Genomic DNA, 57,117 nt, shown 5'->3' with positions numbered 1-57,117 from the left:
CTTCCACCGGACGCAGGTGTGAAGGACGTGGACGACATACGGGAGAACCTGACGTACGAGCGGTTCGGCGGCGCCGTACGGGAACTCGCGCAGGCCGTCGCGGACGACGGGTACGAGCCGGACGTCGTGCTGAGCATCGCCCGCGGCGGGGTCTTCGTCGCCGGCGGGCTCGCGTACGCCCTCGACTGCAAGAACATTCATCTGGTAAATGTCGAGTTCTATACCGGAGTTGGTACGACTCTCGCGATGCCCGTCATGCTGGCGCCGGTGCCGAACGTGGTCGACTTCTCCAACAAGAAGATCCTCATCGCCGACGACGTCGCCGACACCGGGCGCACCCTCAAGCTCGTCCATGACTTCTGTCTCGATCACGTCGCCGAGGTCCGCAGCGCCGTGATCTACGAGAAGACGCAGTCGCTGGTGAAATGCGAGTACGTCTGGAAGCGCACCGACGAGTGGATCAACTTCCCCTGGAGCGTCGAGGCTCCCGTCGTCCGGCGCACCGGGCAGATACTCGATTCATGAGGCATGAGGCATGAGGCATGAGGCATGAGGGCTGAGGGCCGGCGAGACCCGCCGTTCACGGACGACGGCGGGCTCCCGGTCCTCAGATCGTGCCCAGCTTGATCAGCGACAGCAGCGCGAGCAGCTGGATCGCCGAAGCGCCCAGCGCCTTCGGCCACGGCAGGTCGTGCGACCTGCTCACCATCATCGTGAACAGAGCCCCCGCCGCGATCCAGGTGACCCAGCCGAGGATCTGCACCAGGGAGTTCTCGCCGCCCAGGAAGAGCGCGAAGACCAGGCGCGGCGCGTCCGTGATCGACATGATCAGCATGGAGAGGCCGACCGTCGGCTGCCAGGCGCCGTCGCCGCCGAGCTGGCGGGCCAGTGTGTGCGTCACCGCGCCCAGGATCGTGCCGCCGATCACGAACGCCACGGCCGTCGTCAGGACGTACGGGACGGCCGTCGAGAGGGTGGCGTTGATCGCCTCCTCGCGGGCGCCGTCGAAGCCGAAGATGGCGAGCAGGCCGTAGAGGAACGTCACGACCAGCGCCGGGCCCCAGACCGGGTAGTCGCGCATCTGCCAGAACGTCGCGTTCGGGCGCAGCACGATGCCGCTGAGCAGTTGTTTCCAGTGCAGGCGCGGACCGGACGGGGCGGGCGCCGAGCCCGCGTGGTACGTCGCGCCGTCGCCGTAGTCGCCCTCGTCCACGCTGAACTGCTGCGTGTGTCCCGGGTTGTTGGCGTACGGGTCGTGGGCGCCGCCACCGCCCTGCTGCTGGTTGTACGGGTCGCCGAAGTACTCGGGCTCGCCGTGCCCTCCCCCCTGGCCGCCCGGTCCGGGGTAGCCGTAGCCGCCCTGCTGGGGGCCGGGGTGTCCGGCGCCCGCCTGGGGCCACTGCTGCTGCGGAGGGCGCGGCTGTCTGCCGTACGGGGGTTCCGGCTGCCCGCCTCCGTACTGAGGAGGGGGCGCCGCCTGCCGTCCGTACGGCTGCTGCTGCGGTTGTTGTTGCCGATTGCGGTTGTCCCGGCCGCGTCCGATCCTGAATCCAGCCACGTCACCGAACGTACCCGCTCAGGACCGGCGCGGGGCGGGAGGAGCCGGAACCGGCCGGCCTTTGCGGCCGAGCTGTGACATCCCCTAAGGGGACCCCGGGGGGCCTGCCACCGGGCCCGTACGCCTACTTGAGGAAGATCGACGTGCTGAAGGTGAGCACCGGGCGCTCCGCCGCCTTCCCGCCCTTCCTCGGCGGGTACAGCGCGATCAGATCCTTCTCCTCGCCCCGGTGCGTGCGCGTCACGGTGAAGTCCGCCGACTCCAGGAGGTCCGTCGTGGGTGTGCCGTCCGCGTCCGGCAGCCTGGGCGCGGACGGGAGCGTGACCGCCTTGAAGGTGTATGTGCCGCCCGCCTCGCCCGGTCCTCGCGGGCCGCCGAGCAGCAGTTTGCCCTTCGCGGCCTTGCCGGGCTCGTGGGTGCGGGTGGTGTGCACGAGGTCGTCGTAGCCGTCGGCGTCCGTGTCCGCCTTGCCCGTAGGGGCGTAGAGGACCGGGCCGCCGCCGGGGACGGGGGCCGTCGCGGCCTTGGGGGCGCCCGCGCGGCTGAACGGGCCGCGCAGGTAGCTGACCTGGCCCGCGCTCGCCGAGACGGCGAGGTCCGGCTTGCCGTCGCCGTCGAAGTCGCCGCACACCGGGTGGTCGGGCCAGTCCTCGCCGTAGCGCGCCTTGTCGGGGATCTTGAGTACGACCGCCTTGCCCGTGATGCCGTCCGGGCCGCCGAAGAGGAGCTGGAGCGGGACGGGCGGGGGGCCGAGGCCGTCGTACGGCGGGTCCGTGCTCACGATCAGGTCGGCGAAGCCGTCGCCGTCCAGGTCGCAGGTGGCCGCCGCGTCGAAGGCGGCCGGGAGGACGCCGTCGGTGGCCGCGCCGTTGGCGGTGGGGCTCAGGGTCTGGCGTACGGCGGGGTCGACACCGCGCGGTGAGTCGGAGCCGTACACGACGCCGATGCCCGCGTCGTCGCCCTGGACCGCGTCGGGGGCCTTCACCAGGTCGTTCAGTACGAGGTCGCGGAGCCCGTCGCCGTTGAAGTCGGCCGCGACGTCGCTGCCGTCGCCGCGCGGAACGGGGCGCTTCGGTACGGAGGCGCGCTCGGCGAGGGGCGCGGTGTCGCCGTTCTTCGCCTCGGTGCCGCTTGCCGGCCCGCCGTCGGTGTCGGCGGAGCCGCTGCAACCGGTCAGCAGCAGGGCCAGCGCCGTACAGAGGCCGGCGCCGGTCATCACCGCTGTCGTCGCGCCGGTGCCGCCGGTACGTATGCGCACGGCCTCATCCACCTACTTCTGTCCGGTCACCTGACATTCGCTGCCACATGATGCTCCAGTGCGGGCGTCGCGGTAAGGAAACGGACCGATCGCGATCACAGGCCGATCGTCCCCAGGAGAGGTAAAGCCGGACGACGGAAACGGCCGGACCCGCCCCCGAGGCAGGTCCGGCCGCGCGTCCTCCGTAAGAAGGGTGTTGGGTGTTACGTCGCGGGCTCCGGCTCCGGTTCGGCCGCCGGCTTCGAGGAGTCCTCGGGGTCCGTCGGCGTCCGCACCGAGTCGAGCAGCAGTTGCGCCACGTCCACGACCTGGAGCGATTCCTTCGCCTTGCCATCGTTCTTCTTGCCGTTGATCGAGTCGGTCAGCATCACGAGGCAGAACGGGCACGCCGTCGACACGATGTCCGGATTCAGCGAAAGCGCCTCGTCCACCCGCTCGTTGTTGATGCGCTTGCCGATCCGCTCCTCCATCCACATCCGCGCGCCGCCCGCGCCGCAGCAGAAGCCGCGCTCCTTGTGGCGGTGCATCTCCTCATTACGGAGGCCGGGCACCTTCGCGATGATCTCGCGCGGCGGGGTGTAGACCTTGTTGTGCCGGCCCAGGTAGCAGGGGTCGTGGTAGGTGATCAGACCCTCGACGGGGGTCACCGGGATCAGCTTCTCCTCGTCGATGAGGTGCTGGAGCAGCTGGGTGTGGTGGATGACCTCGTACTCGCCGCCGAGCTGCGGGTACTCGTTCGCGATGGTGTTGAAGCAGTGCGGGCAGGTCGCGACGATCCTCTTCGAGGATTTCGGCTTCTTCGTCGCCGGATCCACCCCGCCCTCCTCGTCGAGGGACTCGCCGTATGCCATGTTCAGCATCGCCACGTTCTCCTGGCCGAGCTGCTGGAACAGCGGCTCGTTGCCCAGGCGGCGGGCCGAGTCGCCCGTGCACTTCTCGTCGCCGCCCATGATCGCGAACTTCACGCCCGCGATGTGGAGCAGTTCGGCGAACGCCTTCGTGGTCTTCTTGGCGCGGTCTTCGAGCGCGCCCGCGCAGCCGACCCAGTACAGGTAGTCGACCTCGGAGAGGTCGTCGACGTCCTTGCCGACGACCGGCACGTCGAAGTCGACCTCCTTGGTCCACTCCAGGCGCTGCTTCTTCTGGAGCCCCCAGGGGTTGCCCTTCTTCTCCAGGTTCTTGAGCATCGTCCCGGCCTCGGAGGGGAACGCGCTCTCGATCATCACCTGGTAGCGGCGCATGTCGAGGATGTGGTCGATGTGCTCGATGTCGACCGGGCACTGCTCGACGCAGGCGCCGCACGTGGTGCAGGACCACAGGACGTCCGGGTCGATGACGCCGTTCTCCTCCAGCGTCCCGATCAGCGGGCGCTCGGCCTCCGCCAGGGCGGCTTCCGGCACACCGGCAAGTTGTTCCGCCGACGCCTTCTCCTCGCCCTCCGCCGTCTTGCCGCCGCCGGCCAGCAGATACGGCGCCTTGGCGTGCGCGTGGTCGCGCAGCGACATGATCAGGAGTTTCGGCGAGAGGGGCTTGCCGGTGTTCCAGGCGGGGCACTGCGACTGGCAGCGACCGCACTCCGTGCAGGTGGAGAAGTCGAGGATGCCCTTCCAGGAGAACTGCTCGACCTGCGAGACGCCGTAGACGTCGTCGTCGCCCGGGTCCTCGAAGTCGATCTCCTTGCCGTCCGACACCATCGGCTGGAGCGCGCCCAGCGCCGTACCGCCGTCGGACTCGCGCTTGAACCAGATGTTCGGGAAGGCGAGGAAGCGGTGCCAGGCGACGCCCATGGTGGTGTTGAGGCCCAGGGTGATGGCCCAGATCATCGTCACGCCGAGCTTGATCATGGCGGTCAGGTAGACGAGGTTCTGGAGCGTGCCGAGGCTGAGCCCCTCGAAGGCCAGGACCAGCGGATACGAGACCCAGTACGCCGGGTCGTAGCTGTCGACGTGGTGCAGGGCGCCTTCGAGGCCGCGCAGGATCAGGATCGCGAGGCCGATGGTGAGGATCACGTACTCGACGAAGTACGCCTGCCAGGCCGTGGAGCCGGCGAAGCGCGACTTGCGGCCGGCCCGCGAGGGCAGGTTCAGCAGCCGGATGGCGATCAGTACGAGGATGCCGAGGGTGGTCGCCAGCGCGATGAACTCGATGTAGATCTCGTACGGCAGGAAGGTGCCGATGTACGGGATGATCCAGTCGGCCTGGAAGAGCTGGCCGTACGCGTTGACGATCGTCAGCCCGAGCGTCAGGAAGCCGATGGCGACGAACCAGTGCGCGAAGCCCACGACGCCCCAGCGGTTCATCCGCGTGTGGCCGAGGAACTCCTTGGCCAGGGTGATCGTGCGCGCTCTGGGGTCGTCGGTGCGACTGCCGGCCGGTACGGGCGCGCCGAGCTTCACGAACCGGTAGATCTCGGCGCCGGCTCGGGCGATGAGCGCGACGCCGATCACGGTCAGCACCAGCGACACGATGATCGCGGCGAGTTGCATTGGGGGCTCCTCGGGCCTGCGAGGGTGGGAAGAACAGCACCACGTACGTGGGTGCGTGAAGCGACACTACTAAGCGGTAACTTAATCGGTTTGTGCTGAGGGTACCCAGTTATCCCGCCGCACTGTAGCCGCGCGGTCGGTGATCTGTGTCGCTGAGGTGACCCTGAGCGGGGATGCGGGGCAGGGCGGTGGCGTCCGTGCCGTACGGGGCGGACGCGGCGAGCGCGGCGGCCGGCGTACGGGCGAGGATCGCCAGGTCGAGGCCGATCCAGTGGTGCTCCACGTAGTGCTGGTCGAGCAGCGCGGGCTCGTCCCACGGCATCGGCGAGCGGCGGCGCACCTGGGCGAGGCCGGTGAGGCCCGGCCGGACGAACAGCCGCCACGGCGCGGCCGCCCTGGGGTCCCCCGGCGCGAGTGGTGCGGGGCCGACGAGGGACATCTCGCCCCGTACGACATGGGGCAGGCGTGACAGCAGGTCGAGCCGGTGCCGGCGGGTGGCCAGGGAGCGGACGGTGAAGACGCGGCCGTCCAGGCCGACGCGGCGCTCGTGGGTGAAGGCGCCGCCGGGGTGCCGCGCGGACAGCGTGAGGGTGAGGGCGGCGGCGGCCAGCAGGGGCGCGGCCAGAACCAGCAGGAGCGAGCCGAGCGTCAGGTCGAGCAGGCGTTTGGGGTCCAGATCCAGGTCCGGAACCATGGGGTCTCCCTGACCGTTGTATGCGACATCGGGGCTTTTGCGAAACGCTTGCCGACCGATGGTGTCGTAGTAGGGAAGAGAAGTTCCGAAGGCGCGCGGACCTGCGGGAATCGCGCGGATCTCAAGAGGGGTCAAGAAATCGGGCCGCACGATAGTTGAGTCTGCTCGACTCAGCTCTGTTGACGCGCAAGGATCAGTCGTGCATCCTTGAGCCTGTTCCACTCAAGTCAGCTGGAGGAATCGAAATGGCACGTGCGGTCGGCATCGACCTGGGCACGACTAACTCCGTCGTCAGCGTTCTCGAAGGCGGCGAGCCCACCGTCATCACCAACGCCGAAGGCGCCAGGACCACGCCGTCCGTCGTCGCCTTCGCCAAGAACGGCGAGGTGCTCGTCGGAGAGGTCGCCAAGCGCCAGGCAGTCACGAACGTCGACAGGACCATCCGGTCGGTCAAGCGCCACATGGGCACCGACTGGAAGATCAACCTCGACGGCAAGGACTTCAACCCGCAGCAGATGTCCGCGTTCGTCCTTCAGAAGCTGAAGCGCGACGCGGAGTCCTACCTGGGTGAGAAGGTCGTGGACGCGGTCATCACCGTCCCGGCGTACTTCAACGACTCCGAGCGTCAGGCCACGAAGGAGGCCGGCGAGATCGCGGGCCTCAACGTCCTGCGTATCGTCAACGAGCCGACGGCCGCCGCGCTGGCGTACGGGCTCGACAAGGACGACCAGACGATCCTCGTCTTCGACCTCGGCGGTGGCACCTTCGACGTGTCGCTCCTGGAGATCGGTGACGGCGTCGTCGAGGTGAAGGCCACCAACGGTGACAACCACCTCGGTGGTGACGACTGGGACCAGCGTGTCGTCGACTACCTGGTGAAGCAGTTCGCCAACGGTCACGGCGTGGACCTGGCCAAGGACAAGATGGCTCTCCAGCGTCTCCGCGAGGCCGCGGAGAAGGCGAAGATCGAGCTGTCGTCGTCCACCGAGACCACGATCAACCTGCCGTACATCACGGCGTCCGCCGAGGGCCCGCTGCACCTGGACGAGAAGCTCACGCGCTCTCAGTTCCAGCAGCTGACGGCCGATCTGCTGGAGCGCTGCAAGACCCCGTTCCACAACGTCATCAAGGACGCCGGTATCGCGCTGTCCGAGATCGACCACGTGGTCCTGGTCGGCGGCTCCACCCGGATGCCCGCCGTCGCCGAGATCGTCAAGGAGCTCACCGGCGGCCGTGACGCCAACAAGGGCGTCAACCCGGACGAGGTCGTGGCCATCGGTGCCGCGCTCCAGGCCGGTGTGCTCAAGGGTGAGGTCAAGGACGTCCTGCTGCTCGACGTCACCCCGCTGTCTCTCGGTATCGAGACCAAGGGCGGCATCATGACCAAGCTCATCGAGCGCAACACCACGATCCCGACGAAGCGCTCCGAGATCTTCACGACGGCCGAGGACAACCAGCCGTCGGTGCAGATCCAGGTCTACCAGGGCGAGCGCGAGATCGCGGCGTACAACAAGAAGCTCGGAATGTTCGAGCTGACCGGTCTGCCGCCCGCCCCGCGCGGTGTGCCGCAGATCGAGGTCGCCTTCGACATCGACGCCAACGGCATCATGCACGTGGCCGCGAAGGACCTCGGCACCGGCAAGGAGCAGAAGATGACCGTCACCGGTGGCTCCTCGCTGCCGAAGGACGAGGTCAACCGGATGCGTGAAGAGGCCGAGCAGTACGCGGACGAGGACCACCGCCGCCGCGAGGCCGCCGAGACGCGCAACCAGGCCGAACAGCTCGTCTACCAGACGGAGAAGTTCCTCAAGGACAACGAGGACAAGGTCCCCGGTGACGTGAAGGAAGAGGTCGAGACCTCCATCGGCGAGCTGAAGGAGAAGCTCAAGGGTGAGGACACGGCCGAGATCCGCACGGCCACGGAGAAGGTCGCCGCCGTCTCGCAGAAGCTCGGCCAGGCCATGTACGCCAACGCGCAGGCCGACGGCGCCGGCAACGACGCCCCGGGCACGGAGCAGGCCGGTCCCGCCGGCGGTACCGACGGCGCGGACGATGTCGTGGACGCGGAGATCGTCGACGACGAGAAGCCCAAGAAGGACGGTGCCGCGTGACGGAGGAGACTCCGGGCTTCGAAGAGGAGCCCGACGTCCCTTCCGGCGCCACCCCCGAAGACGCCGCGCCGAAGAAGGCCGCCGACCCGGACTCCGCCAAGGAGCCGGGCCCGGCGGCCCCCCCGGCCGGGGACGTACAACAGGACGCGACACAGACCGCGCTGATCGCTCAGCTCGACCAGGTCCGCACGGCGCTCGGGGAGCGCACGGCAGACCTCCAGCGGCTTCAGGCCGAGTACCAGAACTACCGCCGCCGGGTCGAGCGGGACCGGGTCACGGTCAAGGAGATCGCTGTCGCGAACCTCCTGACCGAGCTCCTGCCCGTGCTCGACGACATCGGGCGCGCCCGGGAACACGCCGAGCTGGTGGGCGGGTTCAAGTCGGTGGCGGAATCGCTGGAGTCGGTGGTCGCGAAGATGGGCCTCCAGCAGTTCGGCAAGGAGGGCGAGCCCTTCGACCCGACGATCCACGAGGCCCTGATGCACAGCTACGCACCGGATGTCACCGAGGACACGTGCGTCGCGATCCTCCAGCCTGGGTACCGGTTCGGCGAGCGGACCATCAGGCCCGCACGTGTCGCCGTGGCGGAGCCCCAGCCGGGGGTCCAGCCCGGGGAGAAGACGTCGAGCGCCGACGAGCCGGACACGGACGAGGAGAGCGGTGGCCCGGACGAGGGCTGACGTGCCGATGGTGGTACGGATGGGCAGTACGCATGACGGGCAGTGAGGAGGGACGTCGGGAATGAGTACCAAGGACTTCGTGGAGAAGGACTACTACAAGGTTCTCGGCGTCCCCAAGGACGCCACCGAGGCCGAGATCAAGAAGGCGTACCGCAAGCTCGCCCGCGAGTTCCACCCGGACGCCAACAAGGGTGACGCCAAGGCCGAGGAGCGCTTCAAGGAGATCTCCGAGGCCAACGACGTGCTCGGCGACCCCAAGCGGCGCAAGGAGTACGACGAGGCGCGCTCGCTCTTCGGCAACGGCGGCGGCTTCCGGGCCGGCCCCGGTGGCGGTGGCGCCGGCGGGTCCTTCAACTTCGACCTGGGCGACCTCTTCGGAGGCGGCCCCCAGGGCGGCGGAGGACAGCAGGGCCAGGGTGGCGCCGGCGGCTTCGGAGGCGGGCTCGGGGACGTGTTCGGCGGCCTCTTCAACCGAGGCGGTCCCGGCACCGGTACGCGCACGCAGCCGCGCCGTGGCCAGGACATCGAGTCCGAGGTGACGCTCAGCTTCACCGAGGCGGTCGACGGGGCCACGGTCCCGCTGCGGATGTCCAGCCAGGCGCCCTGCAAGGCGTGTTCGGGCACCGGCGACAAGAACGGTTCGCCGCGGGTCTGCCCGACCTGCGTCGGCACCGGACAGGTGTCGCGCGGCACGGGCGGCGGCTTCTCGCTGACCGACCCGTGCGTGGACTGCAAGGGCCGTGGGCTGATCGCCCAGGACCCGTGCGACGTCTGCAAGGGCAGCGGCCGTGCCAGGTCCTCGCGGACCATGCAGGTCCGTATCCCGGCGGGTGTCAGCGACGGCCAGCGGATCCGGCTGCGCGGCAAGGGCGCTCCCGGTGAGCGCGGCGGTCCGGCGGGCGACCTGTATGTGGTCGTCCATGTCGGCGCGCACCCGGTCTTCGGCCGTAAGGACGACAACCTCACCGTCACCGTGCCGGTCACCTTCGCGGAGGCGGCGCTCGGCGGCGAGGTCAAGGTCCCGACGCTGGGCGGGCCACCGGTCACCCTGAAACTGCCCGCGGGCACGCCCAACGGCCGTACGATGCGCGCCCGGGGGAAGGGTGCCGTACGTAAGGACGGCAGCCGCGGCGACCTCCTGGTCACCGTAGAGGTGGTCGTCCCCAAGGATCTCGGCGCCGAGGCTCGTGACGCGCTGGAGTCCTACCGGAAGGCGACCGCGGGGGAGAACCCGCGGGACGAGCTGTTCCAGGCAGCGAAGGGAGCGTGACTCCAATGGACGGGGTCGGGCGGCGTCGGCCGCACTCATCGTTCAACCGGGCCTTTGAACTGACCGAAGAGTCGCCGGTGTACGTCATCTCGGTGGCGGCCCAGCTGTCCGGGCTGCACCCGCAGACGCTGCGCCAGTACGACCGTCTCGGCCTGGTCTCGCCGGACCGTACGGCGGGCCGCGGCAGGCGTTACTCGGCGCGCGACATCGAACTGCTCCGCCAGGTGCAGCAGTTGTCGCAGGACGAGGGCATCAACCTGGCCGGCATCAAACGCATCATCGAGCTGGAGAACCAGGTCGCGGCGCTCCAGGCGCGCGTGGCGGAACTCGGCGCGGCGGTGGACGGCGCGGCGTCGGCGATGCGCCAGCGCGAGGCCCAGGTACACGCCTCGTACCGGCGGGACCTGGTGCCGTATCAGGACGTACAGCAGACGAGCGCGCTGGTGGTGTGGCGGCCGAAGCCGAAGCTGTCGTCGGACTAGTGTCCTGCGCCGGAAATCCTGGCATTAAGTTGCTACGGTTTCAGGATGTCGTTTCCGGGACGTTCTTCCGTCGAGTTCGTGTTGACCGCTGACGAGCGTGGCCAGCTGGTGCGCTGGTCACAGGGGGCGTCAAGGCTGGCTGTCCGGGCACGCATTGTGTTGCGGTGTGCCGAACCGGACGTCGTGTACGCGCGGCTTGCCGAGGACTTGGGTGTGTCGGCCATGACGGTCGGCAAGTGGCGCAAGCGGTTCGCGGAGTCACGGCTTGAGGGCCTGGCGGACACCGGCCGGCCGGGGCGGCCGAAGGCCGGCCTGTCTCTGAGTGATCTTGAACGGGAACAGCTGATGCGTTGGGCCCGTCGGGCGAAGTCCTCGCAGGCTTTGGCGTTGCGGTCGAGGATCGTGCTGGCGTGCGCCGAGGACACGTCGAACAAGCGGGTCGCCGGTCGGCTGGGGACCTCGGTGTCCACGGTGGCGCGGTGGCGACGTCGGTTCGTTGAGCTGCGGCTGGAAGGTCTGGCCGACGAACTGCGCCCGGGGCGGCCGCCGTCGATCCTCCTCGACCGGGTCGAGGAGGTCGTCGTTGCCACGCTGGAGACGTCGCCGCGTGATGCCACGCACTGGTCGCGGGCGTCGATGGCCGAGCGGACGGGCCTGTCGAAGTCGACGATCGGACGGATCTGGCGGCAGTTCGACCTGAAGCCGCACGTCCAGGACACGTTCAAGCTGTCCACGGATCCGCAGTTCGTGGAGAAGGTGGTCGATGTCGTCGGCCTCTACCACCATCCGCCGGAGAAGGCGGTGGTGCTGTGTGTGGACGAGAAATCCCAGGTGCAGGCCCTGGACCGCACGCAGCCGGTCCTGCCGATGATGCCCGGCATGCCGGAGCGGCGCACCCACGACTACCAACGGCATGGCGTAACCAGCCTGTTCGCCGCGTTCGACATCGAGGACGGAAGCGTCATCAGCTCCCTTCATCGCCGCCATCGGGCCGTGGAGTTCAAGAAATTCCTGGTCAAGATAGACAAGGCGGTGCCGGCTGAACTCGACGTCCACTTGGTCTGTGACAACTACGCCACCCACAAGACGCCCGCGATCAAAGCCTGGCTCGGACGGCACCCTCGATTCCACGTCCACTTCACACCGACTGGTTCCAGCTGGATCAACCAGGTCGAGCGGTGGTTCGGGCACCTCACCGACAAGCTCATCCGCCGCGGGACCCACCGATCGGTCCAAGCCCTTGAGGCCGACATCCGCACCTGGATCCAGACCTGGAACGAGGACCCCAAACCGTTCACATGGACCAAGAGCGCCGATGAAATCCTGAACTCGTTATCGAAATATATTGCCAGGATTTCCGGCGCAGGACACTAGTTGGGGCAGTCGGACGAGTATGGCGAGTCGGACGAGTTGAACCCGTCGGACGAGGACGCGTCCGAGCGCAGGACCTGACAGAGGAGGGCTTGTCGCCTCCCGGAGAGATCCGGGAGGCGACAGGCCCTCCTCTTGTTCGTCTTCCTTGTCTGTCTGTCCTGTCGGTCTGTTTGCCCCGCTCTGAACCCACCGCTTTGTGCAGTGCAGCAAGATGACGGTGTTGCGGCGGCGGCTACTGAGCAATGGTTGGCCATGGCTGTGAGTCACGAACTGCCAATCGTGGCCATCGTCTTCGCAGAGCGAAAGGGCATCCGTGTTGAGGAAGAGACCCATCGGCCGAATCTCACTGATCCTCTCAACGGCGTGTGCCGCGCTGTTGGTTCCCATCAGCCCGGCCAACGCCTACGTCACCTATACGGATGACGAGTGCAGCTCGTCGACCAGATGTTTCGCGGTGTTCTACAACAGCATGCGGAACATCGGGATCTTCTCCAGCCCGTGCTTCATCACCAACGGGAGCGAGCACTCGCATCTGGGCTTCGACCAACTGACGTCGTCAGGTATGCAGCAGGTGCGCTACCAGTTCAACCACGGACGCGGGTTCGACACCGGGCTTCCGAACGGGAGCCGGTGCCGTGCGGCCGACCCCGGCTCGGGCGCCGGCGTGAAGAACAACGCCGCCGGAGCGGCCAACGGTGACTCGCGTGCGCACCGGATCTCCTACAACACCGGTTACGCGGGCACTTACCAGACCTTCCAGGCCGGGGCCATGGCCAATCTGATCCCCCGCTCTCAAGAACAACAACGCCAGCAGTAAGAGGTTGTGATGACGGTGCGACGACGACTTCTCGTTCCACTCGTGGCAGTCTCGCTGGCGATGGTCTCCGCGGGATGCGGTCAAGGACAGCAGGAGAACCCTCAGACGGTGGTGGACAACGGCTCGGCGGCCGAGTCCGCAGCTCAGGGACCGACGATCTTCAAGGACAACTGGCCGGAGAAGGTCCCGACCAGCGGGCTCGCCAAGGGCCTGGTGCTGCCGCTGGAGTCGTACATGATCTCGTACGCCGAGGAGATAGCCGTCCAGCAGGCCCGGGACAGCGCGGAGACCGCCTGCATGAACCGCTTCGGGTTCGAGGGCTGGCGTACGGAGGACCTGGGCACCTCGCCGCCGCCGGCCGACAACGCGTCCAACATGCCGCGCCGTTACGGGCTGACAGATCCGGCGCAGGCGCGGACGTACGGCTATCACCTGCCCTCCGCGGGGCCGGAGAGCACGCCCCCGCCGGAGCAGGACACGGCCGAGGCCGCCACCGTTCTCACCGGGCAGAACGGGAGTGAACGACTCGCCTCGTTCAAGGGCGAGGAGCTGCCGGAGGGCGGCTGCACGGGCGAGGTCGGCCGGAAGGTCGCCGTACCCGACGTGGCGCTCGTCGAACGTCTCAACACCGAGAGCTTGGAGCTCTCCCAGCGGACTCCCGCGGTCGAGGCCGCCATGGTGCGGTGGGCGTCCTGCATGAAGGACCGCGGGTACCAGGTGAACACGGTCTGGGAGACGGCCGAAGTGGCCGGTGCGGAGAGCGAGACGGCCGACCAGCAGGAGATCGAGGTGGCGACGGCCGAGGTCGACTGCAAGCAGGAGACCGGGCTCGTCAAGGTCTGGTTCGCCGAGGAGACGACCATTCAGAAGCGACTCGTCGAGGAGAACCAACAGGCCCTCAAGGGTGCCGAGTCGCAGTTGGGCAAGACCCTGGAGAAGGCCGCGGCGGTCAACAGAAGCGCTCTTCGGTGACTTCTCCAGCAACGGACCTGCCGCCGGAGGGCTGGGCCCTCCCGAGGTAGGACGCGATGTCACGGCAGCTCAAAGCGCCGTGCCGCGTGCGCAGTTGATCACAGGTGCGAGGGGTCCGCCCGCGGGCCGTCGTCGGTAGGTCGGTCACGATCACCGACGACGGCTTCTCCGGCATGCCTCCGCCTGCCCCGAAGCGCACCACCGGAGCACGCCGCGGCGGGCGAGGACGGAGAGGCGGATGAGAATGAAGCTACGTCGAAGAACCAAGAACATCCTGATCGCCACCACAGCGAGCATCATGCTCGCCGGGACGATACCGGCCATGTCCTGGGCCGCGCCCGCGTCGCAGGGCAGCACCGGCGAGAAGCCGGCCGAGCCGGCGCCCCCGGATGTCCTTCCGCTCTCCCAACGGGACTCGGTGCTCGGCAAGGGCTGGAAGGATTCCCGCGATGTGGCGTGGACGACCTCCGGCGATGCCAGTGGGTTCCATCTGCTGATGGCCCGTGAGGCCGACGGTTACGCCTGGAAGACGGCAGCGACACTGTCCGAGCCGGGGTTCGACGCCGACGCGTGGATCGGCAATGTGTGTGTCACCGCCTCCGGCCGGCGGGCGGTCGTCGTATACGCCCCTCGTACGTTCACCAACAAGGCCAGTCTGAAAGCCCGGGGCGCGTTCACCGCCGTGGTCGATCTGAACACCGGCCAGGTGCGGAAACTCAAGACCAAAGCCTCGCTCTCCTACTACAACCCTGGCTGCGGCACAGGCGAGGACGCCGTGCTGACCCAGTCCGGCGACGACGAGCTGCCCGGAACGCGCCTTATACGCCTCGACACCGTCACGGGCAAGGTTCAACCGCCTGTCGAGACCAAGGGGCAGATCACCTCCGCCGTCCCGCTCGGTGACAAGGGCATGGTGGCGGCCGCCGCCGGCGCGGTCGTCCAGGTCAGCGGTTCGGGCGCCACCACCGCTCTCGCGTTGACGGACGCGGTGCCCTACCGGCTTTCCCCGGACGAGGACGGTGGGCTTGTCTTCCTGGACAAGCGGGGCGCCGTCTCGAAGGTCAAGAGACTCACCGCCGCCGATGTGACCCGCCGGAGTCCGGACAAGACCCGACCGGATGTGCTCGCGCAGGGCCCGGCCACCGAGACCGGACTGACCCGTAATGGCAAGAACGTCTACGTCACCGGTGCCACGAAGGCCCTGACCGATCCGCTGCCCTCGGTGGTGCGGCGCCTGGCCGACACACCGAAGACGGCGACGGTGTCCACGACGGGCTCCGCCACCGTCACCGCTCCGCAGTGGGGGGACGGGAAGGGCACGATGGTATTGCCGGGAGAAGCCGGCGAGGCCCGTACGATCAAGACGACCGTGTCTGTTCTCGACACGGACCGCCGAACTGTCTTCGCGGTGAATCCTGAACGTCGGCGTTCGCAATTCGCCGAGCAGGGCTCCGTCCTCTCTCCCGGAGTAACGGGCGCTGCCTCTTCGAAACAGGGCAGGGCCACCGGTGCGAAAGCGGTGGCGGACTCGTCTCCCACCGAACCGATCGAGGACGAGCGGACCTGCTCCGTGCCGCGCAACGACCCCCGGAATCAAGCGATGCAGCCCAAACCACGGCAGGTGGAATGGGCCGTGGACCAGGCGGTCAAGGGGTATCTCAACACCTGGATCTCCCGGCCGGCGAACTGGAAGAACCTCGGGATGCCCGCCTACTCCCCGGAGACTCTGTTCCTCAATCCGCTGTCGAAGGCGGTGACCGTGTCATCGCCCAGGTCATGCTGGGGATCACCGCGCAGGAATCGAATATGTGGCAGGCCGCCCGGTCGGCCGTTCCCGGTGTCACCGCGAACCCACTGATCGGCAACTACTACGGTATTGACCTCTACGACGGCGAATCCGGCAACGACTGGGATGTCAACTTCGCCGACGCAGACTGCGGGTACGGGGTCTCCCAAGTCACCGACCACATGCGCATGGCAGGCCGTGAGGACGGCGACGGCGGTGCCGCGTGGCCCTACCAGAAACAGCGGGCTGTCGCCCTGGACTACACGGCCAACATCGCTGCCGGTCTGCAGATCCTGGTCGACAAGTGGAACGTCACCCGCAAGGCCGGAATGACCATCAATCACGGAAGCGCGCTGCGGCCGGAGAACTGGTACTACGCGCTGTGGGCCTACAACTCCGGATTCTACGAGAAGACCAGTGACGGGTCTCCCTGGGGACTCGGCTGGGTCAACAACCCCGCCAACCCCGAATGGGACGCCGGCAGGCTCCCCTTCATGGAGAACGCGTCCGGTGGAGACGACGCCAGCGCTGCGGCCCGCCCGCAGAACTGGCCCTACCAGGAGAAGGTTCTCGGTTTCGCGGCGCATCCTCCGTCCTTCCTGGAATCCCCCGGGAATATGGTCCCCGCCTTCCGTCAGTCCACCTGGAACGGAACCAACGAAGGTGTTTCCGTGAAGGGGAGTGCTCTCTACAACCGCGCCCGGGTCAAGGCGCCCGAGAGTGCGTTCTGCACCACCGCGAACCAGTGCACGCCGGGCCGGATCTCCGACGGCGCCTCCAACGACACGGCGCTCAGCGGGCCTTGTGGTCGCGATGATCTCAAGTGCTGGTGGAACAAGCCCGTCACCTGGAAGGACGACTGCTCGACCACCTGCGGATTCGAGTTCATCCGGTTCAACGAGACCTACCCGGAAGAACCGGACGGTACGGCCTATCCGCCTGTCTGCACGACAGCCGGGCTTCCCACGGGCGCGCTGATCGTCGACGACGTCCCCACGGGTACCCCCGTCATACGTCCCGGATGTACCAATTCCTGGAGCAACGACGGAAAGTTCTCCTTCGGATTCTCCAACAACGGCAGCGAATCGGTGTATCCGTCGAAGGTCGACCTGCATCAACTCGGTGCGGGCTTCGGCAGCCACTTCTACTTCACCCACACCCGTAAGAACGACAGCAAGGGTAACCGGCTGCGGATCACCGGCACCTGGTCGTTCGACAAGACCATCACCGGACCCGCGAAGATCATGGTGCATCTGCCGGATCACGGTGCGCAGACGAAAAAAGCGAAGTACGTGGTGGACACGGGGACCGGAAGCAGGACGCGAGTTGTCTCCCAACCCGGGGACGGCAACAGGTGGCGAACCATCGGCGCCTTCATGTTCAACGGAAAACCGAAGGTGACGCTCAACAACCTCACGCCCGACGGAACAGGTGCCCTGGACGTCGCCTACGACGCGATCGCCGTGGTGCCGATCAAGGGAACCTACACCGAGAAGACCGTGCAGGCCGTCGGCTTCTTCGACGAACACCAGAACCTGGACACCGATCTGGAGTCCTCGCTCCCGCTCGACACCCCGTTCAAGAATCGGCAGACAATCTACGACTGGGGTGTGTCCACTTCCGGCGCCGTCACCTCCGTCCCCACCTGCATCGACCTGCCGGCTCCGAACTGCATCATGCCCGAGACCAAGGCGGCGATGTCGCGCTGGAACCAAGCCGTCAAGGAAGCGGGAAGCGACCCCACGAACCAACCCGACGGTGCCGGCATGACGAGTTGGCTGCACTTCGCCAATCCGTACACCTATCGGCCCACCAGCGATGCGAAGCCGTACTTCTTCGACACGGATGACAGCAGCTACAAGATCCGAAACAAGGCCACGGTCTCGTTCGTGAAGGATGAGAGCGGCAAGATAATCGAGGGGAGTGAATTCGTCGAGTACGACGACCGCACCGCGGACACTCACCTGCCCCGGTTCGTCCGGGACACGTTCGCGGCTCTGAAGGACGATTACGGTATCGCCCCACCCAACCTGAACTACTCCGCCAAGGACATGAACGAGCACAATGGACTTGAGACGACCACCGACACCAACTCCACAGGAGTACTGCCGGGTCGCGCGTACGCCGCGATGGGTCTCAAGCCGACGATCGTCGAGGGTGGAACCTGTGTTCGCGCACTGAACACATCGGGCGGATCCATCGGCTACCGGCCCATGCTCGCCGACTCCGGCGCGACCTCTTCCATGGCTCGTTGGAAGGGTGAGGCGGAGGATTCTCCCGTAGTGAGCGATTCGGTCGCGGCGGTGGCGGGCGAGATATACAACGCCTTCTTCAAGCCGGGCCTCACCGGATCCCTGCACAATCAGGCACCACCGATCTGGCAGGAGCTGAGCTTCCAACTCTGCACGGACGGGAAGGTCCGTCCCTACGACGGAGATCCGATCCTCAGAGCCAGCCATATGCCGAACCAGTACCTGTATCTGGACGACCGGGCGATCGATCAGACCGGCGCCTATACGAACAGCGCGAGCCCGATCCTGAGGGGAGACTTCAAGGCGTTCAGCGCTGCGCTCGACCTGACCGGGCACGGAATGCCCTACGGCGCGTGTGGGCCGTTGACAGGACGAAGCGGCAATCCATGGGGTATTGACGTAGGTCTGGACGGCCCTGGCGCCAACCCCGGTGGCAAGTTCTGTTCATGGCCGAGCACCACTCCGTCCGACGAGCACAGCAGCTAGGCTCGACTTCGTTCCGGGGCCCGCCAGTTCGACTGGCGGGCCCTGCCTGCTCCGGCCGGGCCGTGAGACAAGGGAGAAATCCGCAATGGCCTTCGTGCCCCTCATATACCTGGCCCTGGCGATGGCGTGGATTGTTCTGCCGTTCCTCGCGATGAAGCAGACACGCTTTGCGACACCCCTGCTTGTCGGTCATGTCGCGGTCGGCGCTGTGGCCTGTCTGTACGCCGCGGTATTTACCCAGCTGGGCGCGTTGCTGCTGTTCTGTGCGGGGCCCGGCACGTTTATGTCGCTGTTCTTCGTTGTTCTCAGGATGGCTTTCCCCGACAAGAAGAACGAGTCCCGCTGAACGGATTCGGTCCGCTGTGATCCGTTTTGCACCCACCGCTTTTTGCAGTGCAGCAAGATGACGGTGTTGCGGAAGCTACTACTGGGCGATGGTTGGTCATGGCTGCGAGTCACCAGAAATCGGCAGTGATTGTTTTGGGGGTCACGCAGTCGACAAATGGGGCCGGCGTAGAGAACCAGTCACGCACGCCGGGCATGAAGCACATGAGAATCTGGAGGGGAAATGACGAGGAACAATTTCACGGCGGTGTCCCTGGTGGGCATCGTCCTGGTCGGCGGAATTTCGTTCGCAGGGCCCGCCGCCGCCTCGGAGGGCGAGTGCGTGGATGCCGTTTCCAGTACCCGCGCGATTGATTTGCCGGGTCTGAAGCCGGACACGCTGATCGCTGTCGAGCAGTGCCTCGAACTTCAGGGTGCCACCGTTCAGGCCAGCAGTGCCCTGGTGTGGCAGATACTCGACGACGTCGTGCAGGACCGCGGCAAGCGGTTCACTTCTTTCGAGGTCACCAACCGCCTGGAATCCCGCCTTGCCCCGGGGGAGGCACCTCGCACTGTCAGCACCAAGACGTGCGACTTCGCCGAGCAGTTGAACGCGGCCTGGTCGAACTCCGTCGCCATCGAGTGCGCGGCGCCGGCCGCCCCGTACAACTCGGCGCAGTCCTGGGCCTCGGGCACCACGGTGGTGTACGACCTTGAGGACGACGGGAAGGGCCCTGTCACCTGGGAGATCGCCGGTGCGCCACTGATCCGCGGTTGAGCGTCGGCGGGTCGTCGCCCGGGGGACCGGTTCGATGAGTTGGGGAGGTGCCGTCCTGATCAGGGACGGTACCTCCCCCGTACGTCTGCGACGGCGCGGTGTTCAGCGGAGTTCGTAGGGGGTGCCCGTCTCGGGTTCGACCAGGCCGGACTGGATGATGAGGGCGCCGAGGTGGGTGCGGCTGGAGGCGCCGAGGGCCTGCATCAGTTTGGCGATGTGGGAGCGGCAGGTGCGGACGCTGATGCCCATCCTGCGGGCGACCATCTCGTCGCTGGTGCCTTCGGCCAGGAGGCGGGCGATGGCGCGCTGGACGGAGGTGACGGGGGCGTCGGGGGATGTGGTGGCCGGGCGTTCCGTCATCGGGGTCGCCTGCGCCCACAGCACCTCGTAGACCTGGACGAGATAGGTGATCAGGGCCGGGTGCCGGATCTCCAGGGCCGTGTGGCGGTCGGCGCTGGCGGGGATGAAGGCCACGGCGCGGTCGACGATGATCAGGCGTTCGACGGTCTGCTCGATCGTGCGTACCTCCAGCCGGTCGGCGGGCACCTGCTCCAGGTACTCCTTGATGTGCGGGCTGTAGCGCGCCGGGTGCTGGTACAAGTGCCTTAATCGGGCGCCGCGTTCGATGGCGGCGAGCGAGCGGGACAGTCCCGCGATCATGAGCTTGCGCTCGCGGCTGAAGCCCGGCTGGACCGTCAGGATCTCCTGCGTCGCCGTGCGGGCGGCCTCGCCGACCTTCGTGTCGATCAGGGTGGGGCCGTCGAGCATGGTGATGGAGAGGCTGGGGTCTTCGGCGACGACGGCGCTCAGCGGCGCGAGTGAGTCGACCAGGGACGCGGTGAGCTGTATGCGTTCGTGGATCTCACGCGTGATGGGCTGGAGGAGGTGCGCCAGAGCCGCGGACGGCAGTACCGGGCACATCCATGTGTCGTCCAGGGGATCGGGGTACAGCAGCGCCATGTCGACGAGGCAGGGCGCCGGCGCCACCGCGGCGCGGGTGATCCGCCTTCTGCGCAGTGCCTCGGTGTAGAGCAGGATCCCCGTCTCGCACAGCTCCCGGTCACCGTGGGGATGCGTCTGTTTCTCCATGTCTCCGCCTATTTGGGTACCCCCCGTTTTGTGCAATGCAGCAAGATGACGGTGGTGGAATCCTAGCCAGAGGCGCAGGGTTGTTGACGGTGGGGACTGGCCAACTCCCTGATCACATCCCGGCCGTGGCCGCGTCGCCCCCCGACGCGGTCACGGTCTCCCTCCCCGTTCTTCCCCCTGGTCCGCCCGAGGCGTGGCGCGTTCGGACAGTTCAGTGGTCGTGGTCCAGGATGCCGGACTGGGCTATGAGATAGCCGAGTTGGGCGCGGCTGCCACTGCCGAGTGTGGTGCTCAGTTTGGCGATGTGCGCACGGCAGGTGCGGACGTTCATGCCCAGTCGGCGAGCGATCGCCTCGTCCACGTGGCCGTCGATGAGGAGTTTGGCGATGGAGCGCTGGATGCTGGTGATGCCGTCGATCTCAGGCGCGTACGAGAGTTGGTCGTCCCAGGGCGTCCCGTGGAGCCAGAACTGCTCGAAGACGCCGACGAGATACTGGACCAGGCCCTCGTGACGCAGCTCCAGGGCGATCTGGCGGTCCTTGCTGGCCGGTACGAACGCCACTTTCCGGTCGACGATGATCAGGCGTTCGATGATCTCTTCGAGCGTCCGTACCTCCACTCCGTGCGGGGCCACGCGCTCCACGTACGCCAGTGTGGAGGGGTGGTGGCGGGCGGTGTGCTGGTAGAGGGTGCGCATCTTCACCCCTTTGTTGATCAGCGGGTGCACTCTGCGCAGCGCCTCTTCCAGGGCGTCCGCCGGGCGCCCGCTGCCCGGCTGGACCGTGAGGAGTTCCTTGGTGCACTCCGCGGTGACCCGGTCCAGGGTGGAGTTGATGAGGCTGAGCCCTTCGAGCACGGTGACCGCGTGGGTGGCCGACGGGTCCAGGGTCGTGAGGGTCATGAACGGCTCGAAGGTGTCGGCGAGCGAGACGGCGAGTTGCCGGCGCTCCTGGATCTCCCGCTCGATGGGGTGGGTGAGCTGGTTGAGCGCGATCGTCGGCGGTACGGGGCGGAGCCACCGGGTGTCGTCGGGATCCGGGCGCAGCAGGGCCAGATCCAGCAGGCAGGGCGCCGCTTCCGCCTCTGAGCGGGAGAGCCGGCCGGTGCGCAGGGCTGCCGCGTAGAGGTTTTTACCCGCTTCGCACAGTTCGCCTGGCCTGTGCCTGTGCCCTGATTTGCCCTGGTCTGAAGTCATATGCCACCCCCTCAGGGTCTTGAATTACAGGAACATGATGCCCGTGCTCGCTGGTGGAAGCGTTCGGAGTGGGCCATCGTCTTAATCGCGGGGGGAGGGATGATGATCAGAATGGGGTGGAGATCTTCCATGAAGAGGATGGTTCGCGCGTTGTGCGCACTCGCGTTCGTGGCGGTTGCGGCGAGTGCCGTCGTCGTCAATGGTGAGCCTTCGTGGACCACCGCACCGGTGGGCGGCGACTCGACGCACTCGCTGGTGGCGCTTGCCACCGAGCCCTCGTGGACCATTGCGCCGGCGGACCTGGGCGCATGACTGTCCCGCCGGACGACAGGGTCTTTCGGCGCGAGATGGCCTCGGCGTACCGGTCGGGGTGGCACTTCATCGATCTCGTCACGGCGATTCCGCACCGTGGTGACTCGCTGATGGTCACTCTGTTCGGAGAGCCCGTGGTCGTCGTCCGTGAGGAGGACGAGGACGTCCGTGCCTACCGGTGTCTGAGGAAGCCTCGGGGGGCGCCGCAGCCCGTACGCTGCGCGATTCGTTACGACATGATTTTCGTCAATCTCGACCAGCGTGACCATCAGTTGGTCGAACCACAGACTATTTCCGCCACCCCCCGCAGTGCCTGAGCGATTCCCCCGTCGTAGTAGATCGCTCCGGCACTTCCCCCACACAGCGGCGCCATCGTGGACCTGAAACGCGATGGCGCCGCTGTGCTGCCCGCGTGCGGGTCCGGTGCGGCGCCGCGGTGGAGTTCGTCGCGGTGTTCGTGGTGGCGTTCGTGGTCTGCGGGTCATCCTCTGCCCAGCGCGCGGTCGACGGCGATCTCGATGACGATCCGGTCCGGGTTGGGCGCGGGTACGCGTTCGTAGCGGGCCGTGTAGCGGCTTACGGCGTCCGCCACCCGATCGGCCTCCGTGCGTACCGTCGCGAGGCCCTCAAGCGTCGCCCAGCGCCTTCTGTGGACCTGGCAGACCGCGACCCGCCCGCCGTCGGGGCCCGCCGCCAGGATGTTGGCGACCTTGGTGGAGTTCTTGCCGGTGATGACACGTGCCAGCGCGGTCTCTGGGTCGTACGTCACCCCCACCGGCACTACGTGCGGCGTACCGTCCGGCCGGAGTGTGGTCAGGGTGCACAGGTGGCGCTCCCGCCAGAAGGTCAGATAGTCGGGGTCGGGATCGCGTACGTCTTGGGCCATGCCGGAAGAATAGGCGCGAAACGGCCTCGGGGGTGCGGGGCTGCGGGAGTTGGTCGGCCGGCCGGGTGCGCCCGCTTCGGTGTTGAGTGGCTTAGACTCAACTTTGCGTACGTTGGGTGGGTCAGGTCCGTGAGGGCGGACCCCGCGCCGAGGAGGAGAGACCGCACGTGGACGCCGATTTGACGAACAAGAGCAAGGACGCGCTCAACGCCGCCACCGACCGCGCGGTGACGGCGGGCCATGCCGACCTGACCTCCGCGCACCTGCTGCTCGCGCTGCTCGCGGGCGAGGACAACGAGAACATCACCGATCTGCTCGTCGCGGTGGACGCCGACCAGGCTGAGGTACGGTCCGGGGCGGAGCGGCTGCTGGCCGCGCTGCCCAGCGTGCGAGGCTCGACCGTCGCGCCCCCGCAGCCCGACCGGGGGCTGCTCGCCGTCGTCTCCGACGCCGCCAGGCGGGCGAAGAAGCTGGGCGACGACTACGTCTCGACCGAGCACCTGCTCATCGGGATCGCGGCCGAGGGCGGCAAGGCCGGGGACGTGCTGGACCGGCAGGGGGCCGGGGCGAAGAAGCTGCTGGACGCGTTCGAGAAGGCAAGGGGAGGACGCCGGGTGACCACAGCGGACCCGGAGGGTCAGTACAAGGCCCTGGAGAAGTTCGGCACCGACTTCACGGCCGCCGCGCGCCTGGGCAAGCTCGACCCGGTCATCGGCCGGGACCAGGAGATCCGCCGCGTCGTGCAGGTGCTTTCGCGCCGTACGAAGAACAACCCCGTACTGATCGGCGAACCCGGCGTCGGCAAGACGGCCGTCGTGGAAGGGCTCGCGCAGCGCATCGTCAAGGGCGATGTGCCGGAGTCCCTGAAGAACAAGAAGCTGGTCTCCCTGGACCTGGGCGCGATGGTCGCCGGCGCCAAGTACCGCGGTGAGTTCGAGGAGCGGCTGAAGACCGTCCTGTCCGAGATCAAGGAGAGCGACGGGAAGATCATCACGTTCATCGACGAGCTGCACACCGTCGTGGGCGCGGGCGCCGGCGGCGACTCCGCCATGGACGCGGGCAACATGCTCAAGCCGATGCTGGCCCGTGGCGAGCTGCGCATGGTGGGCGCGACGACCCTGGACGAGTACCGGGAGCGCATCGAGAAGGACGCGGCGCTGGAGCGGCGCTTCCAGCAGGTGCTGGTCGCCGAGCCCAACGTCGAGGACACGATCGCGATCCTGCGCGGACTCAAGGGCCGTTACGAGGCGCACCACAAGGTGCGGATCGCCGACGCCGCGCTGGTGGCCGCCGCCGCGCTCTCCGACCGCTACATCACCTCGCGCTTCCTGCCCGACAAGGCCATCGACCTCGTGGACGAGGCCGCGTCCCGCCTCCGTATGGAGATCGACTCCTCGCCCGTCGAGATCGACGAGCTCAAGAGGCTGGTCGACCGCCTCCGTATGGAGGAGCTGGCGCTCAAGAACCAGTCGGACCCCGCCTCCAAGCAGCGTCTGGAGAAGCTGCGCCGCGACCTCGCCGACCGCGAGGAGGAGTTGCGCGGGCTTGAGGCACGCTGGCAGAAGGAGAAGCACGAACTCGACCGCGTCGGTGAGCTGAAGGAGCAGCTGAACGAGCTGCGGGGGCAGGCCGAGCGCGCGGAGCGTGACAACGACCTCGACACCGCGTCCAGGCTGCTGCACGGCGAGATCCCGGGGCTGGAGCAGGAGTTGACCGCGGCGGCCGAGGCGGAGCGGGAAGCCGCCAAGGACACCATGGTCAAGGACCAGGTCGGCCCGGACGACATCGCCGATGTCGTCGGGTCGTGGACCGGGATCCCGGCCGGGCGGCTGCTGGAGGGGGAGACACGCAAGCTCCTTCGTATGGAGGCCGAGCTGGGGCACCGGCTGATCGGTCAGTCGGAGGCGGTCGAGGCGGTGTCGGACGCGGTACGGCGCACCCGCGCGGGCATCGCGGACCCGGACCGGCCCACCGGCTCGTTCCTCTTCCTCGGACCGACCGGTGTCGGCAAGACCGAACTGGCCAAGGCGCTGGCCGACTTCCTCTTCGACGACGAGCGGGCCATGGCCCGTATCGACATGAGCGAGTACGGCGAGAAGCACTCCGTCGCCCGGCTCGTCGGGGCGCCGCCCGGCTACGTCGGCTACGAGGAGGGCGGCCAGCTCACCGAGGCCGTGCGCCGCAGGCCGTACAGCGTCGTCCTGCTGGACGAGGTCGAGAAGGCGCACCCGGAGGTCTTCGACATCCTGCTCCAGGTCCTCGACGACGGCCGGCTGACCGACGGCCAGGGCCGGACGGTGGACTTCCGCAACACCATCCTGATCCTCACGTCGAACCTCGGCAGTCAGTACCTGGTCGATCCGGTCCCCTCGGCCGAGACGAAGAAGCAGCAGGTGCTGGACGTCGTACGCAGCTCCTTCAAGCCGGAGTTCCTGAACCGGCTGGACGATCTCGTGGTCTTCTCGGCCCTGTCCACGGACGAGCTGGCCCGGATTGCCGACCTCCAGATCGCCCGCCTCGCCAAGCGCCTGGCGGAGCGCCGCCTCACCCTCGACATCACCCCGGAAGCGCTCGCCTGGCTCGCCGAAAAGGGCAACGAACCGGCGTACGGGGCGCGTCCGCTGCGCCGTCTGATCCAGACGGCGATCGGCGACCGGCTGGCGAAGGAGATCCTGGCGGGCGACGTCGTGGACGGCGACACCGTACGGGTGGAGCGGGTGGAGGACGGGCTGGTCGTGCGCCCGGTGCCGGGCGGGGCGGGGCCGGTGGTGGAGGCGGAGCCGATGGTGGAGGCGGGGCCGGACGCGGAGGCGGGGCCGGACGCGCCTTCTTTGGAGAAGACGCCGTAACGGCCGGTGGCGCCCGCCGGACACGGAAGCGGACGCTGGCGCGGACGAGGACGCACAGGCCCGTCACCCACGCGGTGGCGGGCTTTCGCCCCCCCGTGCGCGGGATTGGCCGACGGGGTGCAGGGTTTCCCCCCGGGGATCGCGGCTAGGGTCGTTGCCAGACAACGGCATGCCATCCTCAGGAGAATCCAGCGATGACTATCGACCCGTCCTCGATTCCGAACTTCGGGGCTCAGCCCCAACCGCAGGCTGCGGGAACGGCGGGCCCTGTCGTCCCCGACCAGGATCTGGTCAAGCAGCTTCTCGATCAGATGGAGCTGAAGTACGTCGTCGACGACGAGGGTGACCTCGCGGCGCCGTGGGAGGAATTCCGTACGTACTTCATGTTCCGCGGCGAGGGCGACCAGCAGGTCTTCTCCGTACGGACGTTCTACGACCGGCCGCACGCCCTTGAGGACAAGCCCAAGATCCTCGACGCGATCGACGACTGGAACCGCCGCACGCTGTGGCCCAAGGTCTACAGCCACGTGCACGAGGAGGAGGACGGCGGCCCCACCACCGTCCGGCTCATCGGCGAGGCCCAGATGCTGATCGGTACCGGGGTCAGCCTGGAGCACTTCGTGTCGTCGACCGTCAGCTGGGTGCGGGCGTCGATCGAGTTCGACAAGTGGATCGTGGAGACCTTCGGTCTGACGCCGGCCGAGGAGAAGCCCGCCGAGGAGAAGCCGGCCGACGACGCCTGACGACGCCGACGACGCCCGACGGTGCCCGTACGAGTCGCCGGCCCTCGCGCCGCTCGCCTCTACAGCGGCATCGGAGCCAGCGTCAGCAGGTACGTCCCGTAGCAGCACGACAGCCCGGCGAGAGCCGCGATCACCACGATCGCCGCTCTCGGCCGGGCTTTCGTCAGCGCGCACGCCAGCGGGAGCAGCAGCGGGAACGCGGGCAGCAGGAAGCGCGGCTTGGACTCGAAGTAGCCGCCACCGCCGAGCGCGATCAGGAGCAGCACCCCCGTGTACACGAGCAGGGGCAGCGGTGGGCGGTTCTCCCGGTCCACGACGAGCAGCGCGAAGAGCAGCACGGCCGCGCCGATGATCAGCGCGGTCGAGGTGGAGGCGAGTTCGCGGGGCCGTAGCGCGACGTCCAGCGCGTTGCCCAGGTTGTCGGCGCCGAAGTCGAAGCGGGACCGCCAGCCGGCCTGTACGGCGAAGTAGCCGCCGAGCGGATCGCCGGTGCGTACGCCCACCCAGATCACGTAACCGCCCCAGCCGAGCGGCGCGACGACGGTCGAGGCCCAGAGCCGCCAGGGGGCGTGTCCGCGGCGCTTGAACAGTTCGTACGCCGCCGCGACGCACACCGCCGCCGCGATCGCGACCCCGTTGGGCCGGGACAGGCCCGCGAGCGCGGCCAGCGAACCCGCCCACAGCCAGCGGCCGGTGAGCACCGCGTACAGGGAGAAGGCGGCGAAGGCGGTGAGGAGCGGTTCCGTGTACGCGAGGGAGAGCACGACCGAGTGGGGGAGCAGGCCCCACAGGAGTACCAGGACGGCCGCGGTGGTGCGGCCGTGGAGGCGTTCGCCGAGCAGGAAGATGCCGAAGGCGGCCGCCGCCGCGGCGGCCCAGGAGAGCAGCAGGGCGGCGGTGCCGCCGCCGATCGGGAGCACGGTGGTGACGGCGCGTACGAGGCCGGGGTAGAGCGGGAAGAACGCCAGGTCGCTGTGGACGGCGCCGCTGGCGAGGTGGAGCGTGTGGCCGTAGCCGTCGGCGGCGATCCCGGTGTACCAGCGGGAGTCCCAGGTGCGGCTGAGGAGTTGGTACGGGGACCGGCCGATGTGCTCGGCCCACAGGCACAGGACCAGCAGGCCGGTGAGCCGGGCGGCGGCGAACAGCGCGAGCGCGAGGGCGGCGCGGCGCAGGGCCGAGGCGAGACGGGCGGCGCGCCGGCGGCGGTGGGCAAGGGGCGTGAACGTGACGGCCGGGTGGCAGGTGGCGGGTGGTGCGGTGTCGGCGGGTCTCGCCGTGTCGGATGCGTCGACGGTGTCGAGCGTGTCGGCGGACAGGGGGCACCTCCGGGCGCGCGTGATCGGTCGAGCCGACCTTCCGCGCCGCTCGCGGGGCGCGCGACCGCTGGCCCGCCGACCGGGTACGAAGCGGTGCCGTACGAGGGGTGTGCGGGACGGGGCGGCGTGTCGGCGTGACAGGCGGGCGCCCACCGGGCCGCGCGGCGCCCCCGCCTCACCCGGCCAACGTCTTCAGCCGCCCCACCGCGTCCGCCAGCACCTCCGTGCGCTTGCAGAACGCGAAGCGTACGAACGGCGCGCCCTGCTCCCGGTGGTCGTAGAAGACCGCGTTCGGTACGGCCACCACACCGCAGCGCTCCGGCAGCGCGCGGCAGAAGGCGAAGCCGTCGCTCTCGCCGAGCGGGCGGATGTCGGTGGTGACGAAGTAGGTGCCCGCCGGCCGGTAGACCTCGAAACCGGCCGCGGCGAGCCCCGCCGACAGCAGGTCGCGCTTGGTCCGCAGGTCGTCGCGCAGCTCGGCGAAGTAGCTGTCCGGCAGGCGCAGCGCCTCGGCGACGGCGTACTGGAAGGGGCCCGCCGAGACGTACGTCAGGAACTGCTTCGCGGCCCTGACCGTGCTCACCAGCTCCGGCGTGGCCGTCACCCAGCCGACCTTCCAGCCGGTGAACGAGAAGGTCTTGCCGGCCGAGCCGATGGTGACCGTGCGCTCGCGCATGCCAGGGAAGGAGGCGATGGGCAGGTGTTCGCCGTCGAAGACCAGGTGCTCGTAGACCTCGTCGGTGATGACCAGCAGGTCGCGTTCGACGGCGAGCGCGGCGACGGCCGCCAGTTCCTCGCGGGTGAGGACCTTGCCGGTCGGGTTGTGCGGGGTGTTGAGGAGGATCAGTCGGGTGCGGGGGGTGACGGCGTCGCGCAGTTCGTCCAGGTCCAGGTGGTACGCGCCGTCGTGGGGCCGCAGCGTGACGGGGACGCGGGTGCCGCCCGCCAGGGCGATGGAGGCGGCGTACGAGTCGTAGTACGGCTCCAGGGCGATCACCTCGTCGCCGGGCTCGACCAGGGCGAGCAGCGACGCGGCGATCGCCTCGGTGGCGCCCGCCGTGACCAGCACCTCGGTGTCGGGGTCGTACGTCAGGCCGTACCGCTTCAGCTGGTGGCCGGCGATCGCGGTGCGCAGCTCGGGGATGCCGGGGCCCGGCGGGTACTGGTTGCCGCGGCCGTCGCGCAGGGCGCGTACGGCCGCCTCCCGGACGGATTCGGGGCCGTCGGTGTCGGGAAAGCCCTGGCCCAGGTTGATCGCGCCGGTCCGGACGGCCAGCGCCGACATCTCGGCGAAGATCGTCGTCCCGAACTCCGCGAGGCGTCGGTTGAGCAGGGGGCGGCGGTGTGCCGGGGCGTCGTTCGCGGCGGGTGTCCGGGGATTCGTGGCGGTCATGGCGGCCATCCTGCGCCGAAGCTCTGGACTTGCTCAAGTCTGCTTTGGGCTCGCGGGGCGAGGGGCATCCCCCAGTCACATAAGAAGACGGCAAGAAAGCCGATCACTGGCGAAGCCGGTCCCGCGACGGGGCGGGGGCCTCGCTACGGGGGAACAGAAAGACGGTGAAGACCATGTGGGTTGTGGGGTTGGCCTTCGGATTTCTCGCACTGATGGTTGTCGTGTTCCTGATCGCGCTGGGCTCTTTCTCGAAGAGCCTGCGAGCACGAAACCGTCGCCACGTCAGTCCCGCCGGCCGGCGCTCCGGCCGCGGCGGCGACGCTGGTGGTGGCGGCGACGCCGGTGGTGGTGGTGGCGACGGGGGCGGGTGGGTCTCGGGGGACAGCGGAGGTTCGTCGTCGTGCGGTGGAGGTTCGTCCTCCTGCGGCGGTGGCGGCGGGGGGTGCGGCGGAGGCAGCTGACACGGGGCAGCTGGTCCGCGGTCATTGAGGGTGCCCGGTGGGATGAACTTCCGCCGGGCATCCTCACGTTGATCCCCCGTCGACTCTATGAGCGGTATTTCATTGAACAGTTGAACTGGGGTGCCCCCGAGGGGATGGAAACTACGCCAAGTTGGGTAAAAACGCTGTGAGCGTCCCTTACTTCGTGATTCTCTCGCTGTTGAGATTTTCCAGCCCCCGGACCTTGGGCCTCGAACCTCGGACCTTCGCGCGGAGCCGAGCAGACGATCTCCTACTTCCGTCAGTTCTCAGTTCTCGTGTTTTGCGGAGCCGACCCATGCTCAGAACTCTCCACACCGCCTACACCGACACCCGTGCCGCCGATCTGGCCTGGGCGCTGGGGCGCGAGCCGCTGCCCGCGCTCGCCGTCCTCGATCTCGAACTCAGCGGCGCCAAGGTCCAGATGAGACTTCTCGGCGCCTCCCACCAGGTACTTCTTGAGGAGGAGCAGGGCAGTTGCTCCGAGACGGTGGCCTGCATCCCCGGCAGCAGTACGCCGCTGCCGCTCGGCGTGGCCGAGCGCGTCGGGGGGTGGGAGTACGAATTCGCGGCGCGCGTCGAGACGTTGTCGCAGGGCTCGTTCGCGGGGCGCGCGCAGGAACTGCTCGCACTGGTCGCCGACCATCCGAACGGGCTCGCGGGTACGTTTCCGGGTGATCCGCACGCGTTCACGGCGATGCTCGTGCAGCGTCACGAGGGCCAGGTGTCCTGGCGTACCTGGCACGCGTATCCGCAGGAAGGGGCGCTGGTGGTGACCCGGACGCGGGTGGGGGTGCGGGTGCCGGTCGGGCTGTAGCGGGGTGGGCGGGGGCCGGGGCGGGAACGTGTGAGCTCCGCTTACCACCCTTGTGGGTGACAACCCGCACGGAAGTAGTGACGTAGCGTTACTGGAATGATCGACCAGTCTGTGGTCGCGCCGCCGGACAGCGCGGCGCGACTGCCCGTCCGACCGAGCGCGGGTCGCTTCCTGATCCTCGCCGTGGTCTTCGTGTGCGCCGCGTGCGGACTGGTGTACGAGCTGGAGCTGGTCGCCCTCGCGTCGTATCTGATCGGGGACTCCGTCACACAGGCGTCGGTCGTGCTGTCCCTGATGGTCTTCGCGATGGGCCTCGGCTCGCTGCTCGCGAAGCGGCTGCGCTGCCGGGCGGCCGTCGGATTCGGTCTGGTGGAGGCGGCGCTCGCGCTGCTCGGTGGCTGCTCGGCGCTGGTGCTGTACGCGACGTTCGCCTGGATGGGCGAGTCGCGGTACGCGCTGATCGGCTTCTCGCTCGCCATCGGGATCCTCATCGGCGCGGAGATCCCGCTGCTGATGACGCTCATCCAGCGCGTCTCCCGGCAGGACGCGGGCGGCACCGTCGCCGATCTCTTCGCCGCGGACTATGTGGGAGCGCTGGTCGGCGGGCTGGCCTTTCCATTTCTGCTGCTGCCGTGGTTCGGGCAGTTGACCGGCGCGCTGCTGACCGGCGCGGTCAACGTGGTGGCGGGCGGGGCGCTCGTCCTCTGGATCTTCGGGCGCGATCTGACGGGTCGTGAACGGGGGCTGCTGCTGCTGGTGAACGTGCTGGTGCTGGCGGTTCTGGGCACCGCCGCCGTCCTGGTGGACGACTTCGAGCGGGCCGCGCGGCGCGCGGTGTACGGGGACGGGGTGCGGGTCGCCGTACAGACCGACGTCCAGGAGGTCGTCCTCACGGGCGGGCGGGGCGGGCCGCTGGACCTGTATCTGGACGGGCGGCTGCGGGTCAGCGAGCGCGACGAGTACCGGTATCACGAGGCGCTGGTGCATCCCGCGATGCGCGGTCCGCACGCGCGGGTACTGATCCTGGGCGGCGGGGACGGGCTCGCGGCGCGCGAGGTTCTGCGCTATCCGGACGTCCGTTCGGTCACGCTGGTCGAGCTGGACCCCGGCGTCGCGCGCCTGGCCCGTACGGACCCGGCGCTGGCCGGGCTGAACGCGCACGCGCTTGACGACCCTCGGATCCGGGTGGAGTACGCGGACGCGTTCGCCTGGCTGAGGGGGCGGGGCGGGACGGGGGCCGCCCGAGCGGCGTACGACGTGGTGATCTCGGACCTGCCGAACCCCGGCATCACCCCGAGCACGAAGCTCTACTCGGAGGAGTTCTACGGGCTCGCCTCGCGGGTGCTCGCCAAAGGCGGGCGGCTGGCCGTGCACGCGGGGCCGCCGGCCGTCCGGCCGCGTACGTACTGGACGGTCGACGCGACGCTGCGGGCGGCCGGATTCGCTACGAGTCCGTACACCGCGACGGGGCGGGTGTCCGGTTTCGGGGCGGGGCCGGACCGGTCCCACGACGGGAAGAACGCGGGCGAGGACGCGGGCGAGGACGCGGGTGAGGACGGGAGTGGAAGTGCGGGCGGGCGTGCCCGTGCGCGGGCGGACTGGGGATTCGTCCTCGCCGCCGTGGGCAGGGCGCCGACGGTGGGACTGGCCCCGGACGCGCCCCCGCTGCGCTCGCTGGCCCCGCCGGTGCTGGAGGCGGGCGTCCTCGGGGCGGAACGCACCCGGTTGCGCGGCATGCCACCGTCGACGCTGGTGCATCCGCGGTACGCGGGATGACGGACGCGGTGGTGGGAGGTGGAGGTGGGTGACGGGTGGCAGTTGTGTGCGGAGGGGCGCCTGAAGCGGCGGGGCTGAGTAGGCTCGGATCCCATGGAGTATGAGGTGTTCATTCCGGTTCCGGCTGAGACCCTCCGCGAGGCGCTGCGGGACCACGCCCGCGTCGCGCGCTGCGTCCCCGGACTCCAGCAGGACGCGGACGCGTCGGCGCGCCCCCTCTCGGGCCGCCTGAAGGTCCGTGTCGGCGGCCACACGATCACGTACCGCGGCGCGCTGACGCTCACGGAGCGGGCGGGCGCCTTCACGGCGAAGGGCGAGGGCACGGAGGTACGGGGTACGGGCTCCGCCAGGCTGACCGTCCGCGTCAGGCTGTCGGAGACCGCCGGCGGTACGACGGTCGCCTTCACGGCGACGTCGACGGCGCAGGGCCGCCTCGCGGACATCGCCCCGGCGACATCGGACGCGACGGCCCGCAGACTGCTGGACCGTTTCGCGGCGGAGCTGGGGAAGCCGGGTATCGCGCCGGAGCCGGAGGAGACAGTCGGTACGGCCGGGCAGGCCCCGGACGTACCGGCCCCCGACGCGGACGCGGCCCCCGAGGCCGACGCGGCCCCCGACGTCCCAGGCCCCGACGTCCCCGGCGACCCCGATGTCCCCGGCGACCCCGATGTCCCCGACCCCGGCCCGCTCGACGCCCCCGTGCCGCCCTCCGCGCTCGACGCGTCCGCCGAGTTCGGGGCCACCACATCGGGGAGCGGGGACTTTCTCGTCCCCCTCGATCCGCCCGCCGAGGCCGCGCACGCCCGGCGGACCATGATCGGGCGCAGTGCGGAGGAGGTCGACCACGCGCCGCCGCGTGGACGGTACGCACCCGAGCAGGTCCCCGACGCCGGGGGCGCCGGTGCCGCGCTGCGGTGGGTGGCGCCGGCCGCCGCGCTCGCCATCGCGGGGGCCGTCGTCGTGGGACGCGCGCTGCGGCGCAGGCGCTGAGCGGAGGGTCTGCCGGACAGACCCTCGCCGGTTAGGGTCATGGAGTGAGTACGGACACGGACCAGAAGCGCGAGATCCGACTGGCGGCCGGCGACGCCGAGTTGACCATCCACCCGGCGAACGGCTGCCGCGTCGCGAGTCTGCGCGTCGGCGGCACCGAACTGCTGCGCCAGGGCGACCGGTACGGCTGCTTCCCGATGGTGCCCTGGTGCGGACGGGTCGAGGACGGGCGGTTCCGCAACGGCGGCGAGATTCACCAACTGCCCCTGAACTCCCCGCCGCACGCCATTCACGGCACCGGCCGCGACACCTCCTGGCGCACGGCGCGCAAGGGCGCGAGCGAGGCGGCGTTCACGTACGAGCTGGCCGACCCCTGGCCGTACACCGGCCGGGTCACGCAGCTCTTCGAGCTGACCGGGGACTCGCTGACGCTCACGCTGGGCGTCGAGACGTACGACGACTCCTTCCCCGCGCAGGCGGGCTGGCACCCGTGGTTCCTGCGCCATCTCGACGGCGGTACGGCCGACGAGGACGCCGTACGGCTCGACTTCACCCCCGGGTGGCAGGAGGAGCGGGGCGCGGACCATCTGCCCACCGGACGTCGTATCGAGCCGCTGCCCGGCCCGTGGGACGACTGCTTCGGCTTCCCCGACGGGGTCGACGCGACGCTGACCTGGCCGGGGCGGCTCGAACTGAAGGTGACCAGCCACGCCGAGTGGGCGGTGATCTACGACGAGCAGGCCGAAGCGGTCTGTGTGGAGCCGCAGTCCGGCCCGCCGAACGGGCTGAACACGACACCGCGCCTGGTCACACCCATCGACCCGCTGGAGATCCGGGCGGCCTGGAGCTGGCGCAGGCTCTGAGGAGCGCCCGAATCCGCCGGACAGGGCCTGGGTGTGTTGCGAAGGTAGCGCCGTCCGCCCGAGGGGCGGGGCCGACGGCGTCTGGTGCGTGCGATCGCAAGGCGGAGGATCGTTCTCGTACTGGGCGTACTTGGATGATTCCGACAACGCGGCGAGTGCGCGTGCCAGGCGTCGTCGGCCAGGCGGGACTTTCGAAACACGCCCTAGGGGTCGGCCCGTAAGCTCAGGGCCATGACTGACGTACGCGCTGACCTGCTCCAGCAGATCAAGGACAAGGCCGTGGTGCACGGCAAAGTGACCCTCTCGTCCGGTATCGAGGCCGACTGGTACATCGATCTGCGCCGCATCACGCTGGACGGGCAGGCCGCGCCGCTGGTCGGTCAGGTCATGCTCGACACCGCCGCCGCCGCCGGTCTCGACTACGACTGCGTGGGCGGGCTGACGCTCGGCGCGGACCCCGTCGCGACGTCGATGCTGCACGCGTCGGCGGCGCGTGGTGAGCGCCTGGACGCGTTCGTCGTACGTAAGCAGGGCAAGGCCCACGGCATGCAGCGGCGTATCGAGGGCACGGATGTGAAGGGCCGCCGCTGTCTGGTCGTGGAGGACGTGTCGACGACCGGCGGGTCGCCGCTGACCGCGGTCGAGGCGGTACGTGAGGCGGGCGGCGAGGTCGTCGCCGTCGCGGTCATCGTCGAGCGCGGTGCCGCGCCCGCCGTCGAGGCCGCCGGGCTGCGCTATGTCAACGCGTACGCGCTGGACGAGCTGGGCCTGGCCTGAGCCTCACCGCTCGGACAAGAGTCTGGAAAGATGGAGGCGACAATGACGTCGCCCCCAGGTCAGGGACAGAGCACCTCACACCCGCACATCACAAGGAGCGGCCCGATGCCCATCGCAACCCCCGAGGTCTACGCCGAGATGCTGGACCGGGCGAAGGCAGGCAAGTTCGCCTACCCGGCGATCAACGTGACCTCGTCCCAGACCCTGCACGCCGCGCTGCGCGGTTTCGCGGAGGCCGAGAGCGACGGCGTCATCCAGATGTCGACCGGTGGTGCGGAGTTCCTTGGCGGTCAGTACAACAAGGACATGGTGACCGGCGCGGTCGCGCTCGCGGAGTTCGCGCACATCGTGGCCGCGAAGTACGACATCACGGTCGCGCTGCACACCGATCACTGCCCCAAGGACAAGCTGGCCACGTACGTGCGCCCGCTGCTCGACGTGTCGGCCGAGCGCGTCAAGGCCGGGCGGAACCCGCTCTTCCAGTCGCACATGTGGGACGGCTCCGCCGAGACCCTGGCCGACAACCTCGCCATCGGCGAGGAGCTGCTGGCGCAGGCCACCGCCGCGAAGATCATCCTTGAGGTCGAGATCACCCCGACCGGTGGCGAGGAGGACGGCGTCACGCACGAGATCAACGACTCCCTCTACACCACCGTCGACGACGCGCTGCGCACCGCCGAGGCGCTGGGCCTGGGCGACAAGGGCCGCTACCTGCTGGCCGCGTCCTTCGGTAACGTGCACGGCGTCTACAAGCCGGGCAACGTCGTGCTCCGTCCAGAGCTGCTGAAGGACCTCCAGGAGGGCGTGGCCGCCAAGTACGGCAAGCCCGCCGGCAGCCAGCCCTTCGACTTCGTCTTCCACGGCGGCTCCGGTTCCTCGGCCGAGGAGATCGCGACGGCGCTGGAGAACGGCGTCGTGAAGATGAACCTGGACACCGACACCCAGTACGCGTTCACGCGGCCCGTCGCCGACCACGTACTGAAGAACTACGACGGCGTGCTGAAGGTCGACGGCGAGGTCGGCTCGAAGAAGCTGTACGACCCGCGCACGTGGGGCAAGCTGGCCGAGGCGGGCATGGCGAAGCGCGTGACCGAGGCGTGTGCGGCGCTGCGGTCGACGGGTACGCGGCTCAAGTAGGCAACTGCCGCAAGGCTGTTCAGCGGGCCCGACACCTCTTGGGGTGTCGGGCCCGCGGGCTGTTCACCCGCCGACCGCTCGGCCGGGTGCGGGCCGGTGGGTGGTTGTCCTCAAGCGCCGGACGGGCTTGGTGGTTGCGGTGGGCCGGGTTGGCTGGACCGGGTCCGCGTGGTGGCGGGGTCTGTCCTTAAGCGCCGGACGGGCTTGAAATCCGCCGGCCCGGCGATGGGTTGACGCGCCCGCGACGCCGCGCTCCGGCGCGAGCTGGTCAGGTGAGGCTGAAGAAAAGTGTGTCCTGGGTGTACCAGCCGACATTCTTCGTGGAGTCCTCCCATTCCTCGTGCTCGAACTCAAGCTTTTCGATGAGCTCCTGGACGTCGTACCGGAAGTCGGGGTCCAGCCGGTCCAGGACGGCGCGGTAGGCATCGGCGGCGGGCTTGGTCATGGCGAGCGGCAGGTGGCCGATGGCGGGATAGCCGTCTATGGAGTGCGGGATGAACGGGAAGTCGTCGGGCGGCCCGTAGAAGAGGTATCCGTGGGGCAGCAGGTCGGCGGGCACGCCGAGGCGTCGCATCTCGTCGTCGACCAGGCCGAAGAACGTCGAGGGTTTCGAGTACGTGCCCAGATTGGACGGGTCGGACGCGTTGTGGTCGATGATGTGCTGCAAAGCGGAGTTGTAGGCGTTGCCCGCGCGCTCCGCGACCGAGTCGGTGCGTCCGGCGATGAGGTGATCGAGTGCGTCGGGGATGGACAGGCCCCAGTCGACGCCTTGGTGATCGAGGTTGTCCTGGTGGGTCTTGGCGGCCTCGCGCATCATGTCGAGAATGCGTGGCTGGTCCCCGGTCAGGTTGCCGTCGCAGCCCAGATAGGCCAGGACGTCCGCCTTGTCCGCGGTGGAGTACGCGATGTTGTGACTCATGATCGCAATCATGCCCAACGGCACTGACAACCGGTGATGTGGTGCCTCGTGGGAGCGGTTCGACGGCTACGGCGCTGATGGGTACGGCTACGGCGCCGACTGCGACAGCGCGACGGCCGGACGGTGTGAGACGCGCGGCCTCAACGGGCACGGGGGATGATCCCCCTATGGACATCAGGCTGGGCACGGCCTCGGGCCGGTGGATTGTGCTGACGACGGTGCTCGGTTCCACCATGGCGCTGCTCGACTCGACCGTCGTCAATGTCGCCCTGCCGCACATCGGCAAGGATCTCGACGCGGACCTGGCCGACCTTCAGTGGACGGTCAACGCGTACATGCTCACGCTCGCGGGGCTGATTCTGCTCGGGGGGTCGCTCGGGGACCGGTACGGGCGGCGGCGGATCTTTGTGCTGGGGATCGTGTGGTTCGCCCTCGGGTCGCTGATGTGCGGGGTCGCGCCCAATGCCGAGGTGCTGATTCTGGCGCGGGCGCTGCAAGGGGTGGGTGGTGCGCTGCTGGTGCCCGGGTCGCTGGCGTTGATCCAGGCGAGCTTCCATCCGGACGACCGGGCGCGGGCGGTGGGGCTGTGGTCCGGGCTCGGGGGTGTGGGCGCGGCGATCGGGCCGTTCGTGGGCGGGTGGCTGGTGGACGGTCCCGGCTGGCGGTGGGTGTTCCTGCTGAACGTGCCGCTGGCCGCGATCTGTGTGCCGGTGGCGCTGCGGCACGTACCGGAGTCGCGGGATCCGGCGGCGCACGGCCGGTTCGACGTGCTCGGCGCGGTGCTGGGCGCGGTCGCGCTGGGGCTGGTGACGTACGCGCTGATCGCGAAGGTGTGGTGGGCGGGGGCCGCGGGGGTGCTGGTGGGCGTGGCGTTCGTGGTGCTGGAGCGGCGGCGGCCCGATCCGATGCTGCCGCCGTCGATCTTCGCCTCGCGGCTGTTCACGTCGGTCAACCTGGTGACGCTGTGCGTGTACGCGGCGTTCGGCGGGTTCTTCTTCCTGGTGACGTTGCAGCTCCAGGTCGTCGCGGGCTACTCGGCGCTCGGCGCAGGGACGGCGCTGCTGCCGACGACCGTGCTGATGCTGCTCTTCTCCGCCCGGTCGGGCGAGCTGGGCGCGAAGATCGGGCCGCGCGTCCCACTCACGGTGGGGCCGCTGCTGTGCGCCGGCGGGCTGCTGCTGATGCTGCGGGTGGGCGGTGGCGCGGACGCGTCGTACGTACGGGACGTACTGCCCGCTCTGGTGGTGATGGGGCTCGGCATGGTGACGCTGGTCGCGCCGCTGACCGCGACGGTCCTGGCGTCCGTCGACAGTTCGCGCGCCGGTCTGGCCAGCGGCATCAACAACGCGGCGGCGCGGGCGGCGGGTCTGCTGGCGGTGGCCGCGCTGCCGCTGCTGGCGGGCATGGGGCCGGAGGTGTACCGCTCGCCGGCGCAGTTCGACGCGGCGTTCGACCGGGCGATGCCGATGTGCGCGGGGGTGCTGGTGCTGGCGTCGCTGATCGCCTTCACGGCGGTGCGGACGCCGCGGGCCGAGCCCGGCGGGGCGGCCGAGGCCGCGCCCAGCGTGCCCCAGTGCAAGGTGAACTGCGGGCTCTCGTCGCCGCCGCTGGAGCCGACCGCGGTGCGCGAGGGGGCGGCGGAAGGGGGCGCGTCGACGGCGGACGCGTAGGGGCGCGCAGGGGAGCGCACGGGTGCGTCGTCGGCAGCGGGATCCGGGACCGCGATTGCCGGTGGCAAACCCGCACCACTGCCACGGAATCCGGCGCGACCTGGGACACTCGGAAGTATGGCCATCCATAAAGATCTTCTCGGGGGACCGCCCCCCACGCACCTGCCCGACGACCCCGAACCGCGCGAGCTGCTCGCGAACGGGACGGCGCCCGCCGACGTCGCGGCGAAGTATCCGACCTCGTCGCTCGCCTGGGCCCAGCTCGCCGACGACGCGTTCGAGAACGGCCGGGTCGTGGAGTCGTACGCGTACGCCCGTACCGGCTACCACCGCGGTCTGGACTCCCTGCGCCGCAGCGGCTGGAAGGGGCACGGCCCGGTGCCGTGGGAGCACGAGCCGAACCGCGGCTTCCTGCGCGCCCTGCACGCCCTCGCCCGCTCCGCGCAGGCGATCGGCGAGCACGAGGAGTACGAGCGCTGCTCCGGTTTCCTGCGGGACTCCTCGGCGGCGGCGGCCGACACCCTCGGCTGAGCGTCCGGACCGAGCGTCCGGGCCGAGCCCGTCGGCAGCTGTTCCGCACCTGATTCGCACCTGATTCGCGCGACGTCGCAGGTCCGTGGCCGTCTGAAAGGCTACGGACCTGCGGCATGCGGTCGCTAGGCTCGTACACGCCATCGAATCCGGTAGGAGGTCCCGGCACCCTCTCTCCCCGACACCGGCCGTAACAGGGGAGACGTCCGCCTTGGGCAAGCGTGTTGAGGCCCGGCGCCGTTCGTTCACCCGCGCCGTACTGCTCGGCGGGTGCCTGACGGCACTGCTCATCGGCGGCGGCGCGGCCCTCGCGGGCCGGCCGGATGCCGGTCCCACGGCCGAGGCGGAGCCCCGCGAGGACGAGGCGCCCACGGCCGAGCCACCCAGGACCGAGGCGCCCACGACGCCACCCCCGGCTCCCACCCCCACCCCCGAGTCCACGCGCCCCATCCCCGTCCCGGCGCACGGCCCCGGCACCTTCACCACCGCCCGGTCCGCCGGCTCGCGCGTGGGCTCCGGTGGAACGGTGCGCCGCTACAAGGTCCAGGTCGAGAACGGCATCGACCTCTCCGAGCGGGCCGCCGCCGTCGAGATCGAGACAATTCTGGCGCACCCCCGCGGCTGGACCTCCGACGGCCGTCACTCCTTCCGGCTCGTCGGCTCCGGACCGTCCGACTTCGACGTCAAGATCGCGACGCCGGGCACGGTGGACCGGATCTGCGGCGCCGCCGGTCTGCTCACGCGCGGCGAGGTGAACTGCACCGTGGGCCGCACCGTCGTGGTGAACCTCAAACGGTGGGTGCTGGGGTCCGAGCAGTTCGACGGGCCGGTCACCGAGTACCGCGCGCTGATCATCAACCACGAGGTCGGCCACCGCATCGGCCGGGGCCATGTCACCTGCGGCGGCGCCGGCAAGCCCGCCCCGGCGATGATGCAGCAGATCAAGGGGCTACGCGGCTGCCATGCGAATGCCTGGCCGTACGCGGAGGACGGGACGTACATCACAGGTCCGGCGGTGCCGTGAAGACGGGATTATGATGCCGAGAGGGGACCGGAGCTCCGAAGCGATACGGAAGGGGCGGACCGCTACCCGGTAGCAATATCGAGGAGACAGAGATGTCGCAGCACCCCGATGCCTCCGGAGCCGGTTCGGATGCCCCGAACCTCGACTTCGCGGGTACGACCCCGTACGAGGACTACGTCCAGGCGGACGTCCTGACCCATCTCCAGCACCCGATGTCCGACGATCCGGGCGAGATGGTCTTCCTGGTGACCACCCAGGTGATGGAGCTGTGGTTCACCGTCATCGTCCACGAGTGGGAGACCGCGTCGCGCGCCCTGCGCGAGGACCGGGTGCCGGTCGCGGTCGACGCGCTGAAGCGGTCGGTGCGCGAGTTCGAGGCGCTGAACGCGTCGTGGACGCCGCTGAGCCGGCTGACGCCCGTGCAGTTCAACTCGTACCGCAGCGCGCTCGGTGACGGCTCCGGCTTCCAGTCGGCGATGTACCGGCGGATGGAGTTCCTGCTGGGCGACAAGTCGGCGTCCATGCTCGTACCGCACCGTGGCGCGCCGCGTGTGCACGCGGAGTTGGAGAAGGCGCTCCAGGAGCCGAGCCTGTACGACGAGGTGCTGAGCCTGCTGTCCCGGCGCGGGCTGCCGGTGCCGGCGGAGGCGCTGAACCGGGACCTCACGCTGAAGTACGAGCCGTCGACGGCGGTCGAGGAGATCTGGGCCGGGGTGTACGCGGAGCCCGACCAGCACGGTGAAGTCATCAGGCTGGGCGAGGCGTTGACGGATGTCGCCGAGCTGGTGTGGCGATGGCGCAACGACCATCTCGTGGCGACGCGGCGGGCGATGGGGTCCAAGACCGGGACGGGCGGCTCGGCCGGGGTGGCGTGGCTGGAGAAGCGCGCACAGAAGAACGTGTTCCCCGAGCTGTGGACGGCGCGCAGCCATGTCTGAGTCGTCGGTGGTCTCACAGGCGCTGTTGAAACATGCCGCCGCACTCGACGCGGCCGACGAACTGGGCGCGCACCGAGAGCTGTTCGCGCTCGACGACGACTCCGTCTACCTGGACGGCAACTCGCTCGGGGCGCTGCCCCGGCACGTTCCCGCGCGGCTCCAGGACGTCGTGGCCCGGCAGTGGGGCGAGCTGCGTATCCGGTCCTGGACCGAGGGCGGCTGGTGGACCGCGCCGGAGCGGATCGGCGACCGGATCGCGCCGCTGGTCGGCGCGGGGCCCGGCCGGATCGTGGTCGGTGACTCCACAAGTGTCAACGTCTTCAAGGCCGTTGTGGCCGCCGCGCGGATCGCGGGGGAGGGCCGGGACGAGCTCCTGGTCGACGCGGCGACGTTCCCCACGGACGGGTACATCGCGGAGTCGGCGGCGCGGATGACCGGCCTGCGGGTGGTGCCGGTCGCAGCCGGGGACATGGGGAGCGCCGCCGGACCGCGTACGGCCGCCGCGCTCGTCAACCACGTCGACTTCCGTACGGGCAGGCTCCACGACCTGCCCGGCATCACGGCGGCGCTGCACGGCGCGGGCGCGCCGGTGATCTGGGACGTGTGCCACAGCGCGGGCGCGCTGCCGGTCGGACTGGACGAGCACGGCGTCGACCTGGCGGTCGGCTGCACGTACAAGTACCTGAACGGCGGGCCGGGTTCACCCGCCTTCCTGTACGTCTCCGAGCGGCACCAGGCGGCCTTCGACTCCCCGCTGCCCGGCTGGACCTCGCACGCGGACCCGTTCGCGATGACATCCGGCTACGCGGCGGCGGACGGCGCGACACGCGGCCGGGTCGGCACGCCCGACATCCTCTCCATGCTGGCGCTGGAAGCGGCGCTCGATGTGTGGGAGGGCGTCTCGCTGGAGGTCCTGCGGGCGAAGAGCCTGGCGCTGACGGACTTCTTCCTCCGGTGCGTGGAGGTGTACGCCCCGGCGGGCCGGGTCAGCTCGCTGACGCCGGTGTCGCACGCGGAGCGCGGCAGCCAGGTGGCGCTGCGCTGCGCCCAGGCGCCCGCGGTGATGGGGGAGTTGATCAGCCGCGGCGTGATCGGCGACCTGCGCCGGCCGGACGTGCTGCGGTTCGGTTTCACGCCGCTGTACGTGGGCTTCCGCGACGCGGAGCGGGCGGCGCGGGTGCTGGGGGAGGTGCTGGGAGAGATCCCGGCGCGGGACATGGCGCGGGACATGGCGCGGGACATGGCGCAGGACATGGCGGAGGTCCCGGCGGAGGGGACGGGGGAGGACGTGCGGGCCTGAACGGGCCGGTGGGGCGGGGGCCGACGGGGCGACGGTGGTCGACGGTGGTCGGCGGTTGTGACCTCCGCCCCGGTGCCGCGCGTGGTGCTGAGAGACTTCGAGCATGGAATTCCTCTGTTACCACCGTGATCGGCCCGGTTCCCTCGCGTTGCGTGAAGAGTTGCTGGAAGAGCACCGGTCCTACATGGACGGGTACGCGGCGGAGATGATCGCCCGTGGGCCGACCATGGACGGCGACGGCGAGACGCCCACGGGCAGTGTGCACATCCTCGACCTGCCGGATGTCGCCGCTGCCCGCGCGTTCGCCTTCGACGAGCCCGGATACCAGGCGGGCGTGTACCGCGACGTGTTGCTGCGGCGGTGGCGCAACACGCTGGGGCGCACCATGTGGGAGTTCGCCGGGGGCGCCGAGGAAGGCGACCGGTATCTGGTGCTCGGGCTCGGCTCGGGGCCGGCGGTGGACCTCGAACTGCCCGCTGATCAGGATGAGTTGATCGCGTACGGGCCGCTGCTGTCCGACGACGGCGTCACCTGGGTGGGTACGGCGGCGCTGCTGCGGGCGCCGGACGCGGAGACGGCTCGCGCCGTGTTGACTTCGCGGGGGTACGCCGAAATCGAGGTGCGCCACTGGCAGTTCGGCGGGCGGTCCTGACCTGTGGCGCGGTGGTGGTGCTATCCCCACCGCCATGACGGGTGCCTCCTTCATGGATCGGGGATGTCCCACGGACCAAGCTTGACGACCATGAACTCCCAGTCGAAGGACTCCAGTCGACCCCGGCTGCCCGTGGTCACCGCGCTCGTCACCGCCGCCGTCTGTGCCGTGTCCCTCGGGGTGTCCGCCGGGCCCGCCCCCGCCCAAGAGGGCGGCGAGGGCGGTGGCGGCCGGGACTCCGTCGGGGCCGCGCTGTCGCAGAAGCAGTTGCAGCGTGAGGTGAACCGCACGCTGAAGGAGGCCGGGTACGTCGGCATCTCCGTACAGGTGCGTGACGGACAGCGCCGTACGTACGCCGTCGCCGGGGAGGCGGAGTTGGGCACCGGGCGGCCGGTGTCGCACGCGGCCGACTTCCGTGCGGCCAGCGTCACCAAGACGTTCGTGTCCACGGTCGTCCTGCAACTCGTCGCGGAGGGGCGGCTGTCGCTGGACGACACCGTGGAGGACTGGCTGCCCGGCGTCGTGACGGGCAACGGCAACGACGGCAGCCGCGTCACCGTGCGGCATCTGCTCCAGCACACCAGCGGGATCTACAACTACGACGTCACCGAGGACACCGGCAACACTGCCGCTGACTTCGAGCGGACCAGGTTCGACCACCACGACCCGCGGGACATCGTGGCCGGGGCGATGAAGCACCGGCCGGACTTCGACCCCGCCGACCCGAACGACCCCGAGCCCCGATGGAGTTACTCGAACCCCGGCTACCTGCTCGCCGGGATGATCATCGAGGAGGTGACGGGCAAGTCGTGGGACACGGAGGTCCGTGACCGTATCGTCCGCCCGTTGGGGCTCACGCAGACGTACGCACCCGGTGACGACCCGCGTCTCAAGGGGCCGTACACGCACACGTATCAGCAGCTTCCCGGGTCCACCGGCATGACGGACACCAGCATTCGCAACGTGTCGCAGGCGTCGGCCGCCGGGGAGTTGATCTCCGGTGAGCGCGATCTGGACCGGTTCCTGACGGCCCTCCAGCGCGGCAGGCTGTTGCCGCCGGCCGAGATGGCCGAGCTGCGCAAGGTCGTGCCGGCGGCCGAGAAGTTCCAGGTGATCTTCCCCGGGCTGCACTACGGGCTCGGGGTGATGCGGCAGCCACTGCCCTGCGGTGGATTCCGCTGGGGGCACGCCGGTGACCTGGAAGGGGCGACCATCAGGACGGCCGTCAGTGAGGACGGGCAGCGCTCCGTCGTCATCAACGCGAGCGGCAAGATGTCGAACGACGAGTGGCTGATGGGTGCGGAGAAGGTCGTTCAGGCGCTGCTCGACCGCGCGGTCTGCGGTGCGGACCGGTAAGGACTGGTGGGGGACCGGTAAGGACCGAAGAGGGGCCGGTGATGTCGGGGGCGCGGCGGCGTGGCCGTGGCCGGGGCGGCGGGGTGAGACCGGGGCCGTAAACCTGCGGCGTGGATGCTGGTAGCGTCCCCGCTGATCAGGTCAATTCGGGTCTCTCATCGAAAGGTTGGAGCAGCGTGTCGGATTCCGCCGCCCATGATTCCGCCGCCGGCTCCACCGACGTCGCCGCGGTCGCCCGTGACCTCGCGGAGTCCGAGGCGCTGTTCTCGCGCCCGAGGGTGGAGCCGGACGTCACCGCGGCGTACGGGCAGCACCCTGATCAGGTGGTCGACTTCTACGCGCCGCGCGGCGGGCGCGAGGGGGTGCCGCTGGTGGTCGTGCTGCACGGCGGGGCGTGGCGCGCGGCGTACGACCGGTGGCATCTGACACCGTTCGCCGGCTTCCTGGCCCGGCGCGGGTTCGCCGTCGCCAACGTGGAGTACCGGCGGGGGAGCCGGGGCGATGACGGGTCCGGGGCCGCGGCCGGGCGGTGGCCCGAGACGTTCGACGACATCGCCACGGTGATGGACGCGCTGCCCGCGCTCGTCGCCGACGCGCTGCCGCAGGCCGACCCGCGCCGGATCGTGGTCACCGGGCACTCCGCCGGTGGCCATCTCGCGCTCTGGGCCACGGCGCGGCACGTGCTGCCCAAGGGGTCGCCGTGGCGGCTGGACGCGCCCCCGCGGCTGCGCGGTGTCGTCGCGATCGCGCCCATCGCGGACTTCGGCACCGCTGTCGAGTTGGGTGTGTGCGGCGGAGCCGTCGTACAACTCCTCGGTGGGGAGGGTGAGTTGAAGGCGCGCGGGGACAGTGCGGACCCGTCGGCCCTGCTGCCCACCGGGATCGCCACGGCCGTCGTACAGGGCCGGGACGACATCGTCGTGCCGCAGGCTGTCGCCGAGGCGTATGTCGACGCCGCCGCCAGGGCCGGTGAGATGGTCGGCATCACGTTGCTGGAGGACGTCGGGCACTTCCCGCCGATCGACCCCGGGGCGGACGCGTGCGCGGTGGTGGCCGAGGAACTGGCGCAGCTCGCGTACTGAGGCGCACTGAGGTGTGCCGAGGTGCGGCCGGCGGGCTTGCGGACAGAAGCTGACCGCAAGCACTCCTACCTTCGGACCATGACGAACAGCGCGAACGCGGACCAGAACCGGAACCCGAACCCGAACCCGAATCAGAACGTGAACCTTGTGGCGGGCGCCACCGGCACCGTCGGCCGGCAGATCGTCCTCGAACTGCTCGCCCGCGGCCACACCGTACGCGCCCTGACCCGCGACCCCGCCAAGGCCGACTTCCCCGCAGGTGTCGAGGTCGTACGCGGCGACCTCGCCGATCCGGCGTCACTCGTCCCCGCCCTGGAGGGAGTCACCGGCCTGCATCTGATCACCTTCGACGGCGGCCTCTTCGCGCCGCTTCAGACCGGTCCCGAGATCGTCGCTCTGGCGGCCGGGGCCGGAGTGCGCAGGATCACCGTGCTCAACGGCGGCGGCGACACCCCGCTTGAGGACGCGGTCAAGGCGGGTCCCCTCGCGTGGACCGTGCTGATGCCCGTCGAATTCATGGCCAACGCGCTGGAGTGGGCGGAGGGTGTCCGCGCCGACGACACCGTGCGTGAGCCGTTCGTCGGCCGGCTGAGCGCCATGGTCCACGAGGGCGACATCGGTGCCGTCGCCGCCGTCGCGCTCAGCGAGGACGGGCACGGCGGCAAGTCGTACCTGATCACCGGGCCCGAAGCGCTGACGATCCAGGACAAGGCGGACACGCTGGCCGGTGCCCGCGGCCGGAAGATCGAGGTGGTCGAGCTGACCGAGGCGCAGGCCGTCGAGCAGTGGCGGGCGGCCGGGCAGCCCGAGGAAGTGATCGGCTTCCTGCTTGAGGTGTACGGGAACACACCGCCCGAGGGCCGGACCCCGATCGGCACGGTGGAGGAGGTCACGGGGCGTCCGGCACGTACGTTCGCGCGGTGGGCGGCCGATCACGCCGACGCGTTCAAGGGGTAGCTCACGGGGAGTGCTCGGGCGACCGCGTATAGCTCTCGCGGGGGTCTTCGGGCGCCCTTGTAGTACCTGGGAGGGACGGGAAGGGATCCCTATCACTGGTGACGACCGGTGCCCGTCCCTCCCCTTACCTTTGAAAACGTGACCAACACGCAGACGAAGACGCCGCAGACGCCGAAGACCGCGACCGGGAAAGCCCGGACCCCTGAGTTCCGACTGGCCGTGAGCGTGCTCGGGGGCCTGCGCCAGGACCTCTTCCACGACGCCTTCGCCTATCGGCCGCTGCCGCGGATGCGGACGGACGGCCCGATCGTCCGTCGGCTGCCCCTTCGGATACGTGAGCATGCGGGCTGGCTCCCGCATGCCGTGGTCGTCGGCTGCGCGCTGTTCGCGCTGTTCGTCGGGATGGCCAACGGCTCGGGGCTGGATGTGATCACGGTGGCGCCGGTCCTGCTGGTGCTCGTCAGGCCCGTCGTGGCCTGGTGGCTGGCTCTTGCCGTCACCGCACTCACCGGGGTGACGGGTTCCTACTACGCCGACTGGCCTTGGAGTGTCGCCGCCTTCGCCTCGTATCTCTTTGTGATGACGATCGTGGCGATACGGACCAGCCCCCGCACCGCGGGCTGGATGTGGGTGCTCACGCTGGTGTACGGGATGTTCGTCGAGACCTTCCTCGGCCGGTACGAGTACGGCTCCACCACCGCGCCCATGCTCGTCGTCTCCGCGCTCGTGCTGATGACGGTCTCCGCCGTGCACATCCGCCGCAACGCGAAGCAGGAAGTCGCGGTGCAGCTGAGTGTCACCGCGGTCGAGCGCAGCAGGCGCACGCTCCTCGAAGAGCGCACCACCATCGCCCGCGAGCTGCACGACGTCGTCGCGCACCACATGTCGGTCGTCGCGATCCAGGCGGAGGCGGCGCCCTACCGCGTCGAGAATCCACCGCCGGAGCTGGAGAAGGCCTTCGCCACCATCCGGGAGAACGCCGTCGCCGCGCTGACCGAGCTGCGCCGCGTGCTCGGGGTCGTACGGGCCGAGGGCTACGACGCCCCCGACGCCCCGCAGCCGACTCTCGGCGATCTCGACGGGCTGCTCGCCAATGTCCGCGAGGCGGGTCTGACCGTGGAGAAGGGGGTCACCGGAGCGGTCCGGGAACTGCCGCAGGGCGTCGAGCTGTCGGCGTACCGCATCATTCAGGAAGCACTCAGCAACGCCCTGCGGCACGCGCCGGGGGCGACGGCGAAGGTGGAGGTCTCCTATGTGCTCGGCGGGCTCGGGCTGCGGATCGTCAACACGCCGCCACAGGGGCTCGTGAAGCCTTCGCCGGGTGCCGGGCACGGCATCACGGGGATGCGGGAGAGGGTGAGCATGCTGAACGGCGAGATGACGGCGAGGCCGCTGGCGGACGGCGGCTACGAGGTGGCGGCGTACATACCGGTCGCCACCCAGGACATGGACGAGGACGGGCCCGAGGCCGCGCCTGCGGAGACGGACGGGAAGTCGTCATGACGATCCGGGTACTGATCGTCGACGACCAGGTGATGGTCCGCGAGGGCTTCTCCGTACTGCTGAACGCGATGCCGGACATCGAGGTCGTCGGCGAGGCGGTGAACGGCCGCGAGGCCGTCACGCAGGTCGCGGCCCTCGGCCCCGACGTCGTCCTGATGGACATCCGGATGCCCGAGCTGAACGGCATCGAGGCGACACGGGAGATCGTGGCGGCGGACGCGGACGCGAAGGTGCTCGTCCTGACGACCTTCGACCTGGACGAGTACGTGTACCAGGCGCTGCGGGCGGGGGCCTCCGGCTTTCTGCTCAAGGACGCGTCGGCGCGTCAACTGGCCGACGGCGTCAGGGTGGTGGCGTCCGGCGAGGCGCTGCTCGCGCCCACGGTGACGCGTCGGCTGATCACGGAGTTCTCCAAGCTGGCGGAGTCCCCGCGCCCACCGGCACTGGCACAGATGGGGGAGCTGACGGAGCGCGAGACCGAGGTGCTGGTCCTGATCGCGCAGGGACTGTCCAACGCGGAGATCGCCGGCCATCTCGTCGTGGCCGAGTCCACGATCAAGACCCATGTGAGCCGCATCCTGGTGAAGCTGGGGCTGCGTGACCGCACGCAGGCGGCGGTGTTCGCGTACGAGGCGAGGCTGGTCACTCCGGGGTGATCACTCGTTCGCGTGCCCGGACCGAAGAGGACGGGCCGTCCGGGCGCGGGTTCGTCGTGCTGGTCTGCGCCTGACAGGAGGTGCGCCATGACCGCTACGGCAGAACGCACAAGGGCTACGTCAGGTAGAACGAGGTCCGTCGAGCTCTGCCCTATGAGCCGGGGGAGCGGATCAGTAGCGTGCAGACATGGCAGCCTCTTCCGATTCCTCCCGCGGCCCGTCTTCCTCCCGCGGCCCGTCTTCCTCCCACGGACCGTCTTCCTCCCGTGGCCCGTCCACTCCCGCCGCGTCCTTCGACCCCTGGTCGCCCGGCTTTGTCGCCGATCCCTATCCCGTCTACGCGGAGCTGCGCGACCGTGGCCGGCTCCATTACTTCGAGCGGTCGCGGCAGTGGCTGATCCCCCACCACTCCGACGTGTCGGCCCTGCTGCGGGACCGGCGGCTGGGGCGGACCTATCTGCACCGCTTCACGCACGAGGAGTTCGGCCGTACGCCGCCGCCCGAGGCGCACGAGCCGTTCCACATCCTCAACGGCAACGGGCTGCTGGACCTGGAGGCACCGGACCACACCAGGATCCGGCGGCTGGTGTCGAAGGCGTTCACACCGCGCAGGGTCGAGGTGCTTGCCCCGACCGTGCAACGGCTCGCCGCCGAGCTGGTGGGCGGGCTGTGCGCGGCGGGCGGCGGTGATCTGCTCGCCGAGGTGGCGGAGCCCCTGCCGGTCGCCGTCATCGCCGAGATGCTCGGTATCCCGGTGGCGGACCGGGGGCTGCTGCGGCCCTGGTCGGCCGACATGTGCGCGATGTACGAGCTGAATCCGACGGAGGAGGCGGCGCGGCGGGCGGTCCGGGCGTCGCTCGAATTCACTGACTACCTGCGGGAGTTGATCACCGCCAGGCGGGCCGCGCCCGGTCCCGATCTGCTCTCCGCGCTGATCGCGGCGCAGGACGAGGGGGACCGGCTGAGCGAGCAGGAGACGATCTCCACCTGCGCGCTCCTGCTCAACGCCGGACACGAGGCGACGGTCAACACCACAGCCAACGGCTGGTGGACGCTGTTCCGCCACCCCGAGCAGCTGGCGGCCCTGCGGTCCGGGGAGGCGTCGTTGTCCACAGCTGTGGAGGAGCTGCTGCGGTACGACACACCGCTCCAGCTGTTCGAGCGGTGGGTGCTCGACGACATGGAGATCGACGGCACGCTCGTGCCACGCGGCGCCGAACTCGCGCTTCTCTTCGGCTCGGCCAACCGCGACCCGGCCCGCTTCCCCCACCCGGACACCCTCGATCTCACCCGCGCCGACAACCCCCATGTGACATTCGGCGCGGGCATCCACTACTGCCTGGGTGCGGCGCTCGGGCGGCTCGAACTGAGCGCGTCGTTCGGTGAGTTGCTGCGCCAGGCGCCGACGCTGCGGCTCGTCGCGGAGCCGGAGTGGAAGCCGGGGTATGTGATCCGGGGGCTGAAGGAGCTGCTGGTGGAGGTGTGACGCCCCCGTGGCGCGTCACACCCCGGCCGGCCGGGCGCCCACTCCGCCCGTTACTTCGTCTCCAGGTCCCGGCGGCGGAAGCCCGCGAGTCCCAGCCAGATCAGGCCGGCCGCGACGGCGGTGAGGACGAGCATGGGCGTCCAGCTCATCTCGGCGGCCGGCAGCTGTGGCACGTGCCCGAAGGGCGACAGGTTGTTCATCCAGCCCGGGAGCTGGAGCAGCGACCCGAGATACCCGACCAGGAACCCGTACACGGGCACGATCCAGGCCGCAGCCCCGGCCCGGGGGAACCAGCCGAAGAGCACGACGGTCACGCCGACGGTCACCCACAGCGCGGGTGCGTACGCGAGGGCGGCGCCGACCAGTTGGAGGACGAGGCCGCCGTCCCCGACCGACGCGGCGCCCGAGAGGCCGAAGCCCAGACCGGCCACGAGCAGCACCGCCGTACCGCCGGCGAGCGCGACGGCGACATGGCTGCCCACCCAGCGGTCGCGGGAGAGGCCGGTGGCCAGCACCGGTTCGGCGCGGCCCGCGCTCTCCTCGGCGCGTGGCCGTAGCGCGGCCATCACCACGTACACGGAGGTGACGACAGCGACGATGACCATCGTCATCGACGCGAACGACTCGGCGACGGACACGCCGCCGATCCTCTCCAGCGCCTCCTGGACCTGCGCGATGTTCTTCACCATGTCGGCGGCGTCGCCGAGGATGGAGCCGTACATCACGCCCATCAGGAACAGCCCCGCGCCGAAGCCCAGCAGGGTTCCCCGGTGCAGCCGCAGCGCGAAGCCGAGCGGCCGGGTGAGCGTGTCGGAGGCCGTACGCCGGCCGAGCCGGGCGGAGCGCAGGCCCGCGCCGACGTCGCGCCGGGTGCTGAGCGCGAAGCCGGTGGCGGCGGTCAGCGCGGCGAGGGCCAGGCAGAGCAGCAGCGGCCACCAGCGGTTGTCGACGAAGACGTAGGTGCGCTGGCCCCAGCCGATCGGCGTCAGCCAGGACAGCGCCTCGTTGCCCACGTCGCCGGAGGCGCGCAGCACGTAGGAGACGCCGATGACGGCGAGCGCCATGCCGGAGGCGCCGCGTGTGTGGGCGGTGATCTGCACGGTGATCGCGGCGACGCCCGCGAAGACGAGACCGAGGGCGGCGTGGGTGAGCCCGTACAGCAGGGCCTCGCCGGTGCTGATCCCGTCGATGCCCGCCGAGAGGACGCCCAGCGTCAGCAGGGCGGCGAGCGCGAGGTTGGCGACGGTGGCGACGACCAGCGCGGACGCGAGCTGGGCGTGGTGTCCGACGACGGTGGAGCGCACCAGTTCGGCGCGGCCGGTCTCCTCCTCGTCGCGGGTGTGCCTGGTGATGATCAGGACGCTCATCAGGCCGACCAGCACGGCCATGAAGCCGAGCAGTTGGTGGCCCATCATCGAGCCGATGTTGTAGTCGGCGAGGTAGTGGCGCGGGCCGGTCATGGCGAGCGCGGCGGGGCTGTCCATGGAGGCGCGCGCCGAGGCGCGTTCGGCGGCGGTGGAGTACAGGGTCTTGAACTCGGTGACCGTGGTCATCGTGCCGAGGGTGAGGGCGACCACCCAGACGGGGATACGGACGCGGTCCCGGCGCAGACCGAAGCGGATCAGGGTCCCGGTGCCCGCGAGGGCGCCGGAACCGCTCCGGGCGGGCGCGGCCGTGCGGTCGGCGGCGGGTGCCGTGACGGTGGTCATCGGGCGACCCCACTGCTGCTGTTGTTGTTGCTGCCGTTGCCGGAGTGGCCGTTGGCCGCCAGCTCGTCGCCGTAGTGACGCAGCATCAGCTCTTCGAGGGTCGGCGGGTGGCTGATCAGGCTGCGGATGCCGAATTCGCCGAGCCTGCGGATCGCGGCGTCCAGGTGCGCGCTGTCGACGGCGAAGTGCACCCGGCGGTCGGTCACCCGCGCCCCGTGGACGCCGGCCATGGCGTCGAGTCCGGTGGCCGGGCGCTCGGTCTCGGCCTCGACGGTCGTACGGGTCAGGTGCCGCATCTCGCTGAGCGTGCCGGACTGCACGTTCCGGCCCTGCCGGATGATGCTCACGCGGTCACACAGTTTCTCGACCTGGGCCAGGATGTGGCTGGAGAGCAGCACTGTCTTGCCGGCGGCCTTCGCCTGGAGGATGACGTCCTGGAAGACGACCTCCATGAGCGGGTCGAGGCCGGCCGTGGGTTCGTCCAGGAGCAGCAGTTCGGCGTCGGAGGCGAGCGCGGCGACGATGGCGACCTTCTGCCGGTTGCCCTTGGAGTAGGCCCGGCCCTTCTTGGTCGGGTCCAGGTCGAACCGTTCGATCAGCTCGTCCCTGCGCCGCCGGTCCAGGCCGCCGCGGAGTTTGGAGAGCAGGTCGATGGCCTCCCCGCCGGTGAGGTTGGGCCACAGTTCGACGTCGCCGGGTACGTAGGCGAGCCGGCGGTGCAGGGCGACGGCGTCCTTCCACGGGTCCTTGCCGAGGAGCTGGGCGGCGCCGGAGTCGGCGCGCAGCAGCCCGAGCAGGACGCGGATGGTGGTGGACTTGCCGGCGCCGTTGGGGCCGAGGAAGCCGTGGACCTCGCCGGAGTCGACGGCGAGGTCGAGGCCGCGCAGTGCGTGCGTCGGGCCGAACGACTTGTGCAGTCCGGCGACGGTGATTGCCTTCGTCATGTTTCTGAACGTACGCTGTTTTCAGAAACTTGTGAAGTCAGGGGACCGTATAAATGGGCTCGATAGACTTGCCTCAGGCGTTGACGGCAGAGCAGACGCCTTGAGCACACAGACAGAGACTGAGGTCAGCGCATGAGCGAGCGGCGGCGTCAAGACGACCGCGAGGACGACCGCGATGACGACCGCGACGACGAGGCATCCGTCTCACAGTTCGTCGAACGCTTCGCGGCCCAGCTCGTCCAAGCCGGCATGACGCGTATGCCCTCCAGGGTCTTCGCCGCGCTGCTCGCTTCCGAGCAGGGCGTCATGACCTCCGCCGAACTCGGCGAGCAGTTGCAGGTCAGCCCGGCTGCCGTGTCCGGCGCGATCCGCTATCTCGCCCAGGTCAACATGGTCAGCCGCGAGCGTGAGCCGGGCTCGCGGCGCGAGCGCTACCGGGTGGAGGGCGATCAGTGGTACGAGGCGCTGACGAACCGTGACGCCACGCTGAAGCGCTGGCGGGCCACCTTGCGGGAGGGCGTCGATCAATTCGGGGTCGATACGCCGCGGGGGCGCCGTATCAACGAGACGCTGGAGTTCTTCGTGTTTCTGGAGAGGGAGATGGGGTCGCTGATGGAGCGCTGGACGAAGCAGCGGGCGGAACAGCTCGGCGGATGAGGGGCACCGGCCCGCCCGCTCCCACCGCCCCGCCCGCTCCCACCACCGCGCCCGGTCAGGCGTCCGCCGGCAGCGTCAGCCCCCACGCCCCCGCCCGCAGCGTCCACGTCCGTGTCCGGACCGGGCCGGTCACCGCCGCGTCCGCCCGGTAGCGGAAGTCCGCGCCCGAGACCGTCACCGACAGCGCGCTGGCGGTGATCGGCTCGGCCGAGGAGCGCGTACGGATCACGACCTCCGCCCGGCCGCCGCGCGAGCGCACCGTCACGGTCTCGACCGGCTCGTCCAGGTCGCTCAGCAGGACGCCGTCCGCCTCCACCCGCAGCCGGTGCGTGTGGACGGCGAGCACCTGCGGCACGGGTTTGACCAGCGCCCGGACCAGGGACCGGCAGGCGTGCCAGACGGACACGCCGTCCGCGCCCTCCGCGCCCCGCGAGCCCCCCGGGCCGTCAGGCCCTCCCGACGAACCCGCCACGCGGCCCGGCCGCCCGTCCGCCGCCGGTGGCAGCGCCGGGATCCGCAGATCCCCCAGCACCACCCCGTCGCTGTCGTCGACGAGCAGATCCAGCCGCCGTACGACTCCGTCGAGCACCGCCCGCGCCGCCGCGACCGCGCCCGTGGGCACGCCGAGCGAGCGCGCCAGCTCGACCGACACCCCGACCGGCACCAGCGACAGGGCGCCCGCGGACAGGTCACGCTCCCGGTGCAGCAGGGCGACCGTCCGCAGCAGGGCCCGGTCGTCGCCGATCACCACCGGCCGCCGGGCGCCTCTGCGGGCCAGCACCCGCGCGAACTCCGCAGGGCCGTCGGGCAGGCAGATTTTCGCGGTCGCACCCGCGCTCAGCACATCTTTCGCGATCCGCACTGATTCGCCGTCGGTCCGGCGGGCGACCGGGTCGATGACCACCAGAAGCTGCTGCGCACCGTTCTCGGCGGGCTCTGGAGCCGACACCTCGGTCCTTCCTCGGGTAGCATCTTTGTGCAAGAGCCCCTTGCGCTATTGCGCCAGGGGCTTGGTCTATTCCGGGGCAACCGGTTCGACGGCTCAGGCTTCGTCGTACGTTGGACATGCCCCGCCCGGAAGGGGTGTACGCCTGTGCCCGCACTTGTGCTGCTCGGTGCTCAGTGGGGTGACGAAGGCAAGGGAAAGGCCACCGACCTGCTCGGTGGATCCGTTGACTATGTGGTGCGCTACCAGGGCGGCAACAACGCCGGCCACACGGTCGTCGTCGGCGACCAGAAATACGCGCTGCATCTTCTCCCTTCCGGAATCCTCTCACCTGAGTGCACGCCGGTCATCGGCAACGGCGTTGTCATCGACCCGGCCGTCCTGCTCTCCGAGCTGAGTGGGCTCAACGACCGTGGCGTTGACACGTCGAAGCTTCTGATCAGCGGAAACGCGCATCTGATCACTTCGTACCACACCACCATGGACAAGGTGACGGAACGGTTCCTCGGCTCCCGGAAGATCGGCACGACGGGCCGCGGCATCGGCCCGACGTACGCCGACAAGATCAACCGGGTCGGTATCCGCGTCCAGGATCTCTACGACGAGTCGATCCTGATCCAGAAGGTCGACGCGGCGCTCGACTTCAAGAACCAGATCCTCGCCAAGCTCTACAACCGGCGCGCCATAGAGGCCGGGAAGATCGTCGAGGAGCTGCTGGTCTACGCGGACAAGCTGCGTCCGTACGTCAGCGACACCACGCTCCTGCTCAACGACGCGATCGACGCCGGAAAGGTCGTCCTCTTCGAGGGCGGCCAGGGCACGCTCCTGGACGTCGACCACGGCACGTATCCCTTCGTGACCTCGTCCAACCCGACGGCGGGCGGCGCGTGTACGGGCTCCGGCGTCGGCCCGACGAAGATCAGCCGGGTCATCGGCATCCTCAAGGCGTACACGACGCGCGTCGGCGCGGGGCCGTTCCCGACGGAGCTGCTGGACGCGGACGGCGAGGCGCTGCGCCGCATCGGCGGCGAACGCGGCGTCACGACGGGCCGCGACCGCCGCTGCGGCTGGTTCGACGCGGTGATCTCCCGCTACGCGACCCGCGTCAACGGCCTGACGGACTTCTTCCTCACCAAGCTGGACGTGCTCACGGGCTGGGAGCGGATCCCGGTCTGTGTGGCGTACGAGATCGACGGCAAGCGCGTCGAGGAACTGCCGTACAGCCAGAGCGACTTCCACCACGCGAAGCCGATCTACGAGTACCTGCCGGGCTGGACGGAGGACATCAGCAAGGCGAAGACCTTCGACGAGCTGCCGAAGAACGCGCGGGACTACGTGAAGGCGCTGGAGGAGATGTCGGGCGCCCCGATCTCGGCGATCGGCGTGGGTCCGGGCCGTACGGAGACGATCCAGATCAACTCGTTCCTGTAGCCCCTGGGTTCGGCCCCGAAGCCGCCCCGGTGGGAGGTACGGCCACCGGGGCGGAGCTGTGTCCGGACGCGAATGCCGTATGGGTGCCGGCGATCTGGGTGATGAGGAAATCGAGCCGTTCCTCCTGGCCGTCCGAGGGGATCCGGTGGCTGGCGGACAGCACGGCCATGCCGTGCAGTGCGCTCCAGGTGACTTCGGCGAACAGTTCGCGGCGCTTGTTGGCCGGGGGGAAGCAGTTGACGAACTCGTCGAAGCAGGCCCGTAGCGGGGGCGGTGTCTCGGTGCTCGCGAACTTCAGGTCGGTGGGCAGGACGAACATGGCCTGGTACAGCGCGGGGCGCTCGGTCGCGAACGTCAGATAGGCGCGGCAGACGGCGCGCAGGGCCTGGCCCGGCTCGGGGGCGGTGTGGCGGGCGTGGCGCAGGTGGGCGGCGAGTTCGGTGAAGCCGTCGATGGCGACGGCGCGCACGATGGCGTCCTTGCCGTTGAAGTGGCTGTAGAGCACCGGCTGGCTGTACTCGACGCGTTCGGCCAGCCGCCGCGTTGTCACCGCCTCCCAGCCTTCGGTCTCGGCGAGTTCGCGTGCGGCGGTGATGATCAGTTGGTGCCGGTGGGCGCGTGCACGTTCGCGGCGCTCGTTGATGGCGGACATGGCCACATTCTAGCAACGCTAGACATCTTGTCGAGGCTAGGTCTATCGTCGCTACAACTACTAGCGCCGCTAGAAACCATGGCCGGCGCTGCCACCGAGAGGGGATGCGACCCATGCTCACCAACGTCGCCAGCGTGCTCGCCGGACTCATCGGCGTCGGCATCATCTTCATGGGCGCCCGCGCCTTCTGGGCACCGCAGGCCGCGGTCGGCTTCGGTATCCCGGGTACGCGGACCGAGGACCCCGACTTCCGGGCCTGGCTGTCCGTCAAGGCCGTGCGCGACATGGCCTCCGGGGTCTTCGTCCTCATCCTGCTGGCCGGCGCGACACCCCAGCTACTGGGCTGGTTCATGCTGGCCGCCACCTGCGTACCGGTCGGCGACGCGCTGATCGTGCTGCGCGGCAACGGGCCCAAGGCGGCCGTCTACGGCATCCACGGGGCCACCGCCGTGGTGATGCTGGTGATCAGCGTGCTCCTGCTCGTCGGGTGACCGCGGTGGTGGCTACTCGGCGCGGCGGAAGGTGTTCGGGTCGTCCGTGCCCACCCAGGTGAGGGTCATGGCGTCCGCGCCCTTCATCTTGACCGTGCGGGTGCCGAACTCCTCGCACTGGTCCTCCGGTTCGGCCGCCGTCACCATCTGGGGGCCCAGACGCAGGCCCTCGGGCTTGGCGTCGACCAGGACGCTCTCCCATTCGCAGTGGTACGAGGGGCCGTCCCCGGTGTACTTGGCGACGACCGTGCCGTATTCGCCCT

53 protein-coding genes (2 of these 53 only partly in view) are annotated in these 57,117 nt (G+C 69.6%); 38 read left to right on the top strand and 15 right to left on the bottom strand.

Annotation, left to right across the window (positions count from 1 at the left end; genetic code table 11):
• Positions 1-22, top strand: partial view of a dCTP deaminase gene (gene dcd, locus OG700_RS17575; RefSeq protein WP_405614606.1) — the end only. 554 nt of this gene lie to the left of the window's left edge; the window shows 22 of its 576 coding nt (coding positions 555-576); the start codon falls outside the window, past its left edge; its stop codon occupies positions 20-22.
• A gap of 5 nt (positions 23-27) precedes the next feature.
• On the top strand, positions 28-525 hold the full coding sequence (locus OG700_RS17570) for a phosphoribosyltransferase (protein ID WP_405614604.1): 498 nt from the start codon (positions 28-30) through the stop codon (positions 523-525).
• Positions 526-607: 82 nt separating this feature from the next.
• Here the strand turns inward: OG700_RS17570 and OG700_RS17565 are convergent, their stop codons facing one another.
• The 4 genes from OG700_RS17565 to OG700_RS17550 form a co-directional block, all read right to left on the bottom strand.
• Positions 608-1,558, bottom strand: a complete 951-nt coding sequence (locus tag OG700_RS17565) for a Yip1 family protein (protein ID WP_405614602.1) — start codon at positions 1,556-1,558, stop codon at positions 608-610.
• Between the two features lie 124 nt (positions 1,559-1,682).
• Positions 1,683-2,774, bottom strand: a complete 1,092-nt coding sequence (locus OG700_RS17560; RefSeq protein ID WP_405621775.1) for an FG-GAP repeat domain-containing protein — start codon at positions 2,772-2,774, stop codon at positions 1,683-1,685.
• 245 nt (positions 2,775-3,019) lie between these two features.
• Positions 3,020-5,302: a heterodisulfide reductase-related iron-sulfur binding cluster gene (locus OG700_RS17555; protein WP_405614600.1), complete on the bottom strand. Its 2,283-nt coding sequence runs from the start codon at positions 5,300-5,302 to the stop codon at positions 3,020-3,022.
• A 109-nt stretch (positions 5,303-5,411) separates the two neighbouring features.
• Positions 5,412-5,996 carry a sugar transferase gene (locus OG700_RS17550; RefSeq protein WP_405614598.1) on the bottom strand — a complete coding sequence of 195 codons (585 nt, stop codon included), beginning with the start codon at positions 5,994-5,996 and terminating at the stop codon, positions 5,412-5,414.
• Positions 5,997-6,241: 245 nt separating this feature from the next.
• Here OG700_RS17550 and dnaK point away from each other — a divergent pair, with 245 nt between their 5' ends.
• The 11 genes from dnaK to OG700_RS17495 all read left to right on the top strand — a co-directional run bounded on the left by dnaK (position 6,242) and on the right by OG700_RS17495 (position 19,328).
• Positions 6,242-8,107, top strand: a complete 1,866-nt coding sequence (gene dnaK / locus OG700_RS17545; RefSeq protein ID WP_382564179.1) for a molecular chaperone DnaK — start codon at positions 6,242-6,244, stop codon at positions 8,105-8,107.
• Entirely contained in the window at positions 8,104-8,787 is a 684-nt protein-coding gene (grpE, locus tag OG700_RS17540) for a nucleotide exchange factor GrpE (protein WP_405614595.1), read from the top strand. The genes dnaK and grpE overlap by 4 nt, the downstream gene beginning before the upstream one ends.
• A gap of 61 nt (positions 8,788-8,848) precedes the next feature.
• Positions 8,849-10,057, top strand: coding sequence for a molecular chaperone DnaJ (dnaJ, locus tag OG700_RS17535; RefSeq protein ID WP_405614593.1), 1,209 nt, complete (start codon positions 8,849-8,851; stop codon positions 10,055-10,057).
• 5 nt (positions 10,058-10,062) lie between these two features.
• Positions 10,063-10,539 (top strand): heat shock protein transcriptional repressor HspR, encoded by a 477-nt coding sequence (locus tag OG700_RS17530; RefSeq protein WP_405614591.1) that lies wholly within the window; start codon positions 10,063-10,065, stop codon positions 10,537-10,539.
• Positions 10,540-10,584: 45 nt separating this feature from the next.
• Positions 10,585-11,913, top strand: coding sequence for an IS630 family transposase (locus OG700_RS17525; protein WP_405614589.1), 1,329 nt, complete (start codon positions 10,585-10,587; stop codon positions 11,911-11,913).
• 454 nt (positions 11,914-12,367) lie between these two features.
• Positions 12,368-12,730, top strand: a complete 363-nt coding sequence (locus tag OG700_RS17520; protein ID WP_405614587.1) for a hypothetical protein — start codon at positions 12,368-12,370, stop codon at positions 12,728-12,730.
• Positions 12,731-12,772: 42 nt separating this feature from the next.
• Positions 12,773-13,702, top strand: a complete 930-nt coding sequence (locus tag OG700_RS17515) for a hypothetical protein (RefSeq protein WP_405614585.1) — start codon at positions 12,773-12,775, stop codon at positions 13,700-13,702.
• 238 nt (positions 13,703-13,940) lie between these two features.
• Complete coding sequence (locus tag OG700_RS17510; protein WP_405614583.1) at positions 13,941-15,560, top strand: hypothetical protein; 1,620 nt, start codon at positions 13,941-13,943, stop codon at positions 15,558-15,560.
• Entirely contained in the window at positions 15,479-18,226 is a 2,748-nt protein-coding gene (locus OG700_RS17505) for a hypothetical protein (protein ID WP_405614581.1), read from the top strand. Before OG700_RS17510 ends, OG700_RS17505 begins: the two co-directional genes overlap by 82 nt.
• An 85-nt stretch (positions 18,227-18,311) precedes the next feature.
• Positions 18,312-18,572, top strand: a complete 261-nt coding sequence (locus tag OG700_RS17500) for a hypothetical protein (protein ID WP_405614579.1) — start codon at positions 18,312-18,314, stop codon at positions 18,570-18,572.
• A 255-nt stretch (positions 18,573-18,827) separates the two neighbouring features.
• A complete protein-coding gene (locus tag OG700_RS17495) occupies positions 18,828-19,328 on the top strand; it encodes a hypothetical protein (protein ID WP_405614577.1) in 501 nt (166 codons plus the stop codon).
• 102 nt (positions 19,329-19,430) lie between these two features.
• On the opposite strand, the gene OG700_RS17490 is transcribed toward OG700_RS17495, so the two are convergent.
• Positions 19,431-20,417: a LuxR C-terminal-related transcriptional regulator gene (locus OG700_RS17490; RefSeq protein WP_405614575.1), complete on the bottom strand. Its 987-nt coding sequence runs from the start codon at positions 20,415-20,417 to the stop codon at positions 19,431-19,433.
• A 211-nt stretch (positions 20,418-20,628) separates the two neighbouring features.
• Positions 20,629-21,612 (bottom strand): helix-turn-helix transcriptional regulator, encoded by a 984-nt coding sequence (locus tag OG700_RS17485; RefSeq protein WP_405614573.1) that lies wholly within the window; start codon positions 21,610-21,612, stop codon positions 20,629-20,631.
• Between the two features lie 129 nt (positions 21,613-21,741).
• Here OG700_RS17485 and OG700_RS17480 point away from each other — a divergent pair, with 129 nt between their 5' ends.
• Both OG700_RS17480 and OG700_RS17475 read left to right on the top strand, forming a co-directional pair.
• Positions 21,742-21,924 carry a hypothetical protein gene (locus OG700_RS17480; RefSeq protein WP_405614571.1) on the top strand — a complete coding sequence of 61 codons (183 nt, stop codon included), beginning with the start codon at positions 21,742-21,744 and terminating at the stop codon, positions 21,922-21,924.
• Positions 21,921-22,241, top strand: coding sequence for a hypothetical protein (locus OG700_RS17475; protein WP_023539836.1), 321 nt, complete (start codon positions 21,921-21,923; stop codon positions 22,239-22,241). The genes OG700_RS17480 and OG700_RS17475 overlap by 4 nt, the downstream gene beginning before the upstream one ends.
• Before the next feature lie 164 nt (positions 22,242-22,405).
• Here OG700_RS17475 and OG700_RS17470 read toward each other — a convergent pair whose 3' ends face one another.
• Positions 22,406-22,810: a pyridoxamine 5'-phosphate oxidase family protein gene (locus OG700_RS17470; RefSeq protein WP_405614569.1), complete on the bottom strand. Its 405-nt coding sequence runs from the start codon at positions 22,808-22,810 to the stop codon at positions 22,406-22,408.
• 167 nt (positions 22,811-22,977) lie between these two features.
• Here OG700_RS17470 and clpB point away from each other — a divergent pair, with 167 nt between their 5' ends.
• Together clpB and OG700_RS17460 are read left to right on the top strand one after the other, a co-directional pair.
• Positions 22,978-25,659, top strand: coding sequence for an ATP-dependent chaperone ClpB (clpB, locus tag OG700_RS17465; RefSeq protein WP_405614567.1), 2,682 nt, complete (start codon positions 22,978-22,980; stop codon positions 25,657-25,659).
• Positions 25,660-25,853: 194 nt separating this feature from the next.
• Positions 25,854-26,402: a YbjN domain-containing protein gene (locus OG700_RS17460; protein WP_405614565.1), complete on the top strand. Its 549-nt coding sequence runs from the start codon at positions 25,854-25,856 to the stop codon at positions 26,400-26,402.
• Between the two features lie 59 nt (positions 26,403-26,461).
• Here OG700_RS17460 and OG700_RS17455 read toward each other — a convergent pair whose 3' ends face one another.
• Positions 26,462-27,718: a hypothetical protein gene (locus OG700_RS17455; RefSeq protein ID WP_405621773.1), complete on the bottom strand. Its 1,257-nt coding sequence runs from the start codon at positions 27,716-27,718 to the stop codon at positions 26,462-26,464.
• Positions 27,719-27,893: 175 nt separating this feature from the next.
• Entirely contained in the window at positions 27,894-29,111 is a 1,218-nt protein-coding gene (locus tag OG700_RS17450) for a pyridoxal phosphate-dependent aminotransferase (protein ID WP_405614563.1), read from the bottom strand.
• A 777-nt stretch (positions 29,112-29,888) separates the two neighbouring features.
• Between OG700_RS17450 and OG700_RS17445 the strand changes: the two genes are divergently transcribed.
• From OG700_RS17445 to fbaA, 6 genes are all read left to right on the top strand, one after another.
• Entirely contained in the window at positions 29,889-30,407 is a 519-nt protein-coding gene (locus OG700_RS17445) for a DUF2617 family protein (protein WP_405614562.1), read from the top strand.
• Between the two features lie 96 nt (positions 30,408-30,503).
• Positions 30,504-32,183 carry a polyamine aminopropyltransferase gene (locus OG700_RS17440; RefSeq protein WP_405614560.1) on the top strand — a complete coding sequence of 560 codons (1,680 nt, stop codon included), beginning with the start codon at positions 30,504-30,506 and terminating at the stop codon, positions 32,181-32,183.
• 93 nt (positions 32,184-32,276) lie between these two features.
• Entirely contained in the window at positions 32,277-33,173 is an 897-nt protein-coding gene (locus OG700_RS17435; RefSeq protein ID WP_405614558.1) for an SRPBCC domain-containing protein, read from the top strand.
• Between the two features lie 44 nt (positions 33,174-33,217).
• A complete protein-coding gene (locus tag OG700_RS17430; RefSeq protein ID WP_405614556.1) occupies positions 33,218-34,036 on the top strand; it encodes an aldose 1-epimerase in 819 nt (272 codons plus the stop codon).
• A 231-nt stretch (positions 34,037-34,267) separates the two neighbouring features.
• Entirely contained in the window at positions 34,268-34,813 is a 546-nt protein-coding gene (pyrE, locus tag OG700_RS17425) for an orotate phosphoribosyltransferase (RefSeq protein ID WP_405614554.1), read from the top strand.
• 105 nt (positions 34,814-34,918) lie between these two features.
• Positions 34,919-35,950, top strand: coding sequence for a class II fructose-bisphosphate aldolase (gene fbaA, locus OG700_RS17420; protein WP_405614552.1), 1,032 nt, complete (start codon positions 34,919-34,921; stop codon positions 35,948-35,950).
• A gap of 268 nt (positions 35,951-36,218) precedes the next feature.
• Here the strand turns inward: fbaA and OG700_RS17415 are convergent, their stop codons facing one another.
• Positions 36,219-36,869 (bottom strand): hypothetical protein, encoded by a 651-nt coding sequence (locus OG700_RS17415; protein ID WP_405614550.1) that lies wholly within the window; start codon positions 36,867-36,869, stop codon positions 36,219-36,221.
• Positions 36,870-37,036: 167 nt separating this feature from the next.
• On the opposite strand from OG700_RS17415, the gene OG700_RS17410 reads away from it, so the two are divergent.
• The 12 genes from OG700_RS17410 (at position 37,037) to OG700_RS17355 (ending at position 50,024) form a co-directional block, all read left to right on the top strand.
• Positions 37,037-38,539: an MFS transporter gene (locus tag OG700_RS17410; RefSeq protein ID WP_405614548.1), complete on the top strand. Its 1,503-nt coding sequence runs from the start codon at positions 37,037-37,039 to the stop codon at positions 38,537-38,539.
• A gap of 117 nt (positions 38,540-38,656) precedes the next feature.
• Positions 38,657-39,070 (top strand): DUF3151 domain-containing protein, encoded by a 414-nt coding sequence (locus OG700_RS17405; RefSeq protein ID WP_405614546.1) that lies wholly within the window; start codon positions 38,657-38,659, stop codon positions 39,068-39,070.
• 211 nt (positions 39,071-39,281) lie between these two features.
• Positions 39,282-40,094 (top strand): DUF3152 domain-containing protein, encoded by an 813-nt coding sequence (locus OG700_RS17400; RefSeq protein ID WP_405614544.1) that lies wholly within the window; start codon positions 39,282-39,284, stop codon positions 40,092-40,094.
• A 92-nt stretch (positions 40,095-40,186) separates the two neighbouring features.
• Entirely contained in the window at positions 40,187-41,032 is an 846-nt protein-coding gene (locus OG700_RS17395) for a tryptophan 2,3-dioxygenase family protein (protein WP_405614542.1), read from the top strand.
• Entirely contained in the window at positions 41,025-42,332 is a 1,308-nt protein-coding gene (gene kynU, locus OG700_RS17390) for a kynureninase (protein WP_405614540.1), read from the top strand. Before OG700_RS17395 ends, kynU begins: the two co-directional genes overlap by 8 nt.
• Before the next feature lie 103 nt (positions 42,333-42,435).
• Positions 42,436-42,984: a YciI family protein gene (locus OG700_RS17385; RefSeq protein ID WP_405614538.1), complete on the top strand. Its 549-nt coding sequence runs from the start codon at positions 42,436-42,438 to the stop codon at positions 42,982-42,984.
• A 90-nt stretch (positions 42,985-43,074) separates the two neighbouring features.
• Positions 43,075-44,340: a serine hydrolase domain-containing protein gene (locus OG700_RS17380; protein WP_405614536.1), complete on the top strand. Its 1,266-nt coding sequence runs from the start codon at positions 43,075-43,077 to the stop codon at positions 44,338-44,340.
• A gap of 176 nt (positions 44,341-44,516) precedes the next feature.
• Complete coding sequence (locus OG700_RS17375) at positions 44,517-45,422, top strand: alpha/beta hydrolase family protein (protein WP_405614534.1); 906 nt, start codon at positions 44,517-44,519, stop codon at positions 45,420-45,422.
• Positions 45,423-45,500: 78 nt separating this feature from the next.
• On the top strand, positions 45,501-46,379 hold the full coding sequence (locus tag OG700_RS17370) for an NAD(P)H-binding protein (protein ID WP_405614532.1): 879 nt from the start codon (positions 45,501-45,503) through the stop codon (positions 46,377-46,379).
• A 138-nt stretch (positions 46,380-46,517) separates the two neighbouring features.
• On the top strand, positions 46,518-47,882 hold the full coding sequence (locus OG700_RS17365; RefSeq protein ID WP_405614530.1) for a sensor histidine kinase: 1,365 nt from the start codon (positions 46,518-46,520) through the stop codon (positions 47,880-47,882).
• Complete coding sequence (locus OG700_RS17360; RefSeq protein ID WP_405614527.1) at positions 47,879-48,538, top strand: response regulator; 660 nt, start codon at positions 47,879-47,881, stop codon at positions 48,536-48,538. Before OG700_RS17365 ends, OG700_RS17360 begins: the two co-directional genes overlap by 4 nt.
• A gap of 187 nt (positions 48,539-48,725) precedes the next feature.
• A complete protein-coding gene (locus tag OG700_RS17355; protein WP_405614524.1) occupies positions 48,726-50,024 on the top strand; it encodes a cytochrome P450 in 1,299 nt (432 codons plus the stop codon).
• Positions 50,025-50,074: 50 nt separating this feature from the next.
• Here the strand turns inward: OG700_RS17355 and OG700_RS17350 are convergent, their stop codons facing one another.
• Positions 50,075-51,733, bottom strand: a complete 1,659-nt coding sequence (locus OG700_RS17350) for an ABC transporter permease (RefSeq protein WP_405614522.1) — start codon at positions 51,731-51,733, stop codon at positions 50,075-50,077.
• Positions 51,730-52,677 carry an ABC transporter ATP-binding protein gene (locus OG700_RS17345; RefSeq protein WP_405614520.1) on the bottom strand — a complete coding sequence of 316 codons (948 nt, stop codon included), beginning with the start codon at positions 52,675-52,677 and terminating at the stop codon, positions 51,730-51,732. Before OG700_RS17345 ends, OG700_RS17350 begins: the two co-directional genes overlap by 4 nt.
• 132 nt (positions 52,678-52,809) lie before the next feature.
• Between OG700_RS17345 and OG700_RS17340 the strand changes: the two genes are divergently transcribed.
• Complete coding sequence (locus OG700_RS17340; RefSeq protein ID WP_405614518.1) at positions 52,810-53,334, top strand: GbsR/MarR family transcriptional regulator; 525 nt, start codon at positions 52,810-52,812, stop codon at positions 53,332-53,334.
• Positions 53,335-53,389: 55 nt separating this feature from the next.
• Here the strand turns inward: OG700_RS17340 and OG700_RS17335 are convergent, their stop codons facing one another.
• Entirely contained in the window at positions 53,390-54,283 is an 894-nt protein-coding gene (locus OG700_RS17335; protein ID WP_405614516.1) for a diacylglycerol kinase, read from the bottom strand.
• A gap of 144 nt (positions 54,284-54,427) precedes the next feature.
• Here OG700_RS17335 and OG700_RS17330 point away from each other — a divergent pair, with 144 nt between their 5' ends.
• Positions 54,428-55,711 (top strand): adenylosuccinate synthase, encoded by a 1,284-nt coding sequence (locus OG700_RS17330; protein WP_405614515.1) that lies wholly within the window; start codon positions 54,428-54,430, stop codon positions 55,709-55,711.
• Here OG700_RS17330 and OG700_RS17325 read toward each other — a convergent pair.
• Complete coding sequence (locus tag OG700_RS17325) at positions 55,695-56,363, bottom strand: TetR/AcrR family transcriptional regulator (RefSeq protein ID WP_405614513.1); 669 nt, start codon at positions 56,361-56,363, stop codon at positions 55,695-55,697. The two genes, OG700_RS17330 and OG700_RS17325, sit on opposite strands and share 17 nt — an antisense overlap.
• A gap of 113 nt (positions 56,364-56,476) precedes the next feature.
• Here OG700_RS17325 and OG700_RS17320 point away from each other — a divergent pair, with 113 nt between their 5' ends.
• Positions 56,477-56,854, top strand: a complete 378-nt coding sequence (locus OG700_RS17320; protein ID WP_405614511.1) for a DUF4267 domain-containing protein — start codon at positions 56,477-56,479, stop codon at positions 56,852-56,854.
• A 12-nt stretch (positions 56,855-56,866) separates the two neighbouring features.
• On the opposite strand, the gene OG700_RS17315 is transcribed toward OG700_RS17320, so the two are convergent.
• Positions 56,867-57,117, bottom strand: the end of a protein-coding gene (locus tag OG700_RS17315; protein WP_405614509.1) for a serine/threonine-protein kinase. Its footprint extends 1,846 nt past the window's final position; 251 of the gene's 2,097 nt are visible here — the last part of the coding sequence; its start codon lies beyond the right edge, outside the window; the stop codon is at positions 56,867-56,869.

Origin of the sequence: Streptomyces sp. NBC_01508, assembly GCF_045040315.1 — a bacterium.
Taxonomy (GTDB): domain Bacteria; phylum Actinomycetota; class Actinomycetes; order Streptomycetales; family Streptomycetaceae; genus Streptomyces.
The sequence above is the reverse complement of the archived record's forward strand: the minus strand, read 5'-3'. Positions and strand labels throughout refer to the sequence as shown.

Bases quoted from the DNA above. Each gene is read 5' to 3' on its own strand.
- OG700_RS17405 (WP_405614546.1), top strand. From the start codon at position 38,657: ATGGCCATCCATAAAGATCTTCTCGGGGGACCGCCCCCCACGCACCTG.
- OG700_RS17530 (WP_405614591.1), top strand. From the start codon at position 10,063: ATGGACGGGGTCGGGCGGCGTCGGCCGCACTCATCGTTCAACCGGGCC.
- OG700_RS17555 (WP_405614600.1), bottom strand. From the start codon at position 5,302: ATGCAACTCGCCGCGATCATCGTGTCGCTGGTGCTGACCGTGATCGGC.
- OG700_RS17550 (WP_405614598.1), bottom strand. From the start codon at position 5,996: ATGGTTCCGGACCTGGATCTGGACCCCAAACGCCTGCTCGACCTGACG.
- OG700_RS17440 (WP_405614560.1), top strand. From the start codon at position 30,504: ATGATCGACCAGTCTGTGGTCGCGCCGCCGGACAGCGCGGCGCGACTG.
- kynU (WP_405614540.1), top strand. From the start codon at position 41,025: ATGTCTGAGTCGTCGGTGGTCTCACAGGCGCTGTTGAAACATGCCGCC.
- OG700_RS17340 (WP_405614518.1), top strand. From the start codon at position 52,810: ATGAGCGAGCGGCGGCGTCAAGACGACCGCGAGGACGACCGCGATGAC.
- OG700_RS17445 (WP_405614562.1), top strand. From the start codon at position 29,889: ATGCTCAGAACTCTCCACACCGCCTACACCGACACCCGTGCCGCCGAT.
- OG700_RS17325 (WP_405614513.1), bottom strand. From the start codon at position 56,363: ATGTCCGCCATCAACGAGCGCCGCGAACGTGCACGCGCCCACCGGCAC.
- OG700_RS17490 (WP_405614575.1), bottom strand. From the start codon at position 20,417: ATGGAGAAACAGACGCATCCCCACGGTGACCGGGAGCTGTGCGAGACG.
- OG700_RS17410 (WP_405614548.1), top strand. From the start codon at position 37,037: ATGGACATCAGGCTGGGCACGGCCTCGGGCCGGTGGATTGTGCTGACG.
- OG700_RS17320 (WP_405614511.1), top strand. From the start codon at position 56,477: ATGCTCACCAACGTCGCCAGCGTGCTCGCCGGACTCATCGGCGTCGGC.
- OG700_RS17450 (WP_405614563.1), bottom strand. From the start codon at position 29,111: ATGACCGCCACGAATCCCCGGACACCCGCCGCGAACGACGCCCCGGCA.
- OG700_RS17505 (WP_405614581.1), top strand. From the start codon at position 15,479: ATGCTGGGGATCACCGCGCAGGAATCGAATATGTGGCAGGCCGCCCGG.
- OG700_RS17360 (WP_405614527.1), top strand. From the start codon at position 47,879: ATGACGATCCGGGTACTGATCGTCGACGACCAGGTGATGGTCCGCGAG.
- OG700_RS17370 (WP_405614532.1), top strand. From the start codon at position 45,501: ATGACGAACAGCGCGAACGCGGACCAGAACCGGAACCCGAACCCGAAC.
- OG700_RS17560 (WP_405621775.1), bottom strand. From the start codon at position 2,774: ATGACCGGCGCCGGCCTCTGTACGGCGCTGGCCCTGCTGCTGACCGGT.
- OG700_RS17350 (WP_405614522.1), bottom strand. From the start codon at position 51,733: ATGACCACCGTCACGGCACCCGCCGCCGACCGCACGGCCGCGCCCGCC.
- OG700_RS17500 (WP_405614579.1), top strand. From the start codon at position 18,312: ATGGCCTTCGTGCCCCTCATATACCTGGCCCTGGCGATGGCGTGGATT.
- OG700_RS17380 (WP_405614536.1), top strand. From the start codon at position 43,075: ATGAACTCCCAGTCGAAGGACTCCAGTCGACCCCGGCTGCCCGTGGTC.
- fbaA (WP_405614552.1), top strand. From the start codon at position 34,919: ATGCCCATCGCAACCCCCGAGGTCTACGCCGAGATGCTGGACCGGGCG.
- OG700_RS17355 (WP_405614524.1), top strand. From the start codon at position 48,726: ATGGCAGCCTCTTCCGATTCCTCCCGCGGCCCGTCTTCCTCCCGCGGC.
- pyrE (WP_405614554.1), top strand. From the start codon at position 34,268: ATGACTGACGTACGCGCTGACCTGCTCCAGCAGATCAAGGACAAGGCC.
- OG700_RS17525 (WP_405614589.1), top strand. From the start codon at position 10,585: ATGTCGTTTCCGGGACGTTCTTCCGTCGAGTTCGTGTTGACCGCTGAC.
- dnaK (WP_382564179.1), top strand. From the start codon at position 6,242: ATGGCACGTGCGGTCGGCATCGACCTGGGCACGACTAACTCCGTCGTC.
- OG700_RS17415 (WP_405614550.1), bottom strand. From the start codon at position 36,869: ATGAGTCACAACATCGCGTACTCCACCGCGGACAAGGCGGACGTCCTG.
- OG700_RS17480 (WP_405614571.1), top strand. From the start codon at position 21,742: ATGAAGAGGATGGTTCGCGCGTTGTGCGCACTCGCGTTCGTGGCGGTT.
- OG700_RS17345 (WP_405614520.1), bottom strand. From the start codon at position 52,677: ATGACGAAGGCAATCACCGTCGCCGGACTGCACAAGTCGTTCGGCCCG.
- OG700_RS17470 (WP_405614569.1), bottom strand. From the start codon at position 22,810: ATGGCCCAAGACGTACGCGATCCCGACCCCGACTATCTGACCTTCTGG.
- OG700_RS17475 (WP_023539836.1), top strand. From the start codon at position 21,921: ATGACTGTCCCGCCGGACGACAGGGTCTTTCGGCGCGAGATGGCCTCG.
- OG700_RS17510 (WP_405614583.1), top strand. From the start codon at position 13,941: ATGAGAATGAAGCTACGTCGAAGAACCAAGAACATCCTGATCGCCACC.
- OG700_RS17435 (WP_405614558.1), top strand. From the start codon at position 32,277: ATGGAGTATGAGGTGTTCATTCCGGTTCCGGCTGAGACCCTCCGCGAG.
- OG700_RS17460 (WP_405614565.1), top strand. From the start codon at position 25,854: ATGACTATCGACCCGTCCTCGATTCCGAACTTCGGGGCTCAGCCCCAA.
- dnaJ (WP_405614593.1), top strand. From the start codon at position 8,849: ATGAGTACCAAGGACTTCGTGGAGAAGGACTACTACAAGGTTCTCGGC.
- OG700_RS17485 (WP_405614573.1), bottom strand. From the start codon at position 21,612: ATGACTTCAGACCAGGGCAAATCAGGGCACAGGCACAGGCCAGGCGAA.
- OG700_RS17385 (WP_405614538.1), top strand. From the start codon at position 42,436: ATGGAATTCCTCTGTTACCACCGTGATCGGCCCGGTTCCCTCGCGTTG.
- OG700_RS17395 (WP_405614542.1), top strand. From the start codon at position 40,187: ATGTCGCAGCACCCCGATGCCTCCGGAGCCGGTTCGGATGCCCCGAAC.